This is a genomic window from Clostridioides sp. ZZV14-6154 (assembly GCF_020657785.1).
GTDB lineage: Bacteria > Bacillota > Clostridia > Peptostreptococcales > Peptostreptococcaceae > Clostridioides.
In genome coordinates, this window is record NZ_JAGWCY010000001.1 from 1,094,480 (window position 1) to 1,152,150 (window position 57,671).

Sequence of the window (57,671 nt, forward strand, 5' to 3'; positions counted from 1 at the left end):
TGATTCCAATATGCCCACTAAATTTAAAAATTTTTATCTCTTTAAAATTTCTATATAAAATCTTAACTTTATTAAATTTTTTATATATTAAATTGATAGAGGATGAATATATTTATATAGGTACATATTAATTTATTATAGGAGAGAATGCTCTATGTTTAAAATTTTTCTTTTTTCTAGTGAACAGTTTGTAAGTCTTTTTATATTCGGATTATTTCTATATCATTGTCCAAAGCTAACAAAAAATATTTTACCCTATAGTTACACAGTTGAGAAAATACTTTGTACCTTAATGGTAATAGTCGTTGCCTTAGAACAAATTTTAATTATTTCTTCAGGGAATTATAGCACCTTGAATTCCTTACCAATTGGAATTAGCCATATTTGTCTATACATATGTATAGCTATATTAGCTTTTAAACAGTATCATTTTTTTAACATATTTTTTTCTTGGAGTTTAGTCTGTTCTGTTGGAGAACTTATTTTTTCTAAAAACTTAGGATACGAATTCCCTAGCTTCATATATTTTCTATTTATCTTCTCTAAATGTTTGATAATATATGCAAATATTTATATGGTTGATGTAAGAAAATTTAAAGTTAACAGACATGCATTTAGAGATAATTTTGGAATTTGTCTTATTTACTTTTCATTTATATTTTTACTAAATACATTTGCTGATTCACAATATTACTATAGCTTTTTAAGTTACAATACAACTACCATTTTCATATTTATTTTTGCTACTAGCATTGTGTACATACTTCCTCTTTTATCTAATATAGATACCTTTATCCTTAAAAAAAAGAAAAAGAGTAAATAATTTATTTAAATTTATAAATAAAGCCACTTGGACATTTTTTAAGTTTTAAAAATATCCAAGTGGCTTTACACGTTAAACTATAGTTTTTGTATTATATAATTTTATATCTCTGCTAAATAATACAATGTCCTAACAGGCTCTCCTGTCGCTCCTTTTGATTTATATCCCTTTGATTTTGATGATGTACTTGTACCTGCTATATCCATATGTATCCATGGAGTACTGCCAACAAATTCTCCAATAAAGGCTCCTGCTGTTATGCATCCAGCATTTTTACCTCCAGTATTTTTAAGGTCTGCTTCTTCTCCCTTTACCATATTTTTAAACTCATCATAAAGTGGCATCTTCCAGACTCTTTCTCCAGATAAAGTAGATGCTTTTTCCAACTCACAATAAAAATCCTCATTATTTGTTACTACAGGAGTTGCAACATTACCTAATAATGTTAGAGCTGCACCAGTCAATGTTGCTACATCAACAACTTTTGTCACTTTTTCATTATTTATAATGTAATATATTGCATCAGCTAATGTAAGTCTACCTTCTGCATCTGTATTTAAAACTTCAATAGTTTTTCTTGCCATAGAATTAATTATATCTCCTGGCTTATATGAACCTCCTGATAAAGCATTTTCACATGCAGCCACTACTGCTATAACATTTTTCTTTAATTTACTCTGAGATATGGCACACATAGCTCCTATTACACTTGCCGCTCCAGCCATGTCTGTTTTCATATCTAGCATAGATGCATTTGATTTTAAAGAATATCCACCAGTATCATAAGTCAATCCTTTACCCACTAGACCTAGTATATCTGTATTTTCTTCATCTCCAAAATAGCGCATTACTATAAATCTTGGTTTATTAACTGAACCTTTTGATACAGCAAAAAAAGCTTCCATACCCAATGCTTTTATTTTTTCTTCTTCATAAATCTCAACATTAAATCCATACTCTGCCCCAAGTCTAACTGCCTCTATTGCCAATGTCTTTGGGTATATTATATTTGATGGTTCGTTAACTAAATCTCTAGCTATTATAGTTGAATTAGATAGTATTTTAGCTTTTTCTATTTCATACTCTGCTTCTTTTTCAGTAAATATAATTATATTATCTATTTCTCTTTCTTCAAAAGCTTCACTTTTTGTCTTATATTTATCAAATTTATAGTTGCCAAGCAATATTCCTTCTGAAAAAGCACCTATCTGCTCTATGTCTAAATTAACATTTATTATGTTAATATCATTATTTTTACATACTTTATTTCTAAATACCCCTTTTATTTTTTTACACAAGTTGCCACCTATGATTCTAAGTTTTTCCTTATCTAAAGATTCTTTCTTACCAAGACCAACTAAGCAAAGGTCTACTAGATTGTCATTTTCAAGCAATGTCACAATTTCTATGTTATTTTCTTTAGCACTGAAGTTTTTACTTACAATATTTAATTTATCAAACATTGTAGAAACATTCTCATCTTCAAACACAGTAACTACAGTTATAGCATCATCCAAACTTTTTAATATTTCTTTAGAACATTTTATATGCATATTAAATTCTCCTTTTTAAAATAATTGTTCAATTATATTTCTAGAGTCTTCCAAAGAAGCAGATAATTTATCTTTGTTTTCTATATCTAAACAGTTCATTTTATCACTTATTATAGATATAAATTTTAATATTTCATCATCTAGTATTTTTTCTCCACTTTCAGTTATTCCATAAAAAGTATTTCGTCTATCTCTACTATCTTCTTCCCTATATACATACTCTTGCTCAACTAACTTATTAAGTAATATACACAAACTAGAAGTAGATACATGTAAATCTCTACTTAAATTTTTAAGTTCCATTTTATTATGTTTTCTTATACTTACTAAAGCAAAAAATTGCCTTTCTGTAAGTACTTTACCTTTTTTATATCTTTCATTATTAATAATCTTTATTAAATTATGAAAGTTATTCATACTCTCCAACAACAAAATAGATAACTCTTTATCACTCATAAAATTCACCTCAAAATTAATAATTGGGACTCCCTCTTATCCCCCAAATATGTTTATATATCTCTAATATAATACTTCTTTTCTTTTTATAATTATACTATAGATAAACTTTATTATCCATTTAAATTGTTTTAAACTAAAATATTATTAGGTATAAAGTAAAAAACATTTAAATTACATTATAAAATAGTGAGACTTATATCAATCTCACTATTTTATTCAATGATATATTTTATTTTCAAAACTATTCTAATCTTATACTACATATTGTTCTTGTCTGTATTTTTATTATTTTGAGATATATTCTGAATTTTTTCTAATACTCTAGGAGTTATAGACAAGATATTATCCACTAGATTAATATTACTATCTAAGCTCATTATTCTAGTCTCTCCACTTTCAACTACTACAAATGCTACTGGTTGTACAGATATAGCTCCTGCACTACCTCCTGCAAAATTTGTATCTGCTTTTTCACTTTTTATTTCAATATTTTTATCTTTCTCATCATATCCTTTTGAATACTCTCCTCCACCTATACCAAATCCAATTGTTACTTTTGATATAGGAACAACTACTGTAGTATCTGTTTTTATAGGGTCTCCTATAATAGTATTTGCATCTATAGAACCTTTAATAGTTTCAAGAGTTGTTTCCATAAGACTTTGTATCGAACCTGTTGCTCTCATTACTATCACCTCCCTTATAATTTCCTTTATTTTTATTCATAACTTTATTAACCATTATTATAAAATGAAATAAATCTTTTATTCTTGACCTTATATGTATCCTTACATTTCCCAAAAAGTAATCTTTTGTAAAATTTGGATTTACATTTAAATATATTTTTTCTGCATCAATTATATTAAATAAATTTCCATATAGGGTATTTATTAATACATACACAGAAGATGTCAAACTTATATTTTTAGTTCCAAAATCAATGTTTGAATAAAATTCATGTATTTTTATCTTTTTTAATAGTCTATAAACACTTAAAAGGTCATCAGCTAATAATATACTAGAGTCTATATTATTCTTCATCCCCTCTTTTTTATCATTATTGTTACTATTTTCAGCTGGATAGAGTTGTCTATTTATATTTATTAAATCAAACATGTATTTTATATTAAGTTTTAAACAAACATCTTTATTGTTTATATCTGCTATTAATAAGATATTTATATGAGACATTAAAAACAATATAATTATACTTATTATAAAAATTATTGCTACTATTAAGTATTTAAAATTAAGTAATTCATTAATCTCCATGTTTATATTATCATCAAAAAATTACTATTTATACTTAATTAACCATATTTATTTTACCAAAACCATTTTTTTATATTCACAAAAAAAACACAATAACTTAGATTATTTTAAACCGTCTAAAAAATTTAAAACTATAAACTAAATTACTGTGTTCTTCATATTTTTATTTTAAAATTAACATTATCTTTGTATAACACTTTATTCATTTGTTACTGCTTCTTGATAAGTTTCTATAGCAGGCAACTCTTCAAGGCTTTCTATATTTAACAGCTTTAAAAATTCATCTGTTGTCTTATAAATTATTGGTTTTCCTATTTTATTAAGTCTACCAGCCTCTCTTATAAGTTGATTTTCAAATAGAGTTTGTAACACCTTATCACATTTTACTCCCCTTATATCTTCTATCTCTACTTTTGTTATTGGTTGTTTATATGCAATTATAGTAAGAGTCTCTAGTGTAGCTTGACTCAAACTTTTCTTTTTCTTTGGTTCAATAATTTTTTTTATATATTCTGCATAATCTTCATTTGTACACATTTGATATTTGTTTTCCAATTTGATTATCTGAATACCTCTATTTTTTTCTCTATACTCATCAATAAGCAAATTTAACATAATCTCTATCTCTTTTGATGAAAGTTCTTTATTTATTATATAATTTAATTCTTTTATACTTATTGGGTCACCATATGCAAACATAATAGATTCTATAATACACTTTATATCTTCTCTTTTCATTTTAACACTCCGAACTTTTTCTTATTAAAATATCATCAAAAAATATATCTTGTACCACTACTATTTCTTTTTCTTTTATAAGCTCCAATATAGATAAAAAAGTAGCAATTATTTCATCATTTTCATATGATTTTATGATATTTGTAAAAGTAACTTCTATTTTCTCTTTTATAACATTTCTTATATACACTATTTTTTCTTCCACAGATATTATCTTTTTTCTCACTATTTTATCCAATTTTTCATCATTAGTATTTTCAATTTGTGATGTTTTAACCTTAAATATATATGGAAGTATATTTTTTATTGCCTCTATTGATATATCTTCTAAATCTACATTATCATCAATAACTATTTCTTCTTTTGTTCTATAAAATCTTTCATTAATATAAGTTATATTTTCCCTTATATCTTGTGATGCTATTTTAAATTTTCTATATTCTTCTAATTTCTCCATAAGTTCTATTCTTGGGTCTTCTTCTTCATCCTTTTGTTTGTAAAGTAAGTATTTAGATTTTATCTCTAAAAGCTTAGATGCCATAGTTATAAATTCGCTAGTTATCTCTAAATCCATTTTATCTAACATTTTTAGATAATTAAGATATTGCTTAGTTATATCTATAATTGATATATCTTTTATATCTATCTTATGTTTAGTTATCAAGTCATACAGCAAATCTAATGGTCCCTCATAGACTTGTAATTGTATATTATACTTCATATTAACCCCTCTTTAAGTTGTTTATTTTATTAAACAAATAAATATACTATTCTTAGTAATACGGTATATATTGGTGTTAATATTATTTGATATATACCTGTAAATAAAGCAATCAACAAAATTATATAACTCATATTTTCAAATTTATACACATATTCATTCCATTTATATGGAACAAGTGTAGATATAACTCCCCATCCATCAAGTGGAGGTATAGGAAGTAAATTAAAAGCAGCAAATCCCATACTATATAAGAATACATATTCAGCTATTGTATTTATCGCATACATGTGCACATATTTATTTATAATGACACAGACTATAGCAGTCAGAACATTACAGAAAACACCTGCAAGTGAAACTATCAAATTGCCTATCTTGTAATTTTTAAAGTTATTAGGATTTACTGGGACTGGTTTTGCCCATCCTATTCTAAGAATAAACATAGCCAAAAGACCAATTGGGTCGACATGTCTTACAGGATTTAATGTCATTCTTCCATAAGCCTTAGCTGTATCATCACCTAATAAATGTGCCGAGTATGCATGACCAAACTCATGTATTGATATTGCCATGGCTATACCAACCAAACTTGCTACGATTTCTCCTATATTCATACTTAACATTAATGTACATCTCCTAAATTGAATTTTTAATACTATTATAACAATTAAATAACTTATAATCAAAATTATTTTATATTATAATAATTGTGTATACAGGCATAAAATTAAAATTCATTTTTTATTTTATAACTTTTATTATTATATCATATTAGCTGTAAAAATATAATAATTACACTTATTGGTAGTATAATATTATATTGACATAAACTGACATTGTTGTTATCTTATCCGTGTATTACAAATAAAGAGAGTAACAAAATGAATAGTACTGTAGAAAATAATGAACTGAAATTTATATACACAATTGAATCAGATACAGCCCTTGTATTAAAATTTATAAAAGAATTTGCTTCTTATGGGAACATGTTAGACGAAGTTATTGCAACTGAATAAATACTTAATAACTAGCTATTTGTAAAGAAAAAGGCAGAAGCTTTAATCGGTTAGCAAAATAAATTACATATAAATATTATTTAATTTGACAACTAAAAAAATTAAGTTGTCATTTTTTTAGTTGTTATTAGTTTTTAGTCAATATCATACAAGAAGTACAAAAAAATATATGTTACACTTTATACAATATGAAAGGAGGTTGTTCAGGTGAAACAAGAAAAACGCACAGTATGTTTTGATAGTGAATTAGAAGTTGAAGCATATAGATTCAAAGGTATCATGCAAAATTTTCCAAACCATTTTCATGAACACTATGTAATTGGTTTTATAGAGAAAGGTCAAAGATATTTATCATGCAAAAACAAAAAGTATACTACAAGCACAGGAGATTTATTACTTTTTAATCCTTTTGATAGTCATACTTGTGAACAAATAGATAATGAAGTTCTTGATTATAGATGTATTAATATTAAACCAGAAATAATGCAAAAAGCTGTCTTAGAAATTACAGGGAAAAATTATTTACCTAAGTTTAATCAGCAGGTAATATTTCGTAGTGAATTAGTACCTTTACTACAAGAACTACATCATATAATTATGGAAGAACAATTAGATTTTAAAAAAGAAGAAATATTCTTTTTCCTAATTGAACAAGTAATAAAGGAATATACAGAACCAGTTTTGCAGTCTAACTCAGAAAAAATAAGTACAGAAATTCAAATAGTCTGTGATTATTTAGAAAATAATTATGCTGAACGTATAGCACTTGATGAGTTAAGTTATCTAGCAAAAATGAATAAGTACTCATTACTTCGTAATTTTACAAAATTAAAAGGCATTACACCTTACAGATACCTTGAAAATATACGAGTAAATAAAGCTAAGAAACTTTTAGAAAATGGAATAGAACCCATAGATGCTGCTATACAAACAGGATTTGTAGACCAAAGTCACTTTACAAATTTTTTTAAAAACTTTATTGGTCTTACACCTAAACAATATCAAAATATATTTATAAACAATGATAAAAATAACTTTAAAGAAGATGAAAAGGAGAATTAAAAAATGGAAAATAAAAATGTGAAATGTGTTATGGTAATAGATGAAAATTTACCAATGGGAATTATATCAAATACAGCAGCGGTAATGGGAGTTACACTAGGTAAGTATACTCCAGAAATAGTAGGTCCAGATGTAGTTGACAAAACAGGTAATAATCATTTAGGAATTGTTGCTATACCTGTACCTATCTTAAAAGGAAACAAAGAAATTATAAAGAATTTACGTAAAAAATTATATACTCCTGAATTTGAAGGATTAACTGTTGTAGATTTTTCAGATGTTGCACAAGGTTGTAATATTTATGAGGAATTCACACAAAAAATTGCCACTGTCCAAGAAGACGAACTACAGTATTTTGGTATAGGAATATATGGAAATAAAAAGCAAGTAAATAAACTTACAGGTAGTATGCCTTTACTTAGATAATCATTGTAAGCATATGATTATAACAACTTTTAATAGACTAAATAAAAATACCCATATAGTACTTCTATACGGGCATTTTTTATGTGAATTATAGTTTTATCTTATCACAAGTGATTATATCATATTATCAATTATTCTTTGAAGCATTTGTAGGTAACTTGCCTTATTTATATCTTTATTATTTATTAATTCTACTTCACCTATTACTTTTTTATCTTTACATATCTTTATCTTTCCTAAAACAGTACCTTTTTTAATTGGCATTTTAGGATTTTTTACTATTTCTATTTTCTTTTCAAACTTTTTAGAACTTCCTTTTTTAATAAGAGCATTTAAGTCTTCTTTAGCAACTAATTTGACTTTATTTTCATCAGCTTTATCTAATGTAAGTGTAGCAATATTATCTCCCTTACTACATAGCTTAACGCTTTCATAATTTGCAAATCCATAATTTAAAAGACTAGATGCATCATTAAATCTTTCGGGAGAAGTTTCTGCACCTAAAGTTGCCGCAACTAAATGAGTATTACCTCTTTTTGCTGATGCTGATAGACAATATTTAGCTTCTTGAGTAAATCCAGTTTTAACACCAGTAGCTCCTTGATAATGCTTTATAAGCTTATTAGTATTTGCAAGACCTACTGTAACTTGTTTTTTACCTACTACAACCTTATCCATCCATGTAGTTAAGTATTTGCTTATCATTTCATGTTTTAATAATTCTCTAGACATTAAAGCTATATCATGAGCAGATGTATAGTGATTTGCTACTGGAAGTCCATTTGTATTTGCAAAATGAGTATCATTCATATTTAACTCTTTTGCTTTAGAATTCATCCTATCAACAAATCCTTCAACACTTCCAGCCAAGTGTTCAGCCATAGCTACACAGGCATCATTTGCAGAAGCAACAGCTATACCTTTTAATAAAGTATCAACTTTTTGAGTTTCTCCTGGCTCTAAAAATATTTGACTACCACCCATACTAGATGCAGTTTCACTCACTTGTACTTCATCATCAAGTTTAATATCACCTGAATCCAAAGCTTCTACAATAAGTAACATTGTCATTACCTTTGTTACACTGGCAGGAGGAAGCTTTTTATGAGCATCCTTTTCATATAAAATTTGTCCACTACCAACATCCATCAAAATTGCCGATTTTGAAGATATATTTAGTTGGTTGGCATCAGCATTGTCCTTACTATTTGCAAAAGAAAAACTCAAAGGAATAAATGCAAGTAATATAGCCAAAGCAGTACTAGCTAATTTTTTCATAGATGTCACCTCTTAAAGTTTATTTAAACTTATTTTCTCACAATTAACTTTTTTTATTCTAAATGCCTAGATATACCTTGACCTAAATTTTTTTTCTTTTCAAGCTTTTTAAAATAACCTTCTAAAACACCTTTATTAGATGCATTTTCTATTATTTCAAAGGCATCTTCATAATTCATTCCATATTCTCCTGCTATTTCCATCTTAGTTTGTTTTAAAGCTTTTCTAGCATTTTGTTTTGAAATATTATCCATAAATATCCTCCTATTAATAAAATTTATATATAAGTAGTTTTTACTAATAAAAGATTGTTATAATTGGTATTTTATGTAATATGTAAATTTTTCAATATTAAAAAGACCCCTTGTAATTCTTAAGATGATATCAATTTAATTTTTTGATATCATTTTAAAAATTACAAGAGGTCTACTTTTCAATTTTATAAACTTTATATCCTATACTTCCATTATTATAGGAAGTATCATTGGATTTCGCTTAGTTTTTTGATATAAATATTCTTTTAGGTTTTCTTTAATGTTATTCTTTAAATAAGCCCATTCTTTAATATTTTTCTCTTCACACTCGTTTAGAACGTTTTTGATTATATCCTTTGCTCCATCCATTAAATCTTCAGACTCTCTTACATACACAAAGCCTCTAGATATTATATCTGGACCTGCTAAAACTTTACCTTCATCTTTAGAAATAGTTACTACAACTATCATAAGACCATCTTCTGATAAATGCTTTCTATCTCTTAAGACTATATTACCTACATCTCCTACACCTAATCCATCAACTAGTATGTTTCCTGTTTGTATACGATTTGCTACTTTAGCAGAGTTCTTATCTAACTCTAAAACATCTCCTGTTTGCATGACAAAAATATTTTCCTTGTCCATACCAAGTTGTTCAGCTATTTCAGCATGTCTTTTTAACATTCTATATTCACCATGAGCTGGCATAAAAAACTTTGGTCTAACTAATGCATGTATAAGCTTTAATTCTTCTTGACAGGCATGTCCAGAAACGTGTATATCCGCTATATCACTATATACTACTTCTGCTCCTTTTTCAAATAAGAAGTTTATTACTCTTGATATTAATTTTTCATTTCCTGGTATTGGATGAGCGGATATTATCACTAAATCGCCACTCTTTATTTCTACTTTTTTGTGCTCTGAAAAAGCCATTCTAGCAAGAGCTGACATAGGTTCACCTTGTGAACCAGTCGTTATTATCACTAACTCGCCATCTTCATACTTGTATATATCATTTAAATCTATTAGCATATCATCAGAAATATCTAAATATCCTAATTCCTTGGCAACTCCAACTACATTTACCATTGAACGACCTGATATAGCAACCTTCCTATTAAACTTTTCAGCGGTATTTATTATTTGTTGTAATCTGTGTATGTTAGATGCAAACGTAGCAACTATAATTCTTCTACCATTTCCCTTTGCAAATAACTCATCAAGACCTACTCCAACAGTTTTTTCAGACATAGTAAATCCTGGTTTTTCTGCATTAGTACTATCTGCTAACATTAAAAGAACTCCTTTTTTGCTTAACTCACAGATTCTATGCATATCCATAACATCACCATCAATTGGAGTTAAATCAATCTTAAAGTCTCCTGTATGGTATATTATCCCTTGGTCTGTGTGTACTGCAATAGAGTAAGCATCTGGTATACTATGGTTATTTTTCAAAAACTCTACTTCCATATTATCAAGCTTTATAACTTGTCTTGGAGTTATGACATTTAACTTAACATTATTCATCTTATGTTCTTTCAATTTTACTTGTATAAGACCTATACTAAGTCTCGCTCCATATACAGGAACATTTATCTTTTTTAGTATATATGGAAGAGCTCCTATATGGTCTTCATGTCCATGTGTAATAAATATACCCTTTATTTTATCCCTGTTTTTGACTAAATAAGTTATGTCTGGTATAACTATATCTACCCCTAACATTTCATCTTCTGGAAAACTAAGTCCAGCATCTATAACAATTATTTCATCTTTATACTCAACAACAGTCATATTTTTTCCAACTTCGTTAAGTCCACCTAAAGCCATTACCTTTATCTTGTTGGTGTTCTTTTTGAACAATTGCATCATCTCCTTCTGTCTATTTAATTTTTTAACACGTTCTACAATCTTAAATAATATCAAATCACGCACTCGCTACCAGTTATTCTTATTGTACCATAATTCGTATCATATTTTAAGCTATATTTAAAATACATTTAACGTATTATTTTGACAAACCTATTTTATTTTGATATCCTCTAAATATTATATGATTTAATATCTGATATTTTAGGAGGATTTATGCGTGGTAAAACTCATTGTGCAATAGGAATTTTAACAGCTATCCAGACATCTTTAATTTTTAAAATTCCTATATCTCTAGTAGATATTTTAGTTTCAGCTACTTTTGCAGTACTGCCCGATTTGGATAAATCTAATTCTATGGTCTCAAATTTCATTCTAAAAAACAATATATCCAAATACATATATAGAATTTTTATATACGCTATTAATATTATTATTTTCTTTATTTCAATAAATATAAATGATAATTTTTATTTAAGTGCAATAATTACATCTGTTGCAATTATAATTATTGAGGCAAAACTAACCCATACATTTCTGAGAAAAATCTTTCTATCATTAATATTTATACTATTAGCTATATGCTTATACATCGTAGAAGTTGAAATATATTTTATAATTTTTTGTCTAATGTTGTCAATTTTCCCCTGGCTAAAGCACAGAAGCTTTTCTCATAGTATATTTGCAACCATCATAATATATTTTTTACTAAAACAAATAGAATTAATCACTAGTATTAATAATTTATCTTTTTATGGAACACTTGGCTATGCAAGCCATATGTTTTTAGGGGATTTATTTACAAAACAAGGAATACCACTTTTTTATCCACTAAGTGAAAAAAAGATTTCCTTAGGATTTTTAACAGTCGGAGGACCATTTAGTAATTTTATAGAAAAATCATTTATTTTCATACTTATAGGATTAATTATATTTTCAATATTAAAATTATAAAAAGCTTTAAAGCTATTTATCTTTATACTATATATCCAAATTTATAATAAAAAATGGAAGAATAGCATAGAATATAAAAGTTCTATACTATTCTTCCATCGACATTAAATTACAGAAGAACTATTCTTCTGAATCACTTATTTTATTACACTCATCACATAATCCATAAAATTTAACATCATGATCAAGTATTTTAAATTTGTACAATGATTGTATTTCTTTTTCTATATTGTCTAAAAGGTCTTCTTTAGCTTCCATTATCTTTCCACAATTTTTACAAATAAGATGATGATGATTATGACAGTCTTCTTTATGTAGACTAATCTCATATCTTATACACCCATCATCTAAGTTTAGTTTTGATATTAATCCTATTTCGTCTAATAACTGCATTGTTCTGTATACAGTAGCTAGACCTATTTCAGGACAGTCAACCCTAACTAAATCATAGATTTCTTCACTACTTAAATGTGAATGGTCATGTTGAAGCAATATCTCAACTATTGCTCTTCTTTGTGGCGTAATCTTAAAACCAGTTTCTTTTAACTTGTCTTTTAATAAATCCATTGTGTTTGCCATAACATCACCCTTACTATTTTCAATTGATAATCTTTATTAAGTAATATTGTAATTGATAATTCTTTTTTTGTCAAGACATTTGAAAAAATTTAATTTCTTCTCATAATATAAATATATACCCATAAAAGATATATTATTCACCAAAATCTATAAATTTTTTAATAAAAAATAAAAAAACAGATATATACTATAAATACTTTTTACAATTAATAATTCTTAATTAAAGTAAATACAGTAAAATACCTGATTTTTTATATACAAACTTAATTATTTACCTAGTTAAGTCCATTTGATTCATCTTCATCGTAATTTAAACCTTCTTCTTCCATTATAGCAGTATATACAGCTACAACAGTTTCATACTCTTCATCACTTTCTAAAGGTATTAGTATTTCTCCTTCTTCATCTTCATCAATTCTAAATATTAAAGCTTCTTCAGCCTCTTCATCATCTAAAGGCATTAATATTGCATATTCTTTTCCTTCTGCTTCTAATGTTAATATTATTTCAAATTGGCTTTCTACACCATTTTCATCAATTAAATTTATTATATTTTCTTCCATAATGTCATTCACCTCAAATTTATTTTTATTTTTATTATTTATATTATATATCATAAGTATTCAATTTTATAGTTCTTTTATGAATTTCTTTTAAAATCTAAATATCCTTGTAAAATTATTACTGCTGCTAACATATCTATAACCTTTTTTCTTTTTTGTCTGCTAACATCTGCTTCTAACAAAGACCTCTCTGCTGCTACTGTAGAAAGTCTCTCATCCCAAAAATCTACATCAATTCCTGTTTCTTCTTTCAATAATTCACAAAACTTAATTACCTTTTCTCCTTGTGGTCCTAAAGTACCATTCATATTTTTTGGTAATCCTGACACAATTTTATTTACTTGTTTTTCTTTTATTATAGCTTTTAATTCTTCAATATCCTTCTTCTTGCCAACTCTTCTTACCGTTTTTATACCTTGTGCAGTTAATCCCATTAAATCACTTACAGCAACTCCAATAGTTTTATCTCCAACATCAAGACCCATTATTCTTCCATCTAACATATTTTCTCCTTTTATTTACCTTATTTTATAAACCATATACATTTCATTAATTACAAAAATTGCAATATGAATTTTTGATGTAAGCTGTTTGGTTTACATTAATAATCATATTGCAATTTTTTATTCAAAGCATATATGCATTAAAAAATTTTTAGTTATTTTTTTCAAATATTATCATGTTTATGCTTATTATTATAAGTGGTATAAGTATATATATAGATGCTGTAGATGCAGCAACTATACCAGAATCATTAACTAAAAGAGTAATTATACAACCAACCATAGATGCAATGAATCCTTTGAACAAAATTGGGAAATTATTCATTATCTTTCTAAAATGTCTAGATGGTTTAAATATAAGTACTGCAATCACACCAATTCCCACAAGTAAAATATTTACCCATACACTTGTCTGTGCTAATTGCATATTCATTTGAATTTTTCTTCCAAATGTCTGTAATATCTCCCCTGGTCCATTTAAGAAAATTCGTTGTACAAACATCCCTAAATGAGATTCACTACCAGAGATTATATCTAGAGCTGCAAATGCACAAACAACAACTACAGCTGAAATAGCTAATAATGCAATTTTTTTAATGTCTAGTTTAACATCATATATAAGCATTATAAACAACAAATATGCTACACATTCTGATATCGCTCCACCAACATTTGCCCCCATAGAAGGATATGCACTAGTTATAAGTATTATTAATGAAAATATTACAACAAGTGGCTTAGAAACCTTCTTGTAATGTAATAAAACTGCTAAACCAAATACTGCACTTGCTATGGTTACACCTTCATACTCATTTCCTACACCATAGTATCTGGCACCAATAACAGCATCATAACTCATTATATTATTTTGCATTAAGTACGTTCCAAATACAGAATCTATAACTATTACTAAAATAGTCAGTGTTGCAAAAAATCCCATATGTTTTATATCATTGTCTTTAAATAACTTTCGACCTAATAAGTATAACACTAGTGTAGTTACAAATATTCCCAAAGATATTGTGATTGGGGTCTTAAAATTCATTAAAGGAGCCAACATAAATGACAGAGGCATTATTATACCCAATTTTATAAACTCCTTAAGTACTTTGAATACACGCTCTTTATGTGGCATATAATTTCTAAAGAATATTGCAAACATTGCAATTACCCAAGAAGCAGATATTACACCTACAAATCCATTTATAATACTTGACCTTATAGATGATATAGATACTATCTTTTTATAAAGTGATTGTAGGTAATTAGCATTATCTTCTCTGTCAACCAAAGAATAACTTCTACCTACCATTTCATCATTTTTAAGACCAAATTCATTTAATATGTCCACTCCAACATCTAAGTTTGCAACAATACCAGCTTTTCTTGTCGTAGCAGACTCCAATAGACCTTTTCCTTCTCCATTAAATTTTATTATTGGAGAAAGTCTTCTCTTATTTTTATAATCTAAATCACTTGGAAAAGCACTTGATATATAAACAGTATCATTTTCTCCAGCCATAGAAAATACTTCTTTAAGGTATTTATCTATATTTTTTACAATATTTTTCTTCATTGCAGCATAAGTATTATCATTTAGATTCAATCTATACATATCTAATCTATATGTATCTCCAAGCTCTACAAATATAGCATCACTATTTTTATAAGACTTTTTAGTTTCATCTAATAACTTATTGTAGTCCGTAGCTATTCCAAACGGCATCTTAGAATCTTTTTTGTTAATATCATCAATATTACCAGAATCAATTCTTCCATATTGATCCATAGCAACTAAACATAAATTTCTATTTTTAACCAATTGATTATTTTCAATTATATCAGCATTTCCAATTACTGAGGTTTTTAGCCCATTTTCTGATAAAGTTTTTCCTAATGAACCTAAGCTTGCTCCATATTCTCCATACTCTAGATTTTCATTTATTGACCTATTAATACTTAAATTATTTATCTCTTTAGCTTTTTGACCTGTTGCAACTTCAAAAGTTTTAGCAGTATCTTGGTCTACTTTTTGAAAATTGATATAGTCTTCAGTAGTTACATCAGCTCTTGTTCCTGCACCCATACTAGCATAAGACCTTCTATCATCAGTACCTTGATCCCCTCTTATATTCATAAGAGCTATATGGCCTCTTTTTTCTAGCTCACTCTTTAAGATTGGAACCTTCAACATACTTCCAAGATTGGTCCTATTCATATCAATAAATATGACTTTGCCCTTTTCTTCAGCAGAACTGTAGCTAGCAATTGATACAAAAATCATAATAACTACTGCCAACAATGACATAATCTTTTTTCTCATTTATTTGACCTACTTTCTATTCAGATAGTGCGTGATTACTTCTTCAAGTATCTCATCTCTTTCAAATTTTTTAATTATAGCTCTTGCATTTTTATGACTAGTTATATAACTAGAATCACCAGAAAGGAGATACCCTATAATTTGATTTATAGGGTTATATCCTTTTTCAACTAGTGCTTTATATACAAAATCTATTGTGTCTCCCACACTCATTCTATCTTCTGGTATTCCTTCAAATTTCATAGTATAGTCTAAATCTTTTTCCAAACTAAAACCCTCCTTAAGTGAATGTTATTTAACTTGTGTCTTAATAACCTCACTTGCATAGCTTAGAGCTTGGTCAACCTTAGATATGTCACTAGCTCCTGCCTGTGCCATATTAGGTCTTCCTCCACCTTTTCCTCCAGCTATTTTTGCAACTTCTCTAACTATATTACCTGAATGTATTCCTTTATCTAATACATCTTTAGTAGCAGTAACTACAAAGTTAACTTTATCATCTACTATATTTGCCAATACTACTACACCAGATCCAAGCTTATCTCTTAAATTATCTGCTGTTTCTCTTAGTGTATCCATATCCATACCTTCAAATTTATTAGTTATTAAGTTAACTCCATTTACTTCAAGCTTAGAATCAAAAATAGAATCAGCCGATTGTAAACTCATTTTAGTCTTTATATCATGTAATTCTTTAGATAAATTTTTATTTTCTTCTAATAAAGAACTTATTCTTTGAATTAAATTATCTTCTTTAGATTTTAAATTTACACAAACTTCAGATATAATTCCTTCTTTTTCTTTTAAGTATTCATAAACAGCTTTTCCTGTTATTGCTTCTATTCTTCTTACTCCTGCTGCTACTCCACCTTCAGACAAGATTTTAAACATTCCTATTTGAGAAGTATTTGTCAAGTGAGTTCCTCCACAAAGTTCTGTAGAATAATCTCCCATAGAAACTACTCTTACTTCATCACCATATTTTTCACCAAATAGTGCTGTAGCTCCTTTTTCTTTTGCTTCTTTTATATTCATAATATCACATTTTATGTCTAAAGATGATAAAATAACATTATTTACTTTTTCTTCTATCACTTTTAATTCTTCATTTGATATAGCTTCAAAATGAGTAATATCAAATCTTAATCTATCTGGAGTAACTAAAGAACCAGCTTGATTAACATGCTCTCCTAATACTTCTTTTAATGCCTTATGAAGTAAATGTGTAGCACTATGGTTTCTTGCAGCAGACATTCTAACATCTCTATCTACTAATGTCTTTACTCTATCTCCATTGCTTATTTTTCCTGATTTTATTATACCTATATGTTTTATACTATTATTAGCACCTTTTTTAGTATTTAATACTTCCACTACTAAATTTTCATTAGTTATTAATCCACAATCACCAACTTGTCCTCCACCTTCAGGATAGAAAGTGGTATTGTCTAGTACTATGGATACTTTATCACCTTCTTTTACATTTTGAACTAACTCATCATCTTTAACTATAGCTTCAATAGTTCCTTCACCATATAATTCACTATATCCATTAAACATACTATCTATAGTAGATTCTAATTTTGATAGAGGGTCTTCCTTCCAACTTTCTCCATCCATATTTCCTCTAGCATTTCTAGCTCTTTCTTTTTGTTTTTCCATTTCTTCATTGAAAGACTCTTCATCTACAGATAAATGTTCTTCTTCTAAAATTTCTTTAGTTAAGTCTATAGGGAATCCATAAGTATCATACAGTTTAAAGGCTTCTTGACCACTTAAAACAGCTTTTCCTTCATTCTTTAATACTTCTATATATGAGTTCAATATTTCTGTTCCTTGGTCTATAGTTTCATTGAATTTTTCTTCTTCTATTCCAACAACCTTTTTAATATAACTTTCTTTTTCAACTAAAACTGGATATGCTTTATCATTTACCTTTATAACTTCATCTATTAGTTTTTGTAAGAATAATTCTTTTACACCTAATAGTTTACCATGACGAGCAGCACGTCTAAGAAGTCTTCTAAGAACATAGCCTCTTCCTTCATTTGATGGAAGTACTCCATCACTAACTAAAAATGTTACAGCTCTTATATGGTCAGTTATTATTCTTATTGATATATCATTTTTTGGATTTTCTCCATATTTTACTCCTGTTAACTTTTCAACTGCTTCTAATATAGACTTAATCGTATCTACTTCAAAGATAGTATCCACACCTTGCATGATACATCCCATTCTTTCAAGACCCATACCTGTATCTATATTTTTACTTTCTAATAGACTGTAGTTTCCTTCTTCATCTCTATCAAACTGAGTAAATACATGGTTCCAGAATTCTAGGTAACGGTCACAATCACAGCCTGGTTTACAGTCTGGATTATCACATCCATATTCTTCTCCTCTATCAAAATATATTTCTGAACAAGGACCACAAGGACCTGTACCTATCTCCCAGAAGTTATCATCTTTACCAAGTCTAACCATTCTATCTTCTGGGAAATTCATTTCTTTTGCCCATATATCATAAGAGTCATCATCTTCTTCATATACAGTTACCCATATTTTATCTTCTGGTATACTTAGCCATTCTGTGATAAATTCCCATCCCCATTTAATTGATTCTCTTTTAAAGTAATCTCCAAATGAGAAGTTACCCATCATTTCAAAGAAAGTAGCATGTCTTGCAGTTATACCTACATTTTCTATATCTCCTGTTCTTATACATTTTTGAGATGTACACATTCTTAAACTTGGAGGTACTTCTACACCTGAAAAATAGTTTTTTAAAGGTGCCATACCTGAGTTTATAAGCAATAAACTCTTGTCATTGTTTGGTACTAAAGAATAGCTGTCTGCTACATAGTGACCTTTTGACTCAAAAAATTCTAAAAACTTACTTCTTATCTCGTTTAGTCCCATCTTTTCCATATTATGTTCCTCCTAATAAATTATATTTTTTCGTTTAAATAAAAAACCTCGCCCCTATAAATAAATTTATAGGGGCGAGGACAATCGCGGTACCACCCTAATTATCATAAAAAATTATGATATCTTCGGAAAACCTTAGCTATAACGTAACTACCGTCAATCTCTACTTAAATCTACCTTTTAATTCAAGGTACATTGTTCAAAATTGCTACTAAAAGGCTGCTTCAAATATTTTATTCTAAGGGCTTTCAGCATGTTCCCTCTCTCTGTAAGACATCAAATACTTTACTATTCCTTATCACTGTATTTATTTTTAATTAATATAATAATTATATTACTAAATTTTACAAAATTAATCAATACTATATTTTCATATACAATAAATTTATTTTATAAACTTTGTTTTAGATTTATAGACTATATTACTTATTTTATAAGTTTCTTAGAGATTTTTATAAACTTTTCTCTATTATTCCTCCACCTACGACAATATCTCCATCGTACATTACAACAGATTGACCTTTTGTAATAGCCCTTTGAGCTTCATCAAATACTATTTTAATAGTATTTTCTCCTACCTTATAAATAGTAGCTGGCGATGGTTTTGCTGAGTATCTTATTTTGGCTTGAACTCTTAATGGTTCTTCTAATTTATCTATTGATATAAAGTTAACATCTTTTGCAATAAGTTCTTTTTTAAATAATTCTTCATTGTCTCCAAGAACGATAGTATTATTTATTGGATTTATATCTACTACAAACATTGGCTTGCCAAAAGTAATTCCAAGACCTTTTCTTTGTCCTATTGTATAGTATAGTATACCTTTATGTTTTCCAAGTATATTTCCTTTAGTATCTACAAAAAAACCTTCTTCAATACGCTTTTCAGAATGTTTTTTTACATAATTTGCATAGTCATTATCTTTAACAAAACAAATTTCTTGACTATCAGGTTTATTGTGAACTGCCATTCCCATTTCTTTAGCAATTTCTCTTACTCTGTCCTTTTCATAATCACCTATTGGTAGTAGTGTATGTTTTAATTGTTCTTGTGTAAGATTATAAAGTGCATAAGTCTGGTCTTTTTTATCTGTAACAGATTTTTTTAATAAATATCTTCCTGTATCTTCATCTTTTTCTATTTTTGCATAGTGACCTGTAGCCACATAATCGCACCCTATTTGTCTAGCTCTTTTATAAAAATCATCAAATTTTATATGTTTATTGCAAGCTATACAAGGATTAGGAGTTTTTCCTTCTAAATATTCATCTATAAAATAATCTATTACTTTTTCTTTAAATACTTCTCTAAAATTTAGAACATAAAATGGTATTCCTATTTTATTTGCCACTCTTCTAGCATCTTCAACTGCTGATAAAGAGCAACAACCACCTTCATTTTCAACTTCGTCATCGTCTTGCCATAATTTCATAGTAACACCAATGACATCATATCCTTGTTGTTTTAAAAGATATGCAGCTACAGAGCTATCCACTCCACCACTCATACCTATCATTACTTTTTTATTCATAAACAAATTTCACCTCATCTTTTGCATTACTTATTATTATACCATATAGAGCAAGCATTGTATTTATTTAAAATATAGCTTGCTCTATTTTCTAAAAAAAATAATGTTATTAAGTAATTTTAAAAGATTTAAGAATGATTTTATATTTATTTAACTACTACTACTGACGCTGTTGTTTCTGTTATTATATTATTAGAATTACTAACATCAACTAGTTCTATTTTCACCTTATAAGTACCTTCTTTATTTCCAACTAGATAAACAGGTGTTGTTGCATCTTGTAATAAAAAACCTTCCATTGGTCCCCATCCTGTTTTTACTATGTTAAACCAATTTTCGTTGCTATCTTTAGCAATTAGTTGTATTCCATCTAAATCTGCTGAATCATCTTCTGGTTTTATTTGAACTCTTACATTGTTATAATCATTTTTGCCTTTATTTAGTGTAATATCTACAGGTGTTCTACCCTCTACACTTTCAAATTTAGGTATGCTACCATTTTCACCCTCATCTATTTTATTTTCTTCCGTTATATTAGCTATATCATTATTTTCATTTATAGTGATAGAAGCTTTACCCCAAGTAGCAATTTTTGAATCTTGTGATAATGTACAATCCCCATATCCATTAACAATCACTTTATCTTTATCATAGTTATCAGTTTTTATTGGAGTATATTCACTTATCTTGCAATCACCTATTAAATCTAGTCTTGCATTAGTTTCATTTACAATTCCATCATCTTTTACATATTCTACATTGACTCCATACCATCCGTTTCCACTTGTTACAAGGTTTGAAGCTATTACTGCTGAACCATTTACTATTAAACCTGCTCCTTTATTATTATTTAAAGTTACATTGTTTAATTCAACATTTTGTGATAAATAAACATGCATTCCTGATTTGTTTAATTTATCTGAATCTAAGCCTGTTACTTTTAGATTGTTTATTTTTACACCATCTTTTCTGTCTATTGTTACTATATTTTCGTAGCCTGGTTTAGTGTCAGTAAATTCTACAGCTTTTTTCAATTCAGCATCATTAATACCATTTATAATTATTTTTTTATCTATAACAACTGGCTTTTTAACATCTATTTGTCCACTTATTTCCCACACTTGACCATCTTCTTGTAAAGCAAGTGCTTTTTCTAATGTATCAGTATCAGTAACCTTTATTGTCTCCACTTTAACAGGTTCAGCTACTGTTACTGTAATACTTGGAAGTGATACTTCTTCTGCAAGCTTATATCCACTTGATAAGCTTGCACTAAATATATACTTTCCTGCTACTTGGCTAGCATATTCTGGTGTACTTTTCCAAGTTACTCCTACTTTTGTATTCGCTACTCCAGACACAGTTGCTGATAACTCTTTTGGTAAGTTTAATTTACTTAATTCCGTTCCATTTTCTACATTTTGTACTTTTATTGAATTATCAAGTGCTGTTATTGATGTTATCAGTTTATCTTTTACAGATGAACCACCACTTGAACTTCCTCCACTTGATGAAGAGCCTCCAGATGAACTTCCACCTGGTTTAGTGCCATCTACACTTGGAGTCTGAGAACCTTCTACTTTGTCAGTTATTGTTCCTTCATTTTTTATATTTGTTCCTGTAGCATCATTTTTTATGTTTGTTATTTTTCCATTGTTTTTAACTACAACATTGCTAGAATTATTTTGTATTTCTACTTTTTCTATTTTTGCTCCACTTTCATTTATTATTGTTCCACCTTTACTATCCTTAACCAAAACTTTATTTATTGTACCTTTATTTACTATATCTGCATTTGGAGCAGTTACTACTATTGTACCTGTATATGTACCATTTAAATTTACAGAAATTGAATTATTTGTACTCAATGATAAATCATTTGACATAGTTCCTGATGGCTTAATATTTATAACATCATTTGCATCCGCTTTAGCTAAAGCTATTTTTAACTCTTCTACATTTTTAACTTCATATGTTGTTGTAGATTGTGATTTTTTTATCTCAGAGAAAGCAGTCTCATTGCCTGAACCACCAACTTGTGTAACTGTTTTTAAGCTCTTAGTATTTAATACTTTTTCTTGTTCTTTATTTAATTTATTTCCAACTAAAACTACTGGTGAATTATTTTTTGCCGCCAATGAACCCACTGCTAATGAATCTATAAGGTCTCCTTGTTTATTCATACCATCTTTTGTTATATACGCATTTTTCAGCTCTTTTGAACTATATAATCCACTTATAACAGCCGCATTAGTTTCATTTCTATCATTTCCTGATAATCTCTTAGGACTAGGTAAAGTATTTTTTGTAACTTCCGAAATTGACTGCACTCCTCCTATTACATAAGATGTCTTTATACCTTTATCTTTTATAAACTTACTTGATTGTTTTATTCCATCTTTTGGACTAGAAAGAATTATTGGCATTTTATTTTGAGCTGCAATAGCTCCTACACTTACTGCATCAGCAAGACCTTTTTCTCCATTAACTACAACTATCTCTGAAATATTACTACTTGCTTTTCTTCCAAGAGACTCATCTAATTTTTTAGCTATTTCTAAAGAAGTTTGATATCTGTCATTTCCTGAGATTCTTTCTGTATCAATTTTTAATGATTTTAATTGTGTCTCTACCTCTGAACCTAAAGTTTTTGTCCCACCTATTAAATATACTTTTTCTGCTTTTAACCTTATTATTTCTGCTTTAGTCCTATCATCTAATTTATTATTTTGTGTCAAAAGAATTGGTGCATTTTTAGAACCAGCAAAAGGAGTTGCAGTCAATGCATCTACTATAGTATTGTCATTAACTAATATTACATTTTTAGATGTATCCCATCCTTTTTTACTTATTTGTATAGCAGTTTCCCATCGACCTGAACCTTTAAGTGTATCACTGTTTGTTTGAGCACTTGACATGCCTGCTGTCGCACTGCTAACTACTAATGATATAGTAAGTATTGCTGCTATCCTCTTTGGTATTTTCATAACTGTTCCCCCTAATATTGTATTTAGTTGAAATGTGCCTTTTTAAAGAAAATAGCATTTTTAAGTAAAATTTTTTAAAAGTATATTTGTATATGAAATCCTTGTAAACAATTGATTTGTTGAGATTTTTTATATTTTTTAATGTTTAAATATTATGGATGTGTATATTTTTTTATTATTTGATTGATTTTCAAAACGGGCTAGAATGGTAGTTTGTACAATAAAAAATAGCCGTTTTCTTTAAAACGGCTATTTTTCATCTTACTATACCATTATACACTTTTTTAAAATGATTTTAAACTTTTTTTTGGAAAATTATTCCTTATTTTATTCTTCTTCCTCAATATCATGGTCATGAGCATCATCTATAACATATCCATCTAATTCTGGTATATGGATACTATTCTTTTTAGCATAGTCTATAAGTGCTGCTTTTACAGCTTGTTCTGCTAAAACTGAACAGTGCATTTTTACTGGTGGTAAACCATCTAAAGCTTCAGCAACAGCTTTATTTGTAAGGTCTAATGCATCTTTTATAGTTCTTCCTTTTATCATTTCAGTTGCCATAGAAGAACTTGCTATAGCTGAACCACAGCCAAATGTTTTAAACTTAACATCTTTTATTATGTCTCCTTCTATGTCTAAAAATATCTTCATTATATCTCCACATGTAGGATTTCCAACTTCACCTACACCACTTGCATCTTCAATTTCTCCCATATTTCTTGGGTTCATAAAATGTTCCATAACTTTATCACTATATTGCATTGTTTTTTTCCTCCTACATTAATTTATGCCTACTTTTTGTGTCTTATCTTCTTTGTCTATTTTACTAAGCCTTGTTTCTTTGCATCATCGTAAAGTGGTGACATACTTCTAAGTCTTTCTATAACTTTTGGTAAATTCTCTAATATATAATCTATATCATCATCTGTTGTAAAATCTCCAACTGTAAGTCTCAATGAACCATGTGCTATTTCATGTGGTAAACCTATTGCAAGAAGTACATGTGAAGGGTCTAATGAACCAGAAGTACATGCAGAACCACTTGAACCAGCAATTCCTAACATATCTAATAATAAAAGTATTCCTTCACCTTCTATAAATTGGAATGCAAAGTTTGCATTTCCTGGCAATCTATTTTCTAAACTACCATTTATTCTTGTATAAGGTATTCTTTCTAAAACACCATCTATTAACTTATTTCTAAGACGAGTTAAAGTCTCAACATGGTTTTGCATATTTGCTTTAGCTAATTCTGCTGCCTTTCCATATCCAACTATTGCAGGTATATTTTCTGTACCTGCTCTTTTGCTTTTTTCTTGTGCTCCACCATGAACAAAGTTATGAAGTCTTACACCTTTTCTTATGTATAAAGCTCCAACACCTTTTGGTCCATATATTTTATGTGAAGACATACTCATTAAATCTATTCCTAGTTCTTTAACATCTACTGGAATATTACCTGAAGCTTGTACTGCATCAGTATGGAATAATATATTGTGTTTTTTAGCTATTTCAGATATTTCTTTAATAGGTTGTATAGTTCCTATTTCATTATTTGCGAACATTATACTTATTAGTATAGTAGTATCTTTTATTGAATCTTCTAATTGTTTTAAATCAATTTTTCCTTCGCTATCAACATCTAAATAAGTTATTTCAAATCCATGATGTTTTGCTAAATATTCACATGTATGAAGTATCGCATGGTGTTCTATTTTTGAAGTTATTATATGATTACCTTTATTTTTATTAGCATAAGCTACACCCTCTAATGTCCAGTTATCACTTTCTGAACCACCTGCTGTAAAATATATTTCACTAGGTTCAGCATTTATAAGGGCTGCTACTTGTTCTCTTGCTTTATCTAAAGCATCTTTTGCTTCTCTTCCGAATGTGTGAAAACTAGATGCATTACCAAAATAATCAGTTAGGTATGGCATCATTGCATCTAATACTTCTTTTTTAACAGGTGTTGTTGCAGAATAATCCATATACAATCTTCTTTTTTCCATTACATTCATCTCCAAATCTATTTTATAGTTATATTTGTTATATCATTTTCTAATTTATTTTTGTTATAGTCATTTATCATATCTTTAAGAGTAATCGAATCTATAACATCTTCTATACCCTTTTTCATCTTTTCCCAAACTATTTTTGTTACACACATGTTTGAGTTTTCACAGACATCTTCATCTAGTACACAGTCAGATAATGCAACTGGACCTTCCAATACTACAAGTATATCTCCTACTGTTATATCCTCAGCATTTTTTGAGAGCAAATACCCTCCTTGAGCACCTCTTACACTTTTTACTAGACCCGATTTTTTTAAAGATGAAAATATTTGTTCTAAGTACTGGTCCGATATTTTTTGCTTTTTAGCAATAAATTTTAATGACACTGGACCATTATCTTGATTTAATGCTAATTCAAACATTGCCTTTAGTCCATATCTACCTTTAGTAGACAACTTCATACATTATCACCTCTATATAGAAATCTAATTCATACTGTTTTAGTAGGAATTACTTTCAACATAATTTTATTATACCCTACTAATTTTGTCAAGATTAATTTTAATTTTTTTATTTTGAATAAATCCCCCATTTTCCAATGTCTTCAAATCCTAATTTTTTATATATCTTTCCAGCTTCTTCATTATCATAAAACAAACAAGGCATTTTATTCTCTCTTAAAAGTTCTGAACATAGTTTAATTAAACATTTTGTAGCAAGCCCTCTAGCTCTATATTTAGGATGTGTACCTACGCCAATTATCATTGCATGAGTCCTATTTTCTGATGTACTCTTTGCCATTGATACCACTTCTTTGTTAATCTCTATACAATATCCTCTACCTGTTCTTAAACCATTTTTTAAACTATCTAAAGTTGTACTGTGGAATTCATCTATCAAATCATAAAGCCTAACTGTTTTCTTTAGATTTCCAAGTCTAATTCTTTTGACCTTTTCATTACAATGATTATCAACTAAAAATTTTTTAGTTTGAAGCTTACAAAAATCAACTATTTTTAAATTATTAAGTCCTAATCGCTTTGCTAAAGCATCTACAGCACTTATTTTTCCAGAAATTTCTTCGTAATCAGTGTCACAAAGCAATTCATAAAATCCTTCAACATCATACTCTCCATCTGAATAAAACATCATAAATTCAAAGTATTTGAGTAGTACTGCTCTGATTTCACCATTTAAACCTATATCTGCCCATAAATTTAAAAAGTTATTTCCATATCCATATCTTTCAATATCCCCTATTATAAATAAATTGTACTCAGGTTCTTTTTTTAAATATTTCATAACTCTACTATGATAACTTGAGTTAAGTTTTATAATCATAATATCTACCCCCGATACATAAAATTCAACTTAAAAATCGCTATCTAAATACTCTAGATATTTTTTTATATTTTTCTCAGTTTTGTTTTCTTGTGGTATGTAGTAAATACTATCTTTTATGCTATCTGGTAAATACTGTTGTTTTACATAATGATTTTTAAAGTTATGAGGATATTTATATCCACATCCCCTACCTATATCTTTAGAACCAGAGTAATGAGCATCTTTTATACTATTTGGTATGTCTTTAACAAATTCTCTATCTAATTCATCTAATGCTTTCATTATTGCCATACATGCAGAATTAGATTTTGGTGATGTAGCTAAAAGAATAGTAGCTTCTGCTAATGGTATTTTTGCTTCAGGAAATCCAAGTTGCATAGCTGAATCTACACACGCTTTTACAATGACAACTGCATTTGGATAAGCTAAACCTATATCTTCACTAGCTATTACTAAAAGTCTTCTACAGATACTTATTAAATCTCCACCTTTTATAAGTCTTGCTAAATAGTGTATGGATGCCTGTGGGTCACTTCCCCTTATAGATTTTTGAAATGCACTTAAAATATCATAGTGACTATCACCATTTTTATCATAGTTTATAATTTTATTAAATGTAGATTTTTTTACTACATCTGAATCTATATAGATTATGTTATCTTTATTTGGTTTAGTTGAATAAACTACTACTTCTAAAGCATTTAAGGCTCTTCTCATATCTCCATCAGATATAATAGCTATATCCTCAATAGCATCATTATTACATTCAATATCCATATAACTATCTTCATTTAAAACTTCAATTGCCCTTTTTAATCCTTTTTCTATATCTAATTTTTCTAAAGGCTTAAATTCAAATATAGTCGACCTACTTAGAAGAGCTTTATATACATAATGATATGGATTTTCTGTAGTACTAGCAATCAAAGTTATACTACCATTTTCCATAAATTCTAATATCGACTGCTGTTGTTTTTTATTAAAACTTTGTATCTCATCTATATATAGTAAAACCCCATTTATATTATTTATACTTCCAAGTTCTGCTATTACCTTTTTTATATCTTCTAGTGATGAATTAGTGGCATTTATTTTATAAAAATTTTTATTGCTTTTTTCTGCGATAATTTCTGCTACAGTAGTTTTTCCAACACCAGGTGGACCAAAAAATATCATATTTGGTAAAAAATTAGTCTGTAATATCTTAGACAGTATTTTTCCATTACCAATTATATGACTTTGACCTATTACATCATTCATTGTTTTTGGTCTTATTTTATCTGCTAAAGGCATATTCCCACTCCTATTCTAAAAAAAGTATTTAATGATTATTATCCCAATAATCCGTCTAAAAAAGGTATCTATTTGAAATAGATACCTTTTCTAATCACAATCTATAAAATTTAGATTATTGATTGTTTTTTAATTTTTTTAATTCATCTGTAAGTTTATCATTAAGTATTCTTATATGAGTTCCTTTCATACCTAATGATCTTGATTCTATCACACCTGCACTTTCAAATTTTCTAAGTGCATTTACTATAACTGACCTAGTTATACCAACTCTATCAGCTATTTTACTTGCTACAAGTAAGCCTTCTTTACCGTCTAATTCAGCAAAAATATGTTCAACTGCTTCAAGCTCGGAGTAGGACAGAGTGCCTATTGCCATTTGAACTACAGCTTTTTTTCTCATTTCTTCTTCTAATTCTTCACCTATTGCTCTTAATATCTCAAGACCAACAACAGTTGCACTGTATTCAGCTATCACTAAATCATCATCATTAAATGACATTGAATATCTTGAAAGTACTAATGTTCCAAGTCTTTGTCCACTTCCTAGTATTGGTACTACAGTAGTATATTTTTGTAATCTTCCTTGCTCTTCAGGGAAAATCTCCAATATCTTCTCACCATTTAAGTTTTCTAGTGTCTCATCAATTTTTAATAAGTTTTGAGTATATTCTTCTGAGAATTTTTTTTGCTTAGTATATTCGTCTTCTATAACTGAGCTATCTTCAATGTCATTTAAATGAAGCCCTAGAATTTTACCTTTTGCACTTACTACATAAACATTAGAATTTAATACATCTCCTAATGCTCCGGCCAGTAAATCAAAAGAGACACTACTTCCACCACTTGTTTGTAATGTTTTATTTATTTTTCTTGTTTTTTGTAATACTTCACTTGCCATTTAATCATCTCCTCATGAAATTTAGGCCTTTTAATAACCTTTATATTTTCTAATATTATTCTCACTCTTAATGAAAATTTATTTTTATATTAGTTGTTTACACTTGAAAGATTATCATAGTTTGGAACCTTTTTCAAGAGAATTATGTGATTTTTTTCAATTTTCACTCTTTTCCGTCATTATGCTCTTTTGACTCTTTGTTGCATTCTTTATTGGAGCATACTGTTTTCGTTTCAGATTTAGTCACTTTTTCAACCATATATGAACCACACTTTTCACAAAACTCTCCTGTTGGCTTATTCCAAGCTACAAAGTCACAGTTTGGATAATTAGAACATCCATAAAAAGCTTTCCCTCTTTTAGATTTTCTAAGGATAATTTCTCCTTCTTCACATTTTGGACATTTAACACCAATTTTATTCATAATTGGTCTAGTCGTTTTGCAATCAGGATAGTTTTTACAAGCCATAAACTTTCCAAACCTACCATATTTTATAACCATATTAGAACCACAGTTTTCACAGATTTCATCAGTTTCTTCATCCATATTTATTTTTTCTATATTCTCAAGTGCTTCTTCAATCGCTTCCTTAAGTGGTGCATATGCTTCAGATACAATTTCTTTCCAATCTGTATTTCCTTCTTCTATAACATCAAGCTTGCTTTCCATATCAGCAGTAAAATCTACATCTATAAATTTATGAAAATTATTTTCTAAAATATCAGTAACTATTATTCCAAGTTCTGTTGGACATAGACTTGTGCCTTGCTTTTCAACATATTCTCTATTTAATATAGTAGCTATTGTTGGAGCATACGTACTTGGTCTACCTATTCCCAGCTCTTCCAATGTTTTTACCAAACTAGCTTCTGTATATCTTGCTGGTGGTTGTGTAAAATGTTGGTCTGGCAATATATTTTCTATACTTAATATATCTCCTTTTTCTATACTTGGTAGAATCTTATCTTCTCTTTCTGAAAAATTGTATACCTTAGTATATCCATCAAATTTCATTTTTGAACCAGTAGCTTTAAATACAATATCTCCAGCCTTACATTCTACATTTAGTATATCGAATACTGAATCCTCCATTTGACTTGCTATAAATCTTCTCCAAATTAAATTGTATAGCTTATATTGGTCTTTACTCAATGAAGCTTTTATACTATCAGGAGTTCTATCAACGGAAGTTGGTCTTATTGCCTCATGTGCATCTTGAACCTTTTTAGTATCTGGTTTCTCTTTTTTCTCTACAGGATTTTTATAGTAATTCTCACCTAAGTCACTTATTATATAATCCTTAGCTTTTTCTTTTGCTTCATCAGATATTCTCTTAGAGTCAGTTCTTATATATGATATAAGACCAACAGTGCCTTCACCTTCTATATCTATACCTTCATATAATTCTTGTGCTATCATCATTGTTTTTTTAGTAGTAAAAAACAACTTATTTGCACCTTCTTGTTGAAGCATACTTGTTGTAAATGGTTTTGGAGCTGATTTACGTCTTGATTTAGATTCTATCTTTTCAACTTTTAAATCCTTTCCTTCCATTTCTTTTAGTATTTCATTAACAGCATCTTCATTTTCTAATTCAATTTTTTCATCATTCTTGCCATAAAATTTTAAAGTTATATCTTTATCTTTTAATGTCTTTGCTTCAACATCTATTGTCCAATATTCTTTTGGAATAAACGCTTTTATCTCTTTTTCTCTATCGCAAATTAATTTTGTTGTTACTGATTGTACTCTACCTGCACTAAGCCCTTTTCTAACCTTTTGCCATAATATAGGGCTTATTTGATATCCTAAAAGTCTATCCAATACTCTTCTAGCTTGTTGTGCATCTACTAAGTTTATATCAATATTTCTAGGATGCTTAATTGCTTTTTTAATTGCATCTTTAGTTATTTCATTAAACTCAATTCTACAATCATCAGATTCATCTAAATTTAGTATATGAGCTAAATGCCATGATATAGCTTCACCTTCTCTATCGGGGTCAGTTGCTAGATACACTTGTTTAGATTTTTTAGCTTCTTTTTTTAATTCTTTTATTACGTCGCCTTTTCCTCGTATGTTTATATATTGAGGTTCAAAATTATTTTCTATATCTACACCTAATTTACTTTTAGGCAAATCTCTGACATGACCAACTGATGCTTTCACTGTATAATGACTTTTACCTAAAAATTTTTCTATAGTCTTAGCTTTTGCAGGCGATTCTACGATGACTAATGTTTTGGCCATAAAACCACACACCCCCACTACCTAATCTTAATTTATACATTTAAACTGTACGTTTTATTATTCATCTCTACTACTAACTCATTTAGTACTAATTCATTGATTATTGAATTTACATACTTTATTTCTATACCAGTATAATCACAAATACTATCTATATGCAAGCTTCCTTCTCTTTTTATAGCTTCAATTATTTGCTTAGACTTGGCATTTAAACTTATATTATCATATTTTTGATTTATTTTTTTATCAATAATATTAAATATGTTATACTCATTCAAAATATCATCTATATTTTCAATTAATTTCGCACCTTCTTTTATAATTTTATGACATCCTCTACTCATTTGAGAATTTATATTACCAGGTATCGCAAAAACATTTTTCCCATGTTCAAGAGCAAACTCTACTGTTATTAATGCACCACTTCGTATTGCGGCTTCTACAACCACTACTCCATCACTTAATCCACTAATAATTCTATTTCTATTAGAAAAATGGTATGGAGCTACTGTTGAATTAATATTATACTCTGATAATAATAGTCCCCCATTTTCTAATATTTTATTTGATAAATGTAAATTTTGTTTTGGAAGAGGGTTGTCTACTCCTGACCCAAGCACTGCTATAGTCTTAGATTTTCCATTCATACAACCTATATGTGAATATGCATCTATTCCTATGGCTAATCCACTTACTATATTAACTCCATATTGGGACAATTGACAACTCATTGTTTTTGCACAACTAATTCCATAAGCTGTAGGCTTTCTTGAACCTACTATAGCTATATTAAAATTATTATTAACTAAACTTATGTCACCTTTGTAAAATAATAACTTTGGAGCATTGTATATATTCTTCAAATTTTCAGGATATTCTTCATCATATTGGCAAATATATTTAATTGATTTTTTGTAAAGTAGTTCTTTTATATTTTCTAAATAAGCGTGACCTCTATATTTTACTATATTTTTTCTAATATTCAAGCTTATATTTTTTAAATTATATATTTCTTTTTCAGAAAAATCAAATATATCTTCAATATTTACTATATCATTTTCTATTATTTCAATTGTTTTTGTTGTTATTCCACTAATTGATTTTAACCATAAATAGATATCTTTTTTCTTCATAAAATACACCTCAAAAACCTATTTAAAATAACTATAATAAGCTCTTCTAAATGAAAAAGCTTCTATAATACATTGTGAATTTATCAACTCTATTCCTTCTAAATCAGCTATTGTTCTTGCCATCTTTAAAAGTTTTGTATAACTTCTACTACTTAAGTTATATTTATTAAATATTACTTTAGCCATTTTTGAAGCTTCTTTTTCTAATTTACAATATTTTAATAAATTAGAGGCCTTAATTTCACTATTATTTTTTATATTATCTTTTTTAAATCTATTTATTTGTATTTTTCTAGCATTTTCTACTCTTATCTTTATTTTTTGAGAACTTTCTTCTTGTTTTGATGAATTTAAATCATCATATTTTACAGTATTTACTTCTACAAAAATATCAAACCTATCTAATAATGGTCCTGATATTTTATTTATGTATTTATTAATTTCATTACTCCTACATCTACACTCTGTATTTGACATATAATAACCACATGGACATGGATTCATAGCTGCAATTAGTAATACTCTACAAGGATATTTTGTACTGTACTTTACTCTAGATATATTTACATATCCATCTTCTATAGGTTGTCTCAAAGTCTCAAGGATTTTCCTATCAAACTCAGCGATTTCATCTAAAAACAAAATACCTCTATGTGCTAGTGCTACTTCTCCAGGTCTTGCATCTGTTCCTCCTCCAATTAAAGACTGCTTTGTAGTCGTATGATGAGGAGCCCTAAAAGGTCTCTTATCAATTATGCCTTTATTTTCATCTATCATACCCAATACACTATAAACCTTACTTACCTCTATCATCTCTTCTACACTTATATCTGGTAAAATTGTTATTACTCTTTTTGCAATCATTGTTTTACCTGAGCCTGGAGGCCCAATCATAAGCATATTATGATTTCCAGCAGCAGCTATCTCTGCGCTTCTCTTTATAAAATAATTTCCTCTAACATCATTAAAATCTTCATCATATTTGCTTTCTTTTGTATCATAAAATTCAGGATATTTACAATATGTATAGTTACTATTTGTTTCTATTTCTTCATTTAAAAAAGACATTATTTTTTCTTTATCGACTTTTATTTCTCCGTTTAAAAAACCTATACATTCTTTTAAACTTTTAATAGGTATTATATCAATTTCTTCTATAAATAGACTTTCTTTTATATTGTCAACTGGTATAAAAATACGTTTTATATTTTGAGTCTTTGCACCTATAATTATGGGTAATATACCTCTTACTTTTCTTATTTTTCCATCTAATGATAATTCTCCTATAAACATACTTTCTCTTATATAATTTTCATCCTTTTTTATTAATCCTCTTAAAAGACCTATACTTATTGATAAATCTAAAAAAGCACCTTCTTTTTTTATATCTGCTGGTGATAAATTTACAACAATTCTTGTATTTGGAAATTTATATCCACTGTTGATAATAGCTGATTTAACTCTCTCTCTCGCCTCTTTAATTTCTTTACTTGGAAGCCCGACAATATTGAAGCTAGGTATACCATTACTTGTATCCACCTCAACCTTTACTAGAAAACTCTCAATTCCTATTAAATTACTCGAATTAATAATACTTAACATATAGTAATCCTTTCCAAAACTTTATCTTTCTTAAAAAGCATTCATTATGTGATTTACTCTTTTTTCTGATAAATAAACTTCTACAACATCAAACCTTATGGGAATATTATGTAAATTATTTTTTGTGATATAGTATTTAGCAATCTCAACTATCTTTTTTCTCTTCTTGAAATTTACAGATTCACAAGGATAACCATACCTTAAATTAGACCTTGATTTTACTTCTACAAATACAATCTCATCATCCATCCTTACTATTATATCTACTTCTCCAATCTTTAATCTGTAGTTTTTTTCTAGTAGTTTTGCACCTTTTGACAATAAATAATTAATTGCTACTTCTTCTCCAAAATCACCTTTTTCTTTGTTATTCATTTTTTACTCCAATACATTAGATTTTTACTTTTTGATTATGGTCAGTATACAATTTAACTATTCAAATTTTTTAGATTGATTTTATTTTCATTAATATTAATAGATACCTCTATTGACTTTATTCTTTTATGATATTATTCTAGTTTTCATAAGGAAAGTTTATTTTTATGGAGGAATGTTTTTAATGAACAGAAAAAAATTAGTTACTTTTATACGATATTTATCCCTATTTATATTGATTGTAAGTTATCTAAACAATGCTGAAAATACAATGTATTCAATTATGACAATAATAATATTATTTCTAATTATAATAAATAATCAAGTCAGATTTTTTTCTTTATCAAACAAGAATAGAATTGTACTTATTTCTTATTTTTTAGAGCTTATCTTAATTTTTATATTGTATAATTATACAAAGACTTTTAATTCACTTTACTTTGTTCCTTTAATTTTGGACATATCATTTTTTATAAATGAAAAATACAAATACATATTATTGTTTTTCATTATAGTATCTTCCTTTATTATTAGTTTAGATAAAAACTTGTATCTAGCTTTGGAATCAAGTTCAATATTATTGATTATATCTATACTTTCTATATATATAGAAAGTGAAAATATATCTAAACTATACAATCAAAGCCTTTATGATAAACTTAGAATTTCTAAAGATAAATTAAAAAAATCTAATTCTGATTTAGAAATTTATGCAAGTTCTATAGAAGAACTAGCCATTTTAAAAGAGAGAAACCGAATATCTAGAGAAATACACGATAGTGTTGGACATTCTCTTTCTACAACAATAATACAGTTAAGTGCCATAGAAAAGCTCTTAAATGATAAGCCCGAAGTATCTGATTTAGTACATGAACTTAGAGAATTCGTAAATGAAAGTTTTCAAGATGTTAGAAGAGCTATCTCTGAGTTAAAGCCTATTGAATATGAAAATTATCAAAATTTGTTTAAAATTAAAGAACTAATTAAAAGCTTTATTAAGCTTACAAATATTAATGTAAGACTAACTATATCAAGAAACACTTGGAGCCTATCTAGAGCTCAGTCTATAGCTTTATATAGACTTATTCAAGAATCGCTTTCCAATGCATCAAGACATGGAAAAGCAAGTGAAATCAAAATTTTTATAACATTTAATCCTTCAAATCTTATAATTACGATTAGTGATAATGGTATAGGATGTGAAAATATAAAAAAAGGAAATGGAATTAACAGTATTAGCGAAAGAATATATGAACTAAATGGAAAAGTTGAATTTGATAATCACAATGATGGATTTACAATTAGAGCTTCTTTTCCCAAATTTTTAGGGGGTGATTTTTTTGAGTAAAATTAAAGTTCTTATAGTTGATGATGAAAAATTAATTAGGAAAGGTCTTAAGATTATATTGTCATCTTATGATGATTTGGAGATAATTGGAGATGCCTCTAATGGATATGAGGCTTTAGAATTTTGTAAGTCAAATGATGTAGATGTTGTTCTTATGGACATTAGAATGAATATTTGTGATGGTGTTTTAGGCACAAGACTTATAAAAGAATATGATGAGTCAATAGCACTATTAATTTTAACTACCTTTAATGATGATGAGTATATAAAAGATGCAATGAAGTTTGGAGCTTCAGGTTACCTTCTAAAAGACAGCTCTGATGAAGTATTGCATGAGGGGATACGCTCTTCATTTTTTGGCAATGTTGTACTTGACAAAAATGTAGCTGAAAAAATCATGTCATCTGAAAAAACTGTTGAACATGAGCATATTTCTAATATATATAATTTAACTGAAAAAGAAATATCCATAATTAAATTAATTGCACATGGACTTAGTAATAAAGAAATAAGTCAAGAATTATTTTTATCTGAGGGTACCATAAAAAATAATATAACTAATATTTTAGGCAAATTGGAGCTTAGAGATAGGACTCAATTGGCTATATTTGCTTTCAAAACTAAAATTGTAATATAGTATGTCAATAAAAAGTCTAAACTATAAACAAAATTTTCAAAAACTTAACTTATAATAAAGCTAAAACTATAAAGTGACTTAAGTCACTTTTTTTAGTGACTTATAGTAATAGAAATACACCTAATAATTCTTTATTATAATATTATAGATTTTTAAATTACACAAAAACATTTTGGGAGGGATTTTTATGGATATAGTTAAAGTAAATAATATAACAAAAAGATTTAATGATAAGTTAGCACTTGATAACATTAGTTTTTCTGTTAAAAAGGGGGAAATATTTGGGCTTATTGGTCCAAATGGTGCTGGTAAATCTACACTTATAAATATAATTACCAATCTTACTTTACCAAATAGCGGTAATATTCAAATAAATGGTGTAGATTTGTCAGCAAATCCTATGAGTGCAAAATCCATAATAGGATTAGTTCCACAAGAGTTAGCAGTTATGGAAACACTAACTCCTTTTGATAACTTAGAATACTTTGGAGCTTTTTATGGATTAAAGGGTAAGTTGCTTCAAGAGAGAATCAATGAAGCCTTGGAAGTTACAGGTCTAGCTGAAGTTAAAAAGAAAAAAGTAAAAAAACTATCTGGTGGTATGCAAAGAAGATTAAATATTGGGATAGCACTTTTAAATCATCCTAAAATATTAATATTAGATGAACCAACTGTAGGTGTTGACCCTCAATCAAGAAATCACATTTTTAATTTTATAAAAGATATATCTGAAAAACAAAAAACTACTATTATATATACATCCCATTATATGGAAGAAGTTGAACATCTTTGTTCTAAAATCTTTATTATGGATGAAGGTAAAGAAGTTGCTTTTGGGGATAATAATTACCTAAAATCAATAGTGTCTACAAATACAAAATTAATTATGGAAATAAAAAATATAAATGCTCAACTTATATTTGATTTAAAAAATATTAAAGGTGTTATATCTGTTTTAGAAAATACTTCAGTAATAACATTAGATGTAGATAAAAACTTTCAGTTAACAGATGTACTTTCTGCTGTTGACAAAAACAATTCAAAAGTAATACGTATCTCTTATGAAGAACCTAGTTTAGAAGATGTATTCTTAAATCTAACAGGTAAAAACTTAAGGGACTAATGGGGGTGATTTTATGAAATTATATATAAGTGTAAAAACTATGTTAAAAGGTCTGAAAAGCTCATTCATGCTTAATTTGATATATTTCTTAGCTCTACCTCTACTTTTAGCTGGGTTCCTTGGAATGGTAACAGAAGATATGTTTCAAAATCCTATAAAAACAGAACCTATGTCAATTGTTGTATATGATAAAGATAACTCCAAATTATCAAATAATTTGACAAATTATTTAAAAGATGATTTATCTTCTGTATTAAAAATACAGAAAGATTATTCTGATGCAGATTTAAAACTTACAATACCTAAAGGATACGAAAACAATATTTTAAAGGAAAAATCAAATACTTTAAGTATAGAAAAACTTGGAACTAGAGATGACATAGCAGTACTACTTCAAAATATATTAAATACTTATCATGAAAAATTATATTTAAATAATTCTCAAAAACTAAGTTCAGAAGAGTTTTCTAAGTTGTTTAATAAGAGTTCTATTGCCAATTCTATAATAAAAAGTGATACTGAACAAAACTCATATGAATACTTTGCTTTAGTTTCATTAGGATTCCTTGTAATAATTTTTATAATGAATAATATTTTATCGAATTATATAAGTGAATCAAAAGGGCTTTCAAAAAGACTTTATTCTATGCCTATAACTAGAGTGCAGTTTTTAATTTACGACTTTGTAGGTTTATGGATTTATTCATTTATATTTCTATTATTATATGTTTTATTCTTTAGGATACTTGGAATAACATTTAAAGGTAATCTTGCCACATTAACCTTAATATGTGCTATATCATCATATTTTATGACTTCTATATCTACTTTTGTAACTAGTTTTTTTAGTAAAAAATATGGTACATTCATAGTCTATATATTACTTTTCTTACAAACAATTTTTGGAGGTATTTTTAACATGATAAGTGAAGCTTTTAGTAAGTTTGTAAGTTTATCTCCAACTTATTTAATAGGAACTCTGTATAGTGATTATGAAAGTTTCAAGACTTTAAATTCAATAAGTAATTTAATTGTAACATGCTTAATTATTTCTACAATATTGATTATACTCTCTATTGTAAAAGAAAAATATAAATGGAGGGAGATTTAATAATGATTAGACTAATTCTTGCAAATATAAAAAGATATATAAAAAATCCTTCTCTTTTAGCTAGTATGGTCATGATTCCTATTATATTAATTGTTTCTCTTAACCTTTTTTCTAGTAAATCAGACAATCAATCAATGTATTTTTCTCCAGTAGCAGTTGTCTCTAACTCTTCAGGAAAATATGAACATAAATTGATAAATAATTCAAAGCTAAAGGAAAACACATTTAGATTAAATGAAGAAGATAAGGCTATGAACTTACTAAAAAATAATAAAGTTTCTGCAGTATTTGTTTTGGACAAAAACTTTTCAACTGATATAGATAACTTAAAACGACCTGCTGTTAAATGTTTCAAAACTGAAAATGGTGGTGGTAGTCTTTGGGCAGAATCAGAAATAGAATCTTTTATCAATAATTCTTTAAAATCAAAAATAGATAAAAATATGGATGAAAAATTAACTAAAACAAGTATAGTTGATAATAAGCCTGATAAAAACACAGATTCATTTTTAACAGTTTTCTTAATATGTTATTTTATGTATATTAACGCAGCGTATCTTGCCTCTGACTTATTTACATTAAAAAAATCAAATGTTTTAAGGAGACTTATTTCTACAAAACATAAAGATATAAAAATAATTTTTAGTATACTCTTAGGGTTATTTTTTATTCAAGCAATTTTATACACTGTAATACTTGGATGCCTTACATTTGTTGGAGATTTTAAATTAACCCCAAATATATTAATGATTGTACTAGCAAATAGTTTTGTTTCCACTGGATTTGTATTTTGGATAGCTAGAGTATTTAAAAATGAAAGTTCTATAAGCCTTGTAACTACATTTTATTCTTTAATAGGTTTAGCTATATCTATATCTAGTCTGATACCATCAATGAGTGAATTATCATTTATGACTAATCTATCAAAGCTTACACCTTTTTACTGGACTATAAATGCCCTTAGAATCAATGATAGTATCTTAATAAATGTAATCGTTCTAATACTTATTGGAATAGTATTTGTAACAGCTGGAAGTTTTAAATTAAGAGATTTTGCAAAAAACTAATAATTACTAAATATAGTTAGTATATAATTTTATACAATACTAACATAATATTTCAATATTTTAAATCATTTTATATTATATTTTTATAGTCAGTTTTATCTATCTTTGATGATAAACTTATTATTATATATTAATACCTTTGACTTGTCAATAGTTTTATGATATAATATTAATTATTAGATAATTAAAGCATTGTACCCCAATTGCAATATCTAAAATTCAGTTTGGAGGTATAACTAACATATGTATAATATTGGTGAAAGTGTGATGTATCCAAAAGAAGGAGCCTGTTATGTAAGTGATATTGTAACAAAGGAAATAAATAAACATATGCAGAAATACTATGAATTAACTGTCATTTTCAATAGCACTCTTAAAATTTCGATTCCCGTTTTGAATGCTGACAAGATTGGTGTACGTCCAATTATGAACGAAAATGAAGTTAATAATTTTATCCAATCAATTGATAAAATAGATGGTATATGGATTTTTGATAGAAAGCAACGGCTTAAATTATACCATGATAAATTTCATTCAGGAGATGTCTTTGAGATTGTAAAATTAATTAAGATGCTTATGATACAAGATTGTTCAAAACAATTATGTAGTACAGATAAGGACTTTCTAAATAAAGCTCAGAGATTTGCTTTGTCGGAATTAGCTGCTGCTCAATGTAAATCTTATACAATCGTATTGGAAGAAATGAAAAAACATATTCTAAATCCGAAAAGTAATAATTAAACCAGTCTTAAAGACTGGTTTTATTTTTTAGATTAATCATATTTATTACCATACTTTACCTTAGATTTCCTAAAAAAACCAAGTGTAAATCATATTACTGATTTACACTTGGTCAACAAAACCTAATCTTCCTCAAGTTCCTTTTTTTCTTTTAATAATACATTTAATTCATTTGCTTCTAAAATCTGTGCTTCTAGAGTGTCCAGTAACTCTTGTTGCCATTCCACACATTTATCTTTGTAATCAAAAGGTAGCGTTCTGTCAACTATGTACTTATCAATACATTCCTCCGCACTTTTAACTATTTGTTTTCTTTCATCAATAAATTTTTCCAATTCTACTAAGGCTTCTTCATAAGCTTTTTTACTCATATAAATTCCCCCTTTGTACAATTATTCTACATTAAAATGATTTTTCCTCTTTTTTGTATAAAAATTTATTTGTATATAACTTTTCCATCAATATCTTTTATAGTTTGACATCCAGTTAATATCATAGAACCACTTAATTCTGATTGAAGTTTATTTACATAAGTTTCTACACCATCAGTTGCTCCACCAAATGAAGCTGTTACAAAAGGTCTTCCTATTAATACTGCATCTGCCCCTAGGCCTATCATTTTTAATACATCCAATCCTGTTCTAACTCCACCATCTGCAAGTATTGTAACTTTACCTTTAACAGCCTCAGCAATCTTTGGTAAAACTTCACATGCTCCTGGTGTACAGTCAAGTACTCTTCCTCCATGATTTGATACAACTATTGCATCTACACCTGCTTCAACTGCCATTAATGCATCTTCTACAGTCATTATTCCCTTTAATATAAATGGTAATTTAGTAGAGTTAACTAGTTCTTTTATTTGCTCAATATTTTTAGGAAGCACTGGTTTTCCATGTAGCGATAAAGTTACTAAACCACAAGCATCTATATCAACTCCAACTGCAAACGCTCCAGCTTCTTCAGCTAGTCTTATCTTTTTTATAATATTTTCATTGTCCCAAGGTTTAATAAATACAATTCCAGCACCATTATACTTTTTAACTACATCTAAATTTTCCATTAAAAATGCATCTACTGCTGTATCTCCAACCATTGCATAGATACCACTATTGGCACATCCTGCAACTACTGGTTCTATGTAATCTCTTTCATTTATTTTTCCACCCATATTTAAAGTAGTTCCTGTTACTGGAGCTGCAAATATAGGAGCACTCATTTTTTTACCAAATATTTCTATAGATGTATCAGGATTTGAAACATCATGTATTACTCTCATATTTACTTTTACTTTTTCTAAGCTCTTACTATTTTCTATAAAAGAAGAACCACTTCCTTTACCTCCCATACCAGGTACTTCACCTGCACAGACAACTCCATTACAAACTTTACAAACTTTACAACTTCCATTTAAATTTTCTCTAGCATTTTTTAATAGTTCATTATAATCCATCTCTAATCCCCCATTAATTATAGTAATTTATATCGTACATATTATATCACATTATGTTTACAGTATATTTTTCAAGAAGCTTTTTCTATGTATAGGAGTTATCCCATGTTTTTCAATAGCTTCATAGTGTTCTTTTGTTCCATATCCCTTATGAGATTTAAATCCATATTCTGGATATACTCTATCATATTGATACATTATACTATCCCTAGTAACCTTCGCCAATATACTTGCTGCTGCTATTGATATAGATTTTGAATCTCCTTTTATAATTGGATTTTGAACTATATCAATTCCTGGTATTGTCGCTGCATCAACAAGTAAATAATCTGGTGTTTGTTTTAAACAATTTATTGCTTTTTTCATTGCCATATATGTGGCATTTAATATGTTAAATTCATCTATTTCTTCGTTATTTACTATCCCTATTCCATAATCTAATGCTTCTTTTTTTATTACTTCAAAAAGCTCATCTCTTTTTGCTTCACTTAGTTTCTTAGAATCATTTACGCCTTCTATTTTTGTATTTTGCTTAAACACTACAACTGAAGCTACAACAGGACCTGCAAGTGGTCCTCTTCCAGCTTCATCAATTCCTCCAATATATAAATAGCCTTTACTATATCCTTCATTTTCAAACACATTTATAGTTTCTAATCTTTCTGCTTCTTTTCTAATATTGTCCAGCTTCTTGGCAAGCTTTATAGCGAGACTTTGAACAGATTTTCTTTCATCCACTCTTAATATTTCTATATATTCCATATACTTTTCAACTTCTAAAGTCTCAATTATTTCTTTAATCTCCCTCACACTTTTGTTCTGCATACTATCCCCTCATCTTTCACCTGTAAAAATATTATTGTCTTAAACATATTAAGAATCCACTAACTTAGAATTTAATTGCATCCACTATATCCACATTTTAAACATATACTACATCCACCTGTGTGTGCAATTCCTTCACTTCCACACTCAGGGCATACAAACTTTTCATCTTCTTCAAAATTTTTATTTTTTAATTCTTTGGCTTTTTCTTTTTTATTATCTTTTTCTTCTTTATTATTTTTATAAGATTCTTTTTTATTATCTTCTTTTTTGTTATTTTCTTTATTATTTTCTTCTTTTTTTTCATTTATTAAGATTCCACTCCTTTTGCATCCATCTCTAAATATTGTCACTCCCTTAAGACCAGCTTGCCATGCCATAACATATATGTTAAAAACATCTTCAATTGTAGTTTCAAAAGGTATATTTATTGTAGATGATATAGAAGCATCAATATACTTTTGCCATACTTTTTGCATATTTATTCTTTCTTCATATCCTATATTCATAGCAGTAACAAAAAAATCTGGTAAACATTCTTCATCTGTAATACCTTTTTTATCCATATATTCTTTAACTATTGGAGTATATACTTTATAATACACATCTTCATCATGTAAGCTTTCAGTTTTTCTTATATATGAAAGATTAAATATAGGTTCTATTCCTCCACTAATACCTATCATTGTAGATATAGAACCTGTAGGAGGTATAGTTAAGAGTTGTGAGTTTCTAAGCCCATACTTTTTAACCATCTCTTTAGTATCATCATTTAAGTTTTCTATAAAAAATCTAGATTTAGAAATATTTTCATATTTATACTCACTAAATGTCCCGTATTCTTTAGCAATTAAAGCTGATTGTTTTACAGCTTCGTTAAGCATAGTTTTACCAATTAAATCACACAATTCTAAAGATTTATCAGAACCATATCTTATCCCCATCTTTATAAGCATGTCAGCAATACCCATTACACCTAAGCCTATCTGTCTATATTTGTAGACACTATCCCTTTGTTCTTGTAATGGATGTAAATTTAATCCCTCATCTAATACATCATTTAAAGCTACCACAGCTTCTCTAACACAAGATTTTAACTTATTAATATCAAAGGTAGCATGTTCCCCAAATGGTTGTATTACAAACTCTGATAAGTTTATTGAGCCAAGCAAACAGCTTCCTCCACTTGGAAGTGGCTCTTCTGCACAAGGATTTACCCCTGAAAAACAAAAGTCCTTATCTTCACTCATAAGGTTATATGTTTTTATTTTATCCCAAAATAATATGCCTGGTTCTGCATAATCCCAGTTATTTTTAACAAACTTATTAAACAAATCATATGCATTTACTATCTTAACTATTTTTTCTCCAGTAGTTTCAACTTCAAACGTACAATTATACAATTTTTTTTCCTTTACAGCTTGCATAAACTCATCTGTTACTCTTACAGAAATATTTGCTTTAGTAACCTTCTCCAAATCGGTTTTTATATCTATAAATTCCTCTATTTCTGGATGATTTACATCCATAGAAATCATAAGAGCTCCCCTTCTACCTCTTTGACCAATCAAACCTGTTGTCATGCTATAAAGTTCCATAAAAGACACTGCTCCAGTTGTATATTTTGCAGCATTATTTACTTTTGCACCTTTGGGTCTTAATTTTGAAATATCAATTCCAACCCCTCCACCATAACTAAAAGTTCTAGCAAGTTTTTTTGCGGTGTCAAAAATATCTTCTATACTGTCTTTTGGTGGCTCTATCACATAACAATTAGAATAAGTTACTTTTTTACCTTCTTTATGTAAACCTCTATTTGCTAAAATTCTACCTGCAAATAAAAATCTCTTTTGTCTTATTAACTTTGATATCCTTGGACTATTATTTGAAATTCTCTTTATCCATTCATCAAAACTTTCTCCATTATGTCTATACTTATTTTTCCATATTGATTTTTGTAATTCATCAAACTCCCAAGCCTTATGTCTTATTTCTGAACGTCTTTCTCTATATAATATGTAGTGTTTTGCTATATCTTTTCTATTTGATTCCATAAGTAATACTTCCACTATATCTTGGATTTCTTCTACAGATAAGCATTCCTCCATAGAATTATAATCATTAGCGATTTTTCTAGATATATCATATGCTAAATCTCTGTCTACTCCACCTTCACTATTTATACTAGCCTTATAGACAGCATCTTCAATCTTACTTTTACTAAAAAGTTCTTTTGTCCCATCTCTCTTTATTATGTACTTCATTTTTAGACCTCCAATAAATTAGTATTACATTAATACACCTATTAGTTGTAATTCTAAACAAACTTTTTTCTATATTTGTATGTTCTCATATTAATTATCTCACACAATATATATTATACTATTTTATATTCAATATAACACGCTTTATAGTTTTCTCAGTTAAGTAAATGAACTTTCTATATTCTAAATATCTTCTATTAAAAACTTAAAAATAATATAAAAAAGTATATAAAAGTGTAATTATACTCTTATATACTTTATTTTTTTATAAATTTTATCATTTTTTACTCCATTATTTACCATTAAAATTAACAATAAATTCTTTATATTTTACATATAAATATGTTACATATCATAAATATTATTTGTAAATATATATAACAAAGTTCAACCTAACAATAATCTATCTTTAAACTACTGTATTTAATATTCATTTACATATAAAGTTTTACATATCAAAAAGGAATTGCCTCCTAAATGATTTTAATCACTTTAAGGCAATTCCTATATGTATTAATTATTCTTTATTATTGTACAGCTTTACTACTTTGAGATGGAATAAAGTTTCCTATTATTCCTGCTATTAAAACTGGAACTACCCAGTTAAATCCTAATGAAGCTAATGGTAAGCTATTAACTAGAGGAATATTTACACCAAAGCTTGTTGCAACTGTTAATACACTTACTAACAATGCCATATATGCAGCGCATTTGAATACATTGTCATTTTTAATTTGATTACTAAATAATGCTAGTATAACTAGAGTTATAGTTGCTGGATATACCATACTTAATATAGGAGAAGAGAATTTTATTATTGTACTTACTCCAAAGTTTGATATGATTGCACTAAACACACAAACTACTATAACTATATGCTCATATTTTAATTTTCCATTTGTAAGTGTTGAGAAATACTGACCTGCTGCTGAAGAAAGACCTATAGCTGTTGTTAAACATGCTAATGCAACTATAATAGCCAATAGAATCTTACCTGTATTTCCAAGTAATGCTGCTGTTATTGAAACTATTAAAGCTGTTTGTTGAACATCTTGTCCATATATTTCAGATACAGTTGCTCCAAGGTAACATAATCCACCATAAACTAGTGCCATACCTATTACCGCTATAACACCTGCACTTACTGTAGCTTTCATCTTTTCTTTTTCACCTGTATATCCTTTAGATATTACTGACATGATTATAATTGATGCAAATACACTAGCTGCTAATGCATCCATTGTTTGATATCCTTGAGTTATACCTTCTGAAAACACATTTTGTATTAAAGAAGCATCTCTTATGTCTCCTAATGGAGATACAATACCTTTAACTATCAATACTGCTAAAGCTATAAGTAAAGCTGGAGTTAAAATTGATCCAACTATATCTACAACTTTTGATGGTCTTATTGTTAAAACCAATACTATAGCAAAGAATACTATAGAGAATATTACTGGGCTTATTCCTGAACCTATTGTAGGTAGTATACCCATTTCATAAGTTGTTGCTGCTGTTCTAGGTATTGCCAAAAGTGGCCCTATACAGATTACCATTGCACATCCTAGTACAATACTTAATCCTTTACCAGCTCTTGAAAACATTTTTGATGTGTCTCCATTGAACTTAGTTGCTGCTATAACTGCTAATAATGCCAAACCACCATCTGCGAAAAGGAATCCTATGAAAGCTACTAGCCAGCTACTTCCAGATAAAACTCCTAGATATGGAGGGAATATTAAGTTCCCAGCACCAAAAAACATTGCAAATAGTGCAAATCCAATTACAATTACATCTTTAAACTTGATTTGTTTCTCACCCATTTAAAGCACCCCCATTTGAATTTTACTACTTTTTATTACATTTTACCAAAAAATAAGTCCAATCTCTTCTTAAATGAAAACCTTTTGACGAGATTTTATTTAATTATACATTTTTGACTTAAACTTGTCAATTATGTTTCATAATTTATAAAATCTTCGCAATATTTAGTACAACTTTCTTAATTAAATAAAATTAACATGTATACTTTAAACATAGCTGTTTTTTTTATTTTTATTTAATTTTTCTTGACAAAATTAAAACTTTTAAATCATCTTAATTGTGCGACTTTTTGAATTATTTGCATTATTTCCAATTTATATTGCTTTATAGACAATATTAATGTATGCATCACTCTCCTTTTTATTTGTGTATAATCTTTTGAGTTCAATTTAAATTTTAAATATTTTGTGTTTATTATATAATCTGAAAAAAAAGCAGTCAATATGATTTTTAATTTTTTTAATTTTCAAAATTATGATACTTAGAAAATCGTTTTCCTTTTGTCATAACTTCTATTTACGTTAATTCTTGTAGTATTTTGTATTTATTTTGCTAAACTCACTATTAATTTTACTGAATTTCAATTCTACACTTATAAACTTTTTACTTACTTGAGTACCTTCAAATCATTTTTTCTGAAAATTTTTTATTATGATTTATTGATTTATTTTTCTTCATAGAAACTATATTATAAGTTCCAACTTACTAAAACTTTGCAGTTGCTAGTATTCAAGTTATTCTACTTATTTTTTAGAATTTAATGAATAATCTTAATATAAACTAATTAGAAAACAATTTAGTAATTTACATAAGTTATTTATACGTTCAAATGCCTTAAATTTCATTTTATTATTTTATTATTGTCACAATTTTATTTATATAATATTTTTGTAAAAGTCAACTAATACACATATCTTAACTTGTAATATTCTTTTAAATATCTTTTATAAAGACTCAATATTGTTAAAAAATAAACATATCTTTTTTTAATACTTTTATCTAATTTTACTATATTAAATACAAGGAATTAGTATATACTCAAAAAATAAAAAGAGTTATCTATATAAATAGTTTCATTTATTATAGATAACTCTCCTTATTTATAAATATCTATATTTCAATTAAATAAGATTTAATTTGTTCCAAGTGTATTAGATTGACTCTTTGATGGTATAAAGTTACCAATTATTCCAGCTATTACAACTGGAATTACCCAGTTAAATCCTAATGAAGCAAGAGGTAGAGAATTTACTACTGGAACGCTTACTCCATAACTAGATATAACAGTTAATATACTTACAAGCAGTGACATATATACTGCTCCTTTGTATACATTATCATTCTTAATTTTTTCATTAAAGAAAGCTAAAATTATTAAAACAATTGATGGTGGATAAACTATACTTAGTATAGGAGATGCTATCTTTATTATAGTTCCAACACCAAAAGATGCTACTACTGCACTAAATACAGATACGGCTAATACTATTTTTTCATAACTTAACTTACCTTTTGTAAGTCTAGAAAAATATTGCCCTGTTGCAGATGTAAGACCTATAGATGTAGTTAAACATGCTAGAGATACCACTATTGCTAAAATCGCTTTCCCAACATTTCCAAGCAATCCTTGTGTTATATTTACTATTACTTGTGATTGTACTGCATCTGTTCCATACATTGTTGATACAGTTGCTCCAAGGAAACATAATCCCCCATAAACTAATGCTAAGCCACCACAAGCAAGAACACCTGCTTTACCAATCATCTTTAACTTTTCACTAATACTAGTATATCCTTTTTCATTTAAGGATACTATCAGTACTGATGCAAGTGCTATTGCTGCAAATGCATCCATTGTCTGGTAACCTTGACCAATACCTTCTGCAAATACATTAGGTATCATAGGTTTATCTATTATCTCTCCAAGAGGAGATACAACACCTTTTATAATTATGAATGCTAAAGCTATTAGAAGAGCTGGAGTTAAAAATTGTCCAACTATATCTACGACCTTAGATGGTCTTATTGTTAATACATATGATATCGCAAAATAAACTATACAGAATAATAACACTGGAATTGAGCTTCCAAATAAAGGCATCATACCCATTTCATAAGTTGTTGCACCTGTTCTTGGTATAGCTAAGAATGGCCCTATACATAAAATATCTACACAACCTATAAGAATCCCTAATTTCATACCACATCTTTTAAACATTTCTACTACGTTTCCATCGAATTTAGCTGTAGCCATTACTGCTAGAAGTGCCAAACCAGCATCGGCAAATGTAAATCCTAAGAAGGCAATTAACCATTCTGGACCTGTAATTATTCCCAAATATGGTGGAAATATTAAGTTACCTGCTCCAAAGAACATTGCGAATAATGCAAATCCAAATACTATCATATCTTTGGTCTTACCCATTATAAAATCCCCCTTTTTAACCTTATTAAATTAATAAAGTTTCTCAGTTGTTCACGTTTGCATAAATAAATTAACTAAAACAATAAGAATTCATTATTAAATTAATAAAATTAAATAAATTAAATTTTTAATATATTGTATTTATTTGTGCTTATTATATATTATATGAAACAAGCAAGTCAATATGCCAAAATTGCAAATTATCACACTGATTTTAATTTTCAAAAAATTAGGTGTATTTGTCTTAAATTAATATTTTTTAAAGTTTTCTAATCTAATTTATACTTTTATGTGACAGTTTTTGTCTATATTTCAGAAAAGTAAAAAAAACCTTTTTAAAAAGGCTTTTTTTTACTTAATAATATTAATTTTTTAACCTAGCTTTAAAATCTATCTTTTAACACTCTCTGGTACTTCTAGTGTTATATTACCTATTTTTCCATCTCTAAATTCATTTAAAACAGTAGTAGCTATACGTGTATAATCAAGCTCTTTCCCACCTGTTATGAATCCTCTTTTGTGGCCAATCATATCCATTGTTTCAATTGGAGTTTCTCCTAAAGAGTCTAATTTATATCTAGCTTTCAACTTTTCTGGCTCTATTATCATAAGTTTTTCTATAAGTCTTAAAGCTAAAGTCTCAACATCTAAAATCTCATCTTTTATAGCTCTACTAAATGCTAAGTTTAAGGCAACTTCTTGGTCTTCAAACTTTGGCCAAAGTATTCCAGGTGTATCTAAAAGTTCAAGATTTCCCTTTAATCTAACCCATTGCTTACCTTTAGTTACTCCTGGCTTATCTCCTGTCTGAGTACTTTTTCTACCTGTTAATTTGTTTATAAGAGATGATTTACCTACATTTGGTACACCAACTATCATTATTCTTATAGCTCTTTCTTTTCTTCCTTTATCTTTTAAAGAACTCATTTTTTCTCTAGTTACATTCTTACATTCTTCCACTATCTTATTTATACCTACACCTTTTAGTGTATCTACTGGTATAGCTTTTATGTTATTCTTTTTATAGTACTCAATCCATTGATTTAACTTATCTCTATCTGCCATATCGCTTTTATTTAATACAACTACCCTAGGCTTATCTCCTACAAGCATATCTATATCTGGATTTTTGCTACTAAATGGGATTCTAGCATCTAAAAGTTCAACCACTACATCAATTAGTTTTAAGTTATTTTTTACTAATTCTTTTGTTTTCTTCATATGACCTGGATACCAGTTTATATGTAGATTATTATCCATAAGATACTCTTCATATTCATTTGACACATATATCACTCCTTTAAAATAGTATGTTATTATTACCTAATTTTACTTAAAAATATATCTACTTAAGACCTTACATTGTCACCCTTTTAACATCATACTTTACATAATATTATCTTCTTATTTTTAGTATTATTTCAAAATATAATCCAATATTTATTGATTTTATTTTCAATTTTAAAATTCCTAAATCTATCAATAAATAGTATATTTTCAACAAATAATCATATCTACTTACAATTTAATTATTTGTTATGATTTCAATTAAAATAGAAAGAGGACTGATAAATCAGCCCCCCATTTATAAGTAAAGTTTTTAATTATCTATTTCTAGCTTCTTTTATCTTAGCAGCTTTACCTACTCTACCTCTTAAGTAGTTTAGTTTAGCTCTTCTTACTTTACCTTTTCTAGTTACTTCTATTTTTTCTATTTTTGGAGAGTGAACTGGGAAAGTTCTTTCTACACCAACATTGAAAGACATTTTTCTAACTGTAAAAGTCTCTCTTGCTCCTCCACCTTGTCTCTTTAATACTACACCTTCGAATATTTGTATTCTTTCTCTTTTTCCTTCTATAATTCTAACGTGTACTTTAACTGTGTCCCCAGGTCCAAAATTAGGAACTTCATTTTTTAATTGTTCTTGCTCAATTGCTCTTAGCATTTCATTCATCTTTCTTCCTCCTAGATATCATAGACGTTCTTAACTACCCGACCAGTGTAAACAGAGGAACGCCCGTATTTTCAACATTTTATATTATACTATACTTCTATAGTTATTACAAGCACTTTTATATTTTTAATTCCATTTATAGCCACTTTATTGTATACATGTATATTAAGTTTTTATTGTATATGTTTTTATTTTTCTTGAGATTTTTTATATAAGTCTAATCGTCTTTCCTTAGTTATCCTTATAGATTCTTCTCGTCTCCACTCATCTATCTTTTTATGATTTCCTGATAAAAGCACTTCTGGTACCTTTAACTCTTCAAACTCTCTAGGTCTTGTGTAATGAGGATACTCCAATAGATTATCTTTAAATGACTCCTCTTCAAATGACTCGTCCTGATTTAATACTCCTGGAATTAACCTTGATATAGAATCTATCATTATAAGTGCAGGCAGTTCTCCTCCGGTTAGTACATAATCTCCAATTGAAATTTCATCAGTTACTATTAAATCAATAATTCTTTCATCTATTCCTTCATAGTGACCGCATAGAAGTATTATATCTTCTTCAATAGACATCTCCTTGACTATAGATTGATTGTATACCTTACCTTTGGGAGTTAAATAAATTACTCTTGGATTGTTTATATTATGGGTTTTTATTATATGCTTATATGTGTCATATATAGGTTGAGGAGTCATCACCATACCAGCTCCTCCTCCAAATGGATAATCATCTACTTTTTTATGTTTATTATTAGAAAAATCTCTTATGTTATATATATGCACGTCAATTATACCTTTTTCAACTGCTCTTTTCATTATACTTTCATTCATGTATGAATTAAATATTTCTGGGAAAAGCGTCATTATATGAAATCTCATATTACCACCTAATCTATCATACCCTTAATAGGGTCTATAATCATTTTTCTTTCATTTATATCTATAGTAGGTACAAATTTTTTTATAGCTGGTATCATAAATTCCTTATCTTCTTCACCTTTTATTACATAAACATCATTTGCAGAATATTGAAGTACATCCTCCAAGACCCCTACATACTTTCCTTCTATAGTTAAAACTTCCATACCAATCATATCTGCTATAAAAAACTCACCTTCTTCAAGTTCTCTACTCTCTTCTCTAGACACATACATAAATTTATTTTTTAGCTTTTCTGCTTTTTCTATAGTGTCTATACCTTTTATCTTCATTATAACCATAGAGCCTTTATATCTTACATTTTCTACAGTCCACTTGTTGTTTAAATCTTTTCCTAAATAAAAATCTTTCAATTCATCAAATCTATCTATATCATCAGTAAGTGGATAAACTCTTACTTCACCTTTTAGACCTTGTGTGTTTACTATTTGCCCTACCTTAAAATGGGTTAATTTTTCTTTCATGTTATCACCTTCTTAAAAAAATTTAATCTTATGTTACCATATCATCATAAATTCTTAAAACTGTACACAGTTATACAAAAAGGACTAGGCACTATACCTAATCCTCCTCTTTATACTATCTCAAGAGAAACTTTTATGTTTTCTCTATTTGCAACAGATCTTACGACAGTTCTTATAGCTTTAGCTATTCTTCCCTGCTTCCCAATAACCTTACCCATGTCATCCTGAGCAACTGTAAGCTTTAAGACGATACCGTCATTGTCTTTAAATTCCTCAACAACAACTGAGTCAGGATTATCAACTAGAGCCTTAGCTATATCTACAACTAGCTCTTTCATATATTTCATCTCCTAAAAGTAACCTCAACAACAAGTATTTACTTATACTAGTTGCTAAGAGAAAATTATTTTGCTTGTTTAGAAGCTTCGAATTTTTCTATTACTCCGTTTTTTACAAGTAATTTTTTAACTACTTCTGTTGGTTGAGCACCAGTAGCTAACCATTTTATAGCTTTTTCATCATTTATTCTTACTTGTTTAGGTTCAGAAATTGGATTATAGTATCCTATTTCTTCTATAAATTTTCCATCTCTTGGAGCTCTTGAATCAGCTACTACTATTCTGTAGAAAGGTTTTTTATTAGCTCCCATTCTTTTTAATCTTATTTTAACTGCCATTACAGTCACCTCCGAATAATTTTTACTATTTTTTATATTTTATTTAAAAAAAGGTAAACCGCCTAAGCCGCCCCTTTTCTTCATACTTTTTTGTGAACCAGCAAACATCTTCATCATTTTTTTCATTTCATTAAGTTGTTTTATAAGTCTATTTACATCTTGTACAGTAGTTCCACTACCTCTAGCTATTCTTTTTTTCCTAGAAGCATTTAATATTCCTGGGTTACGTCTCTCATATGTAGTCATTGATTGAATTATGGCTTTAGTTCTATTCATTTCTTTACCATTCAAATCTACATCTCCAAGTTGGTCTTTTATATTTCCCATACCAGGCATCATACCAAGTATCTTGTCTAGAGGTCCCATATTTTGTATTTGTTCCATTTGTTGTAAAAAATCTTCAAAATCTAGTTCTTGTTTTTTGATTTTTTGTTCTAATTCCTTAGCTTTTTCTAAGTCCATACTTTCTTGTGCTTTTTCTATTAGGCTTAATACATCTCCCATACCTAATATCCTTGATGCCATCCTGTCTGGGTGGAAAGGTTCTATATCATCTAGTTTCTCTCCCATCCCCATAAACTTTATAGGTTTTTGTGTTACTGCTCTTATTGAAAGTGCAGCTCCACCTCTAGTATCTCCATCTAACTTAGTTAATACTACTCCATCAACACCAAGTGCTTCATTGAAGCTTTCTGCAACATTCACTGCATCTTGCCCTGTCATAGAGTCTACAACTAAAAGTATTTCATGTGGCTTAACTTCTGACTTAATTGACTTTAACTCATCCATAAGCACTTCATCTATATGAAGTCTACCAGCAGTATCTATAATAACCAAATCGTTAGCATTTTTAATTGCATGACTTAAACCTGCCTTGGCAATATTTACTGGACTTTCTTTATCTCCCATATTGAATACAGGTATATCCAATTTTTCACCAACAACTTGAAGTTGCTTTATAGCTGCTGGTCTATAAATATCACAAGCTACCAATAGAGGCTTCTTGCCTTGCTTTTTAAAATATCCTCCAAGTTTTCCTGCTGTTGTAGTTTTACCTGCACCTTGCAATCCAACCATCATTAAAATCGTAGGAGGTTTTGAGGAAATCATTACTTTACTTTGTACATCCCCCATTAAACTTGTAAGTTCTTCATTTACAATTTTTATTACATGTTGAGCTGGTGTCAAACTTTGCATAACCTCTTGTCCAACACATCTCTCTTGAACTTTTTTTATAAAATCTTTAACTACCTTAAAGTTAACATCTGCTTCAAGAAGAGCAAGTTTAACTTCTCTCATAGCATTTTTTACATCTGCTTCTGTAAGCTTTCCTTTTGACTTTAACTTACTAAATGCCCCTTGTAGTTTATCAGACAATCCTTCAAATATCATTTTATCATCTCCCTACATACATCTTCTATATTTTCTAGCTTAGGGATTAAATTAGCACAATCTCTATTGTGCAATAAATCTTCTTTAATGTCAATAATTTTATTTCTTATAAATTTAATATTTTTTTCCTGTTCTTGAAGCTTAGATACTAAATGTAGCTTTTCTTCATAATCTCTTAGTATCTTTTCTGAACGTTTCAATGTATCATATATACCTTGTCTTGATACACTTAGATTCTCACTGATTTCACCTAAAGAGTAATCCTCTTCATAGTATAGAGCTACTATCTCTTTTTGCTTATCAGTTAGTAATTCTTTATACTGTTCAAATAACAATCCAATTTCGACCATTTTTTCTATATTCATATCTTACACTTCCTAGCAGTATACTGTAAAGGTTATTTACTTTACACTATTGTATTTTATATCATATAAACACTCTTGTCAACCATTATTTTTAAAAGAATACTAGTTACCAAATAATGCATCTGAAAATGATTTTGCATCAAAATCCTGTAAGTCTTCTACTCTTTCTCCAACTCCAATAAGTTTTACAGGTACATCTACTTCTGACTTTACTGCAAGCACTACTCCACCTTTTGCTGTTCCATCAAGTTTTGTAAGTACTATACCTGTTATATCTGCAACTTCTTTAAATGTTTTAGCTTGAACAACTGCATTTTGACCTGTTGTGGCATCTACTACAAGAAGTACCTCACGCTTTGCTTCTGGAAATTCTCTATCTACTATTTTAAATACTTTTCCAAGTTCATTCATAAGATTAGCTTTGTTGTGTAATCTCCCAGCTGTGTCACATATTAATAAATCTGCCTTTCTAGCTTTTGCTGCCTTTATAGCATCAAACACTACTGCTCCTGGGTCTGCTCCTTCTTGATGCTTTATTATATCTACATTAGTTCTATTTGCCCATATTTCTAATTGCTCTGTTGCTGCTGCTCTAAATGTATCTGCTGCCGCTAATAAAACTTTTTTTCCATCTTTTTTATATCTATTTGCTAATTTTCCTATCGTAGTAGTTTTACCCACTCCATTTACACCTACCATTAGAATTATACATGGAGCTGGTTCTATGTCTAATGTAGAGTTTTCATTCGTAAGGATATCTTCAACTATAGATTTAAGTTCTTCTCTTACCTTTATTGGTTCAGTAATTCCCTTTTGCTTTATCTTATCTCTTAGTTTCTCAATTATGTCCATAGTTGTATTTACACCAACATCTGCTGTTATTAAAATTTCCTCTAAATCCTCAAGCAATTCTTCATCTATTTTTGTATATGATTTTAAAACCTCATCTATTCTATCAGTTATTCCTTGTTTTGCCTTTGTTAATCCTTGTTTTAATCTTTCAAACAAATTAACTTTCTTTTCTTCATATTTCTCTTCTTTATTTTCATAATCTTCATGTTCAGTTTCTTCATCATTATTATCATTGTTTAATTCTTCTATTTCACTATCTAGAGAATCATTATTTATTATCTCTTCTACCTTTTGTTCATTAATATCTATCTCATCTTCTATCTCTCTATTTTCTTCAGTACTTTCATCAACAACTTCTTCTTCAGTTTTTTCTGGAATATCTTCTACTTTATCTATAACTTCTTCCTCAAACCCTGAAAAAATTGTTTCTTCTATGTTTTCTAAATTGTCAGCACCACTTTCTATTTCTTCTTCTGAGTCAACGTCTTTTTTTTCTAATTCCTTATCCTTGTCTTTGCCAAAACCAAATAATTTTTTTAACACTATTCTTCCTCCTATGTCAATCTAAGTTATATAATATCAGTTATATCTTGAGCTTCTTTTAGTTTTAAACTAATAACTTTTGAAATAGCTTTTTCTTGCATTGTAACTCCATAGATATAATCAGCAGCTTCCATAGTTCCTCTTCTATGAGTTACTGATATAAATTGTGTTTCTTTAGATAAATCTTTTAAAAATTCTCCAAATCTAAATATATTTGCGTCATCAAGTGGAGCCTCAATTTCATCTAATATACAAAATGGTGTTGGTTTTGTAATTAATATTGCAAATAATATGCTTATTGCAGTTAAAGCTTTCTCTCCACCAGACAGTAGATTTAAATTCTTCATCTTTTTACCAGGTGGTTGAGCTGTTATTAGGATATCACTTTCTAATAAATTTTCTTTATCTAAGATAGTTAATTCTCCACAACCACCACCAAAAAGTCTTTTGTACACATACTTAAAGTTTTTACTTATTTCTTCAAATTTAATCTCAAATTCAGATTTCATATTTTCTTCTAATGTATGTATAAGTTTTTCTATCTCCTCCATAGATTCTTCTAAATCTTGTTTTTGTTCACTATAAAAATCATATCTTTCTTTTATTTCTTCATATTCTTTGATAGAATCTATATTTATATTCCCAAGACTTCTTATTTCTCTCTTTAGATTTTCTAAGAATTTTCTATCTATCTCTAGATTTTCATCCTTGATTTCCAATGCCTGTACTAAAGTCATTTCATATTGTTCAAATAACTTATTTATATATGTGTCTTGACTAGTTTTTAATCTTTCTAATCTTCCACCAACCTTAAATAAACTCTCTTTAAGTTCTATATGTTGTCTATCTATAATTTTTAACTCTTTACTAATTTCATCAAAATT

At 28.1% G+C, this 57,671-nt stretch carries 54 protein-coding genes and 1 other annotated feature (1 of these 55 cut by a window edge); of the genes, 10 read left to right on the plus strand and 44 right to left on the minus strand.

The annotated features are described in order from the left end of the window. Positions 1-924: 924 nt before the first annotated feature. From KGF45_RS05370 to KGF45_RS05400, 7 genes are all read right to left on the minus strand, one after another. Complete coding sequence (locus tag KGF45_RS05370) at positions 925-2,376, minus strand: leucyl aminopeptidase (RefSeq protein WP_227841968.1); 1,452 nt, start codon at positions 2,374-2,376, stop codon at positions 925-927. 15 nt (positions 2,377-2,391) lie between these two features. Beyond that, positions 2,392-2,832 (minus strand): MarR family winged helix-turn-helix transcriptional regulator, encoded by a 441-nt coding sequence (locus KGF45_RS05375; RefSeq protein ID WP_227827474.1) that lies wholly within the window; start codon positions 2,830-2,832, stop codon positions 2,392-2,394. A 260-nt stretch (positions 2,833-3,092) separates the two neighbouring features. After that, positions 3,093-3,521 carry a GerW family sporulation protein gene (gene ytfJ, locus KGF45_RS05380; protein ID WP_227434208.1) on the minus strand — a complete coding sequence of 143 codons (429 nt, stop codon included), beginning with the start codon at positions 3,519-3,521 and terminating at the stop codon, positions 3,093-3,095. Further along, entirely contained in the window at positions 3,475-4,107 is a 633-nt protein-coding gene (locus KGF45_RS05385; protein ID WP_227827185.1) for a DUF2953 domain-containing protein, read from the minus strand. The genes ytfJ and KGF45_RS05385 overlap by 47 nt, the downstream gene beginning before the upstream one ends. A gap of 198 nt (positions 4,108-4,305) precedes the next feature. Then, entirely contained in the window at positions 4,306-4,845 is a 540-nt protein-coding gene (gene scpB, locus KGF45_RS05390) for an SMC-Scp complex subunit ScpB (protein ID WP_227827184.1), read from the minus strand. Position 4,846: 1 nt separating this feature from the next. Continuing rightward, positions 4,847-5,566: a segregation/condensation protein A gene (locus KGF45_RS05395; RefSeq protein ID WP_227827183.1), complete on the minus strand. Its 720-nt coding sequence runs from the start codon at positions 5,564-5,566 to the stop codon at positions 4,847-4,849. Positions 5,567-5,595: 29 nt separating this feature from the next. Beyond that, a complete protein-coding gene (locus KGF45_RS05400; protein ID WP_227434204.1) occupies positions 5,596-6,192 on the minus strand; it encodes a site-2 protease family protein in 597 nt (198 codons plus the stop codon). A gap of 258 nt (positions 6,193-6,450) precedes the next feature. Between KGF45_RS05400 and KGF45_RS20050 the strand changes: the two genes are divergently transcribed. From KGF45_RS20050 to KGF45_RS05410, 3 genes are all read left to right on the plus strand, one after another. Further along, entirely contained in the window at positions 6,451-6,585 is a 135-nt protein-coding gene (locus KGF45_RS20050) for a hypothetical protein (protein ID WP_255287758.1), read from the plus strand. Positions 6,586-6,792: 207 nt separating this feature from the next. Next, positions 6,793-7,647, plus strand: a complete 855-nt coding sequence (locus KGF45_RS05405; protein WP_227827182.1) for an AraC family ligand binding domain-containing protein — start codon at positions 6,793-6,795, stop codon at positions 7,645-7,647. Between the two features lie 3 nt (positions 7,648-7,650). Then, positions 7,651-8,073, plus strand: coding sequence for a DUF2000 domain-containing protein (locus KGF45_RS05410; protein WP_227434201.1), 423 nt, complete (start codon positions 7,651-7,653; stop codon positions 8,071-8,073). A gap of 114 nt (positions 8,074-8,187) precedes the next feature. Here KGF45_RS05410 and KGF45_RS05415 read toward each other — a convergent pair whose 3' ends face one another. From KGF45_RS05415 to KGF45_RS05425, 3 genes are all read right to left on the minus strand, one after another. Continuing rightward, entirely contained in the window at positions 8,188-9,351 is a 1,164-nt protein-coding gene (locus KGF45_RS05415) for a D-alanyl-D-alanine carboxypeptidase family protein (RefSeq protein WP_227841969.1), read from the minus strand. Between the two features lie 53 nt (positions 9,352-9,404). Beyond that, positions 9,405-9,605, minus strand: coding sequence for a CD1290 family small acid-soluble spore protein (locus KGF45_RS05420; protein WP_227434199.1), 201 nt, complete (start codon positions 9,603-9,605; stop codon positions 9,405-9,407). 201 nt (positions 9,606-9,806) lie between these two features. After that, entirely contained in the window at positions 9,807-11,483 is a 1,677-nt protein-coding gene (locus KGF45_RS05425; protein ID WP_227827473.1) for a ribonuclease J, read from the minus strand. 216 nt (positions 11,484-11,699) lie between these two features. Here KGF45_RS05425 and KGF45_RS05430 point away from each other — a divergent pair, with 216 nt between their 5' ends. Next, positions 11,700-12,437, plus strand: a complete 738-nt coding sequence (locus tag KGF45_RS05430) for a metal-dependent hydrolase (protein WP_227841970.1) — start codon at positions 11,700-11,702, stop codon at positions 12,435-12,437. 120 nt (positions 12,438-12,557) lie between these two features. Here KGF45_RS05430 and KGF45_RS05435 read toward each other — a convergent pair whose 3' ends face one another. The 18 genes from KGF45_RS05435 to KGF45_RS05520 form a co-directional block, all read right to left on the minus strand. Continuing rightward, positions 12,558-13,016: a Fur family transcriptional regulator gene (locus tag KGF45_RS05435; protein WP_227434196.1), complete on the minus strand. Its 459-nt coding sequence runs from the start codon at positions 13,014-13,016 to the stop codon at positions 12,558-12,560. 275 nt (positions 13,017-13,291) lie between these two features. After that, on the minus strand, positions 13,292-13,579 hold the full coding sequence (locus KGF45_RS05440; protein WP_009889069.1) for a DUF1292 domain-containing protein: 288 nt from the start codon (positions 13,577-13,579) through the stop codon (positions 13,292-13,294). Positions 13,580-13,656: 77 nt separating this feature from the next. Further along, complete coding sequence (gene ruvX / locus KGF45_RS05445) at positions 13,657-14,082, minus strand: Holliday junction resolvase RuvX (RefSeq protein ID WP_227827180.1); 426 nt, start codon at positions 14,080-14,082, stop codon at positions 13,657-13,659. 151 nt (positions 14,083-14,233) lie between these two features. Continuing rightward, positions 14,234-16,405, minus strand: a complete 2,172-nt coding sequence (locus KGF45_RS05450) for a hypothetical protein (RefSeq protein ID WP_227827179.1) — start codon at positions 16,403-16,405, stop codon at positions 14,234-14,236. Between the two features lie 9 nt (positions 16,406-16,414). Next, positions 16,415-16,672, minus strand: coding sequence for an IreB family regulatory phosphoprotein (locus KGF45_RS05455; protein ID WP_003419418.1), 258 nt, complete (start codon positions 16,670-16,672; stop codon positions 16,415-16,417). 24 nt (positions 16,673-16,696) lie between these two features. Then, positions 16,697-19,336 carry an alanine--tRNA ligase gene (alaS, locus tag KGF45_RS05460; RefSeq protein ID WP_227841971.1) on the minus strand — a complete coding sequence of 880 codons (2,640 nt, stop codon included), beginning with the start codon at positions 19,334-19,336 and terminating at the stop codon, positions 16,697-16,699. Positions 19,337-19,403: 67 nt separating this feature from the next. Then, positions 19,404-19,647, minus strand: a binding site (T-box leader). Between the two features lie 141 nt (positions 19,648-19,788). Further along, positions 19,789-20,868, minus strand: a complete 1,080-nt coding sequence (mnmA, locus tag KGF45_RS05465) for a tRNA 2-thiouridine(34) synthase MnmA (protein ID WP_227827177.1) — start codon at positions 20,866-20,868, stop codon at positions 19,789-19,791. A 146-nt stretch (positions 20,869-21,014) separates the two neighbouring features. Beyond that, complete coding sequence (locus KGF45_RS05470; RefSeq protein ID WP_227841972.1) at positions 21,015-23,855, minus strand: cell wall-binding repeat-containing protein; 2,841 nt, start codon at positions 23,853-23,855, stop codon at positions 21,015-21,017. 327 nt (positions 23,856-24,182) lie between these two features. Then, a complete protein-coding gene (nifU, locus tag KGF45_RS05475) occupies positions 24,183-24,623 on the minus strand; it encodes a Fe-S cluster assembly scaffold protein NifU (RefSeq protein ID WP_227840395.1) in 441 nt (146 codons plus the stop codon). 56 nt (positions 24,624-24,679) lie between these two features. Next, positions 24,680-25,873 carry a cysteine desulfurase NifS gene (gene nifS, locus KGF45_RS05480; protein ID WP_227827174.1) on the minus strand — a complete coding sequence of 398 codons (1,194 nt, stop codon included), beginning with the start codon at positions 25,871-25,873 and terminating at the stop codon, positions 24,680-24,682. A 17-nt stretch (positions 25,874-25,890) separates the two neighbouring features. Continuing rightward, on the minus strand, positions 25,891-26,340 hold the full coding sequence (locus tag KGF45_RS05485) for an RrF2 family transcriptional regulator (protein ID WP_227827173.1): 450 nt from the start codon (positions 26,338-26,340) through the stop codon (positions 25,891-25,893). 109 nt (positions 26,341-26,449) lie between these two features. Continuing rightward, complete coding sequence (locus KGF45_RS05490) at positions 26,450-27,220, minus strand: GNAT family N-acetyltransferase (protein WP_227827172.1); 771 nt, start codon at positions 27,218-27,220, stop codon at positions 26,450-26,452. A 30-nt stretch (positions 27,221-27,250) separates the two neighbouring features. Beyond that, complete coding sequence (locus tag KGF45_RS05495; RefSeq protein WP_227827171.1) at positions 27,251-28,516, minus strand: replication-associated recombination protein A; 1,266 nt, start codon at positions 28,514-28,516, stop codon at positions 27,251-27,253. A 115-nt stretch (positions 28,517-28,631) separates the two neighbouring features. Next, entirely contained in the window at positions 28,632-29,417 is a 786-nt protein-coding gene (gene codY, locus KGF45_RS05500; protein ID WP_227827170.1) for a GTP-sensing pleiotropic transcriptional regulator CodY, read from the minus strand. A 163-nt stretch (positions 29,418-29,580) separates the two neighbouring features. Next, on the minus strand, positions 29,581-31,668 hold the full coding sequence (gene topA / locus KGF45_RS05505; protein WP_227827169.1) for a type I DNA topoisomerase: 2,088 nt from the start codon (positions 31,666-31,668) through the stop codon (positions 29,581-29,583). A gap of 32 nt (positions 31,669-31,700) precedes the next feature. Beyond that, positions 31,701-32,801: a DNA-processing protein DprA gene (gene dprA, locus KGF45_RS05510; RefSeq protein WP_227827168.1), complete on the minus strand. Its 1,101-nt coding sequence runs from the start codon at positions 32,799-32,801 to the stop codon at positions 31,701-31,703. Positions 32,802-32,819: 18 nt separating this feature from the next. Further along, positions 32,820-34,403 carry a YifB family Mg chelatase-like AAA ATPase gene (locus KGF45_RS05515; RefSeq protein WP_227827167.1) on the minus strand — a complete coding sequence of 528 codons (1,584 nt, stop codon included), beginning with the start codon at positions 34,401-34,403 and terminating at the stop codon, positions 32,820-32,822. Positions 34,404-34,433: 30 nt separating this feature from the next. Further along, the gene (locus tag KGF45_RS05520; RefSeq protein ID WP_227827166.1) at positions 34,434-34,778 is read right to left on the minus strand and encodes a YraN family protein; all 345 of its coding nucleotides are present in this window, start codon (positions 34,776-34,778) and stop codon (positions 34,434-34,436) included. A gap of 184 nt (positions 34,779-34,962) precedes the next feature. On the opposite strand from KGF45_RS05520, the gene KGF45_RS05525 reads away from it, so the two are divergent. The 6 genes from KGF45_RS05525 (at position 34,963) to KGF45_RS05550 (ending at position 40,805) form a co-directional block, all read left to right on the plus strand. Continuing rightward, positions 34,963-36,126, plus strand: coding sequence for a sensor histidine kinase (locus KGF45_RS05525; protein ID WP_227827165.1), 1,164 nt, complete (start codon positions 34,963-34,965; stop codon positions 36,124-36,126). After that, a complete protein-coding gene (locus tag KGF45_RS05530) occupies positions 36,119-36,763 on the plus strand; it encodes a response regulator transcription factor (RefSeq protein ID WP_227827164.1) in 645 nt (214 codons plus the stop codon). The genes KGF45_RS05525 and KGF45_RS05530 overlap by 8 nt, the downstream gene beginning before the upstream one ends. 187 nt (positions 36,764-36,950) lie before the next feature. Next, complete coding sequence (locus tag KGF45_RS05535) at positions 36,951-37,886, plus strand: ATP-binding cassette domain-containing protein (protein ID WP_227827163.1); 936 nt, start codon at positions 36,951-36,953, stop codon at positions 37,884-37,886. A gap of 13 nt (positions 37,887-37,899) precedes the next feature. Beyond that, on the plus strand, positions 37,900-38,997 hold the full coding sequence (locus tag KGF45_RS05540) for an ABC transporter permease (RefSeq protein ID WP_227827162.1): 1,098 nt from the start codon (positions 37,900-37,902) through the stop codon (positions 38,995-38,997). A 2-nt stretch (positions 38,998-38,999) separates the two neighbouring features. Then, positions 39,000-40,064, plus strand: coding sequence for an ABC transporter permease (locus KGF45_RS05545; protein ID WP_227827161.1), 1,065 nt, complete (start codon positions 39,000-39,002; stop codon positions 40,062-40,064). Between the two features lie 243 nt (positions 40,065-40,307). Further along, positions 40,308-40,805 carry a CarD family transcriptional regulator gene (locus KGF45_RS05550; protein ID WP_227827160.1) on the plus strand — a complete coding sequence of 166 codons (498 nt, stop codon included), beginning with the start codon at positions 40,308-40,310 and terminating at the stop codon, positions 40,803-40,805. 122 nt (positions 40,806-40,927) lie between these two features. On the opposite strand, the gene KGF45_RS05555 is transcribed toward KGF45_RS05550, so the two are convergent. The 16 genes from KGF45_RS05555 to smc form a co-directional block, all read right to left on the minus strand. Next, positions 40,928-41,176, minus strand: coding sequence for a hypothetical protein (locus KGF45_RS05555; RefSeq protein WP_227827159.1), 249 nt, complete (start codon positions 41,174-41,176; stop codon positions 40,928-40,930). 65 nt (positions 41,177-41,241) lie between these two features. Continuing rightward, positions 41,242-42,258, minus strand: coding sequence for an alpha-hydroxy-acid oxidizing protein (locus KGF45_RS05560; RefSeq protein WP_227827158.1), 1,017 nt, complete (start codon positions 42,256-42,258; stop codon positions 41,242-41,244). A gap of 57 nt (positions 42,259-42,315) precedes the next feature. Continuing rightward, the gene (locus KGF45_RS05565; protein WP_227841973.1) at positions 42,316-43,083 is read right to left on the minus strand and encodes a ribonuclease HII; all 768 of its coding nucleotides are present in this window, start codon (positions 43,081-43,083) and stop codon (positions 42,316-42,318) included. A gap of 71 nt (positions 43,084-43,154) precedes the next feature. Beyond that, positions 43,155-45,347, minus strand: a complete 2,193-nt coding sequence (locus KGF45_RS05570) for an adenosylcobalamin-dependent ribonucleoside-diphosphate reductase (RefSeq protein WP_227841974.1) — start codon at positions 45,345-45,347, stop codon at positions 43,155-43,157. 527 nt (positions 45,348-45,874) lie between these two features. Continuing rightward, complete coding sequence (gene brnQ, locus KGF45_RS05575; protein WP_227827155.1) at positions 45,875-47,170, minus strand: branched-chain amino acid transport system II carrier protein; 1,296 nt, start codon at positions 47,168-47,170, stop codon at positions 45,875-45,877. A 1,133-nt stretch (positions 47,171-48,303) separates the two neighbouring features. Beyond that, the gene (brnQ, locus tag KGF45_RS05580) at positions 48,304-49,596 is read right to left on the minus strand and encodes a branched-chain amino acid transport system II carrier protein (protein ID WP_227827154.1); all 1,293 of its coding nucleotides are present in this window, start codon (positions 49,594-49,596) and stop codon (positions 48,304-48,306) included. A gap of 390 nt (positions 49,597-49,986) precedes the next feature. Then, positions 49,987-50,883: a ribosome biogenesis GTPase YlqF gene (ylqF, locus tag KGF45_RS05585; protein ID WP_227827153.1), complete on the minus strand. Its 897-nt coding sequence runs from the start codon at positions 50,881-50,883 to the stop codon at positions 49,987-49,989. 317 nt (positions 50,884-51,200) lie between these two features. Next, positions 51,201-51,551: a 50S ribosomal protein L19 gene (rplS, locus tag KGF45_RS05590; protein WP_227434167.1), complete on the minus strand. Its 351-nt coding sequence runs from the start codon at positions 51,549-51,551 to the stop codon at positions 51,201-51,203. A gap of 188 nt (positions 51,552-51,739) precedes the next feature. Beyond that, positions 51,740-52,435 carry a tRNA (guanosine(37)-N1)-methyltransferase TrmD gene (trmD, locus tag KGF45_RS05595; protein ID WP_227827152.1) on the minus strand — a complete coding sequence of 232 codons (696 nt, stop codon included), beginning with the start codon at positions 52,433-52,435 and terminating at the stop codon, positions 51,740-51,742. An 8-nt stretch (positions 52,436-52,443) separates the two neighbouring features. Beyond that, positions 52,444-52,959: a ribosome maturation factor RimM gene (rimM, locus tag KGF45_RS05600; protein ID WP_227827151.1), complete on the minus strand. Its 516-nt coding sequence runs from the start codon at positions 52,957-52,959 to the stop codon at positions 52,444-52,446. Between the two features lie 110 nt (positions 52,960-53,069). After that, positions 53,070-53,297: a KH domain-containing protein gene (locus KGF45_RS05605; protein WP_227434164.1), complete on the minus strand. Its 228-nt coding sequence runs from the start codon at positions 53,295-53,297 to the stop codon at positions 53,070-53,072. Positions 53,298-53,362: 65 nt separating this feature from the next. After that, positions 53,363-53,635, minus strand: coding sequence for a 30S ribosomal protein S16 (rpsP, locus tag KGF45_RS05610; protein ID WP_003419338.1), 273 nt, complete (start codon positions 53,633-53,635; stop codon positions 53,363-53,365). A gap of 39 nt (positions 53,636-53,674) precedes the next feature. After that, positions 53,675-55,027, minus strand: a complete 1,353-nt coding sequence (gene ffh, locus KGF45_RS05615; RefSeq protein WP_227434163.1) for a signal recognition particle protein — start codon at positions 55,025-55,027, stop codon at positions 53,675-53,677. Continuing rightward, positions 55,024-55,392, minus strand: coding sequence for a YlxM family DNA-binding protein (ylxM, locus tag KGF45_RS05620; RefSeq protein ID WP_227827150.1), 369 nt, complete (start codon positions 55,390-55,392; stop codon positions 55,024-55,026). The genes ffh and ylxM overlap by 4 nt, the downstream gene beginning before the upstream one ends. Positions 55,393-55,494: 102 nt before the next feature. Beyond that, positions 55,495-56,787, minus strand: coding sequence for a signal recognition particle-docking protein FtsY (gene ftsY / locus KGF45_RS05625; protein WP_227827149.1), 1,293 nt, complete (start codon positions 56,785-56,787; stop codon positions 55,495-55,497). A 26-nt stretch (positions 56,788-56,813) separates the two neighbouring features. Continuing rightward, positions 56,814-57,671, minus strand: the 3' portion of a protein-coding gene (gene smc / locus KGF45_RS05630; RefSeq protein ID WP_227827148.1) for a chromosome segregation protein SMC. It continues 2,697 nt past the right edge of the window; the window shows 858 of its 3,555 coding nt (coding positions 2,698-3,555); the start codon falls outside the window, past its right edge; it ends in the stop codon at positions 56,814-56,816.

Coding starts and splice junctions, on each gene's coding strand:
- KGF45_RS05370 (WP_227841968.1), bottom strand. CDS start 2,376: ATGCATATAAAATGTTCTAAAGAAATATTAAAAAGTTTGGATGATGCT.
- KGF45_RS05375 (WP_227827474.1), bottom strand. CDS start 2,832: ATGAGTGATAAAGAGTTATCTATTTTGTTGTTGGAGAGTATGAATAAC.
- ytfJ (WP_227434208.1), bottom strand. CDS start 3,521: ATGAGAGCAACAGGTTCGATACAAAGTCTTATGGAAACAACTCTTGAA.
- KGF45_RS05385 (WP_227827185.1), bottom strand. CDS start 4,107: ATGGAGATTAATGAATTACTTAATTTTAAATACTTAATAGTAGCAATA.
- scpB (WP_227827184.1), bottom strand. CDS start 4,845: ATGAAAAGAGAAGATATAAAGTGTATTATAGAATCTATTATGTTTGCA.
- KGF45_RS05395 (WP_227827183.1), bottom strand. CDS start 5,566: ATGAAGTATAATATACAATTACAAGTCTATGAGGGACCATTAGATTTG.
- KGF45_RS05400 (WP_227434204.1), bottom strand. CDS start 6,192: ATGTTAAGTATGAATATAGGAGAAATCGTAGCAAGTTTGGTTGGTATA.
- KGF45_RS20050 (WP_255287758.1), top strand. CDS start 6,451: ATGAATAGTACTGTAGAAAATAATGAACTGAAATTTATATACACAATT.
- KGF45_RS05410 (WP_227434201.1), top strand. CDS start 7,651: ATGGAAAATAAAAATGTGAAATGTGTTATGGTAATAGATGAAAATTTA.
- KGF45_RS05415 (WP_227841969.1), bottom strand. CDS start 9,351: ATGAAAAAATTAGCTAGTACTGCTTTGGCTATATTACTTGCATTTATT.
- KGF45_RS05420 (WP_227434199.1), bottom strand. CDS start 9,605: ATGGATAATATTTCAAAACAAAATGCTAGAAAAGCTTTAAAACAAACT.
- KGF45_RS05425 (WP_227827473.1), bottom strand. CDS start 11,483: ATGCAATTGTTCAAAAAGAACACCAACAAGATAAAGGTAATGGCTTTA.
- KGF45_RS05430 (WP_227841970.1), top strand. CDS start 11,700: ATGCGTGGTAAAACTCATTGTGCAATAGGAATTTTAACAGCTATCCAG.
- KGF45_RS05435 (WP_227434196.1), bottom strand. CDS start 13,016: ATGGCAAACACAATGGATTTATTAAAAGACAAGTTAAAAGAAACTGGT.
- KGF45_RS05440 (WP_009889069.1), bottom strand. CDS start 13,579: ATGGAAGAAAATATAATAAATTTAATTGATGAAAATGGTGTAGAAAGC.
- ruvX (WP_227827180.1), bottom strand. CDS start 14,082: ATGTTAGATGGAAGAATAATGGGTCTTGATGTTGGAGATAAAACTATT.
- KGF45_RS05450 (WP_227827179.1), bottom strand. CDS start 16,405: ATGAGAAAAAAGATTATGTCATTGTTGGCAGTAGTTATTATGATTTTT.
- alaS (WP_227841971.1), bottom strand. CDS start 19,336: ATGGAAAAGATGGGACTAAACGAGATAAGAAGTAAGTTTTTAGAATTT.
- mnmA (WP_227827177.1), bottom strand. CDS start 20,868: ATGAATAAAAAAGTAATGATAGGTATGAGTGGTGGAGTGGATAGCTCT.
- KGF45_RS05470 (WP_227841972.1), bottom strand. CDS start 23,855: ATGAAAATACCAAAGAGGATAGCAGCAATACTTACTATATCATTAGTA.
- nifU (WP_227840395.1), bottom strand. CDS start 24,623: ATGCAATATAGTGATAAAGTTATGGAACATTTTATGAACCCAAGAAAT.
- nifS (WP_227827174.1), bottom strand. CDS start 25,873: ATGGAAAAAAGAAGATTGTATATGGATTATTCTGCAACAACACCTGTT.
- KGF45_RS05485 (WP_227827173.1), bottom strand. CDS start 26,340: ATGAAGTTGTCTACTAAAGGTAGATATGGACTAAAGGCAATGTTTGAA.
- KGF45_RS05490 (WP_227827172.1), bottom strand. CDS start 27,220: ATGATTATAAAACTTAACTCAAGTTATCATAGTAGAGTTATGAAATAT.
- KGF45_RS05495 (WP_227827171.1), bottom strand. CDS start 28,516: ATGCCTTTAGCAGATAAAATAAGACCAAAAACAATGAATGATGTAATA.
- codY (WP_227827170.1), bottom strand. CDS start 29,417: ATGGCAAGTGAAGTATTACAAAAAACAAGAAAAATAAATAAAACATTA.
- topA (WP_227827169.1), bottom strand. CDS start 31,668: ATGGCCAAAACATTAGTCATCGTAGAATCGCCTGCAAAAGCTAAGACT.
- dprA (WP_227827168.1), bottom strand. CDS start 32,801: ATGAAGAAAAAAGATATCTATTTATGGTTAAAATCAATTAGTGGAATA.
- KGF45_RS05515 (WP_227827167.1), bottom strand. CDS start 34,403: ATGTTAAGTATTATTAATTCGAGTAATTTAATAGGAATTGAGAGTTTT.
- KGF45_RS05520 (WP_227827166.1), bottom strand. CDS start 34,778: ATGAATAACAAAGAAAAAGGTGATTTTGGAGAAGAAGTAGCAATTAAT.
- KGF45_RS05525 (WP_227827165.1), top strand. CDS start 34,963: ATGAACAGAAAAAAATTAGTTACTTTTATACGATATTTATCCCTATTT.
- KGF45_RS05535 (WP_227827163.1), top strand. CDS start 36,951: ATGGATATAGTTAAAGTAAATAATATAACAAAAAGATTTAATGATAAG.
- KGF45_RS05540 (WP_227827162.1), top strand. CDS start 37,900: ATGAAATTATATATAAGTGTAAAAACTATGTTAAAAGGTCTGAAAAGC.
- KGF45_RS05545 (WP_227827161.1), top strand. CDS start 39,000: ATGATTAGACTAATTCTTGCAAATATAAAAAGATATATAAAAAATCCT.
- KGF45_RS05550 (WP_227827160.1), top strand. CDS start 40,308: ATGTATAATATTGGTGAAAGTGTGATGTATCCAAAAGAAGGAGCCTGT.
- KGF45_RS05555 (WP_227827159.1), bottom strand. CDS start 41,176: ATGAGTAAAAAAGCTTATGAAGAAGCCTTAGTAGAATTGGAAAAATTT.
- KGF45_RS05560 (WP_227827158.1), bottom strand. CDS start 42,258: ATGGATTATAATGAACTATTAAAAAATGCTAGAGAAAATTTAAATGGA.
- KGF45_RS05565 (WP_227841973.1), bottom strand. CDS start 43,083: ATGCAGAACAAAAGTGTGAGGGAGATTAAAGAAATAATTGAGACTTTA.
- KGF45_RS05570 (WP_227841974.1), bottom strand. CDS start 45,347: ATGAAGTACATAATAAAGAGAGATGGGACAAAAGAACTTTTTAGTAAA.
- brnQ (WP_227827155.1), bottom strand. CDS start 47,170: ATGGGTGAGAAACAAATCAAGTTTAAAGATGTAATTGTAATTGGATTT.
- brnQ (WP_227827154.1), bottom strand. CDS start 49,596: ATGGGTAAGACCAAAGATATGATAGTATTTGGATTTGCATTATTCGCA.
- rplS (WP_227434167.1), bottom strand. CDS start 51,551: ATGAATGAAATGCTAAGAGCAATTGAGCAAGAACAATTAAAAAATGAA.
- trmD (WP_227827152.1), bottom strand. CDS start 52,435: ATGAGATTTCATATAATGACGCTTTTCCCAGAAATATTTAATTCATAC.
- rimM (WP_227827151.1), bottom strand. CDS start 52,959: ATGAAAGAAAAATTAACCCATTTTAAGGTAGGGCAAATAGTAAACACA.
- KGF45_RS05605 (WP_227434164.1), bottom strand. CDS start 53,297: ATGAAAGAGCTAGTTGTAGATATAGCTAAGGCTCTAGTTGATAATCCT.
- rpsP (WP_003419338.1), bottom strand. CDS start 53,635: ATGGCAGTTAAAATAAGATTAAAAAGAATGGGAGCTAATAAAAAACCT.
- ffh (WP_227434163.1), bottom strand. CDS start 55,027: ATGATATTTGAAGGATTGTCTGATAAACTACAAGGGGCATTTAGTAAG.
- ylxM (WP_227827150.1), bottom strand. CDS start 55,392: ATGAATATAGAAAAAATGGTCGAAATTGGATTGTTATTTGAACAGTAT.